At 65.2% G+C, this 56,515-nt stretch carries 50 protein-coding genes and 1 pseudogene; 18 read left to right on the forward strand and 33 right to left on the reverse strand.

Annotation, left to right across the window (positions count from 1 at the left end; genetic code table 11):
• Positions 1-38: 38 nt before the first annotated feature.
• The 17 genes and pseudogenes from DESTE_RS15530 to fusA all read right to left on the reverse strand — a co-directional run bounded on the left by DESTE_RS15530 (position 39) and on the right by fusA (position 18,713).
• Complete coding sequence (locus DESTE_RS15530) at positions 39-845, reverse strand: phosphatidate cytidylyltransferase (protein ID WP_035068614.1); 807 nt, start codon at positions 843-845, stop codon at positions 39-41.
• On the reverse strand, positions 842-1,537 hold the full coding sequence (uppS, locus tag DESTE_RS15535) for a polyprenyl diphosphate synthase (RefSeq protein ID WP_198015395.1): 696 nt from the start codon (positions 1,535-1,537) through the stop codon (positions 842-844). Before uppS ends, DESTE_RS15530 begins: the two co-directional genes overlap by 4 nt.
• A gap of 237 nt (positions 1,538-1,774) precedes the next feature.
• Positions 1,775-2,335 carry a ribosome recycling factor gene (gene frr, locus DESTE_RS15540; RefSeq protein ID WP_035068619.1) on the reverse strand — a complete coding sequence of 187 codons (561 nt, stop codon included), beginning with the start codon at positions 2,333-2,335 and terminating at the stop codon, positions 1,775-1,777.
• A 5-nt stretch (positions 2,336-2,340) separates the two neighbouring features.
• Complete coding sequence (gene pyrH / locus DESTE_RS15545; RefSeq protein ID WP_035068622.1) at positions 2,341-3,057, reverse strand: UMP kinase; 717 nt, start codon at positions 3,055-3,057, stop codon at positions 2,341-2,343.
• A gap of 121 nt (positions 3,058-3,178) precedes the next feature.
• The gene (locus DESTE_RS15550; RefSeq protein WP_035068624.1) at positions 3,179-3,970 is read right to left on the reverse strand and encodes a glycosyltransferase family 2 protein; all 792 of its coding nucleotides are present in this window, start codon (positions 3,968-3,970) and stop codon (positions 3,179-3,181) included.
• 139 nt (positions 3,971-4,109) lie between these two features.
• Positions 4,110-5,267, reverse strand: coding sequence for a DegT/DnrJ/EryC1/StrS family aminotransferase (locus DESTE_RS15555; protein WP_035068627.1), 1,158 nt, complete (start codon positions 5,265-5,267; stop codon positions 4,110-4,112).
• 328 nt (positions 5,268-5,595) lie between these two features.
• Positions 5,596-6,198, reverse strand: a complete 603-nt coding sequence (gene tsf, locus DESTE_RS15560; RefSeq protein ID WP_035068630.1) for a translation elongation factor Ts — start codon at positions 6,196-6,198, stop codon at positions 5,596-5,598.
• 34 nt (positions 6,199-6,232) lie between these two features.
• Complete coding sequence (gene rpsB / locus DESTE_RS15565) at positions 6,233-7,033, reverse strand: 30S ribosomal protein S2 (protein WP_035068633.1); 801 nt, start codon at positions 7,031-7,033, stop codon at positions 6,233-6,235.
• Positions 7,034-7,287: 254 nt separating this feature from the next.
• On the reverse strand, positions 7,288-8,070 hold the full coding sequence (locus DESTE_RS15570) for a fumarylacetoacetate hydrolase family protein (RefSeq protein ID WP_035068635.1): 783 nt from the start codon (positions 8,068-8,070) through the stop codon (positions 7,288-7,290).
• Positions 8,071-8,265: 195 nt separating this feature from the next.
• Positions 8,266-9,927, reverse strand: a complete 1,662-nt coding sequence (locus DESTE_RS15575) for a ribonuclease J (protein WP_035068636.1) — start codon at positions 9,925-9,927, stop codon at positions 8,266-8,268.
• Between the two features lie 438 nt (positions 9,928-10,365).
• Positions 10,366-11,286, reverse strand: a pseudogene (gene garR / locus DESTE_RS15580) (2-hydroxy-3-oxopropionate reductase); the annotation flags it as partial.
• 54 nt (positions 11,287-11,340) lie between these two features.
• Complete coding sequence (locus DESTE_RS15585; protein WP_035068640.1) at positions 11,341-12,555, reverse strand: lipid II:glycine glycyltransferase FemX; 1,215 nt, start codon at positions 12,553-12,555, stop codon at positions 11,341-11,343.
• A gap of 183 nt (positions 12,556-12,738) precedes the next feature.
• The gene (gene hyi, locus DESTE_RS15590; protein ID WP_035068642.1) at positions 12,739-13,530 is read right to left on the reverse strand and encodes a hydroxypyruvate isomerase; all 792 of its coding nucleotides are present in this window, start codon (positions 13,528-13,530) and stop codon (positions 12,739-12,741) included.
• Between the two features lie 150 nt (positions 13,531-13,680).
• Positions 13,681-14,535: a GntR family transcriptional regulator gene (locus DESTE_RS15595; RefSeq protein ID WP_084559499.1), complete on the reverse strand. Its 855-nt coding sequence runs from the start codon at positions 14,533-14,535 to the stop codon at positions 13,681-13,683.
• Between the two features lie 114 nt (positions 14,536-14,649).
• The gene (locus tag DESTE_RS15600) at positions 14,650-16,026 is read right to left on the reverse strand and encodes a type II toxin-antitoxin system HipA family toxin (protein WP_051384507.1); all 1,377 of its coding nucleotides are present in this window, start codon (positions 16,024-16,026) and stop codon (positions 14,650-14,652) included.
• A gap of 16 nt (positions 16,027-16,042) precedes the next feature.
• Positions 16,043-16,387 (reverse strand): helix-turn-helix domain-containing protein, encoded by a 345-nt coding sequence (locus DESTE_RS15605; protein ID WP_035068645.1) that lies wholly within the window; start codon positions 16,385-16,387, stop codon positions 16,043-16,045.
• A gap of 259 nt (positions 16,388-16,646) precedes the next feature.
• Entirely contained in the window at positions 16,647-18,713 is a 2,067-nt protein-coding gene (gene fusA / locus DESTE_RS15610) for an elongation factor G (RefSeq protein ID WP_035068648.1), read from the reverse strand.
• Between the two features lie 757 nt (positions 18,714-19,470).
• On the opposite strand from fusA, the gene DESTE_RS15615 reads away from it, so the two are divergent.
• From DESTE_RS15615 to DESTE_RS15625, 3 genes are all read left to right on the forward strand, one after another.
• Complete coding sequence (locus DESTE_RS15615; RefSeq protein ID WP_035068650.1) at positions 19,471-19,983, forward strand: hypothetical protein; 513 nt, start codon at positions 19,471-19,473, stop codon at positions 19,981-19,983.
• Positions 19,984-20,159: 176 nt separating this feature from the next.
• Positions 20,160-20,423, forward strand: a complete 264-nt coding sequence (locus DESTE_RS15620) for a glutaredoxin family protein (protein WP_035070662.1) — start codon at positions 20,160-20,162, stop codon at positions 20,421-20,423.
• Positions 20,420-20,764, forward strand: a complete 345-nt coding sequence (locus tag DESTE_RS15625) for a ferredoxin-thioredoxin reductase catalytic domain-containing protein (protein WP_035068652.1) — start codon at positions 20,420-20,422, stop codon at positions 20,762-20,764. The genes DESTE_RS15620 and DESTE_RS15625 overlap by 4 nt, the downstream gene beginning before the upstream one ends.
• 251 nt (positions 20,765-21,015) lie before the next feature.
• Here DESTE_RS15625 and DESTE_RS15630 read toward each other — a convergent pair whose 3' ends face one another.
• Positions 21,016-21,942, reverse strand: a complete 927-nt coding sequence (locus tag DESTE_RS15630) for a carbohydrate kinase family protein (RefSeq protein WP_035068654.1) — start codon at positions 21,940-21,942, stop codon at positions 21,016-21,018.
• A gap of 1 nt (position 21,943) precedes the next feature.
• Positions 21,944-22,264, reverse strand: coding sequence for a divalent-cation tolerance protein CutA (gene cutA / locus DESTE_RS15635; RefSeq protein ID WP_035068658.1), 321 nt, complete (start codon positions 22,262-22,264; stop codon positions 21,944-21,946).
• Positions 22,265-22,842: 578 nt separating this feature from the next.
• Here cutA and nth point away from each other — a divergent pair.
• The 4 genes from nth to DESTE_RS15655 all read left to right on the forward strand — a co-directional run bounded on the left by nth (position 22,843) and on the right by DESTE_RS15655 (position 26,322).
• On the forward strand, positions 22,843-23,688 hold the full coding sequence (nth, locus tag DESTE_RS15640; protein WP_035068661.1) for an endonuclease III: 846 nt from the start codon (positions 22,843-22,845) through the stop codon (positions 23,686-23,688).
• Entirely contained in the window at positions 23,685-24,518 is an 834-nt protein-coding gene (locus tag DESTE_RS15645) for a ribonuclease H-like domain-containing protein (RefSeq protein WP_035068663.1), read from the forward strand. The genes nth and DESTE_RS15645 overlap by 4 nt, the downstream gene beginning before the upstream one ends.
• 200 nt (positions 24,519-24,718) lie before the next feature.
• Entirely contained in the window at positions 24,719-25,690 is a 972-nt protein-coding gene (locus tag DESTE_RS15650; protein WP_035068665.1) for a chemotaxis protein, read from the forward strand.
• A gap of 284 nt (positions 25,691-25,974) precedes the next feature.
• A complete protein-coding gene (locus DESTE_RS15655; protein WP_035068667.1) occupies positions 25,975-26,322 on the forward strand; it encodes a PilZ domain-containing protein in 348 nt (115 codons plus the stop codon).
• A 165-nt stretch (positions 26,323-26,487) separates the two neighbouring features.
• Here the strand turns inward: DESTE_RS15655 and metK are convergent, their stop codons facing one another.
• Positions 26,488-27,657 carry a methionine adenosyltransferase gene (metK, locus tag DESTE_RS15660; protein ID WP_035068670.1) on the reverse strand — a complete coding sequence of 390 codons (1,170 nt, stop codon included), beginning with the start codon at positions 27,655-27,657 and terminating at the stop codon, positions 26,488-26,490.
• Positions 27,658-27,789: 132 nt separating this feature from the next.
• Positions 27,790-28,641, reverse strand: coding sequence for a pantoate--beta-alanine ligase (gene panC / locus DESTE_RS15665; protein ID WP_035068672.1), 852 nt, complete (start codon positions 28,639-28,641; stop codon positions 27,790-27,792).
• A gap of 516 nt (positions 28,642-29,157) precedes the next feature.
• Here panC and DESTE_RS15670 point away from each other — a divergent pair.
• Positions 29,158-29,787 (forward strand): hypothetical protein, encoded by a 630-nt coding sequence (locus DESTE_RS15670; RefSeq protein WP_245590875.1) that lies wholly within the window; start codon positions 29,158-29,160, stop codon positions 29,785-29,787.
• A 180-nt stretch (positions 29,788-29,967) separates the two neighbouring features.
• Here DESTE_RS15670 and panB read toward each other — a convergent pair whose 3' ends face one another.
• Positions 29,968-30,870, reverse strand: coding sequence for a 3-methyl-2-oxobutanoate hydroxymethyltransferase (gene panB, locus DESTE_RS15675; RefSeq protein WP_035068675.1), 903 nt, complete (start codon positions 30,868-30,870; stop codon positions 29,968-29,970).
• A gap of 440 nt (positions 30,871-31,310) precedes the next feature.
• On the opposite strand from panB, the gene DESTE_RS15680 reads away from it, so the two are divergent.
• The 3 genes from DESTE_RS15680 (at position 31,311) to DESTE_RS15690 (ending at position 33,978) form a co-directional block, all read left to right on the forward strand.
• Complete coding sequence (locus tag DESTE_RS15680) at positions 31,311-32,201, forward strand: flagellin N-terminal helical domain-containing protein (RefSeq protein ID WP_035068677.1); 891 nt, start codon at positions 31,311-31,313, stop codon at positions 32,199-32,201.
• 177 nt (positions 32,202-32,378) lie between these two features.
• Complete coding sequence (locus DESTE_RS15685) at positions 32,379-33,044, forward strand: DUF2238 domain-containing protein (protein ID WP_156925394.1); 666 nt, start codon at positions 32,379-32,381, stop codon at positions 33,042-33,044.
• A 310-nt stretch (positions 33,045-33,354) separates the two neighbouring features.
• Complete coding sequence (locus tag DESTE_RS15690) at positions 33,355-33,978, forward strand: HD domain-containing protein (protein ID WP_035068680.1); 624 nt, start codon at positions 33,355-33,357, stop codon at positions 33,976-33,978.
• Positions 33,979-34,031: 53 nt separating this feature from the next.
• Here the strand turns inward: DESTE_RS15690 and DESTE_RS17780 are convergent, their stop codons facing one another.
• The 8 genes from DESTE_RS17780 to DESTE_RS15720 form a co-directional block, all read right to left on the reverse strand.
• Entirely contained in the window at positions 34,032-35,387 is a 1,356-nt protein-coding gene (locus DESTE_RS17780; protein ID WP_084559500.1) for a NurA domain-containing protein, read from the reverse strand.
• A 9-nt stretch (positions 35,388-35,396) separates the two neighbouring features.
• On the reverse strand, positions 35,397-37,433 hold the full coding sequence (locus DESTE_RS17785; protein ID WP_084559501.1) for an ATP-binding protein: 2,037 nt from the start codon (positions 37,431-37,433) through the stop codon (positions 35,397-35,399).
• The gene (locus tag DESTE_RS17790) at positions 37,430-38,443 is read right to left on the reverse strand and encodes a DNA-methyltransferase (protein WP_084559502.1); all 1,014 of its coding nucleotides are present in this window, start codon (positions 38,441-38,443) and stop codon (positions 37,430-37,432) included. Before DESTE_RS17790 ends, DESTE_RS17785 begins: the two co-directional genes overlap by 4 nt.
• Before the next feature lie 141 nt (positions 38,444-38,584).
• The gene (locus DESTE_RS15700) at positions 38,585-39,805 is read right to left on the reverse strand and encodes an ABC transporter permease (protein ID WP_035068682.1); all 1,221 of its coding nucleotides are present in this window, start codon (positions 39,803-39,805) and stop codon (positions 38,585-38,587) included.
• On the reverse strand, positions 39,805-41,112 hold the full coding sequence (locus tag DESTE_RS15705; RefSeq protein ID WP_035068685.1) for an ABC transporter permease: 1,308 nt from the start codon (positions 41,110-41,112) through the stop codon (positions 39,805-39,807). Before DESTE_RS15705 ends, DESTE_RS15700 begins: the two co-directional genes overlap by 1 nt.
• The gene (locus DESTE_RS15710) at positions 41,109-41,894 is read right to left on the reverse strand and encodes an ABC transporter ATP-binding protein (protein WP_245590876.1); all 786 of its coding nucleotides are present in this window, start codon (positions 41,892-41,894) and stop codon (positions 41,109-41,111) included. The genes DESTE_RS15705 and DESTE_RS15710 overlap by 4 nt, the downstream gene beginning before the upstream one ends.
• 13 nt (positions 41,895-41,907) lie before the next feature.
• Positions 41,908-43,194: an efflux RND transporter periplasmic adaptor subunit gene (locus DESTE_RS15715; RefSeq protein ID WP_035068687.1), complete on the reverse strand. Its 1,287-nt coding sequence runs from the start codon at positions 43,192-43,194 to the stop codon at positions 41,908-41,910.
• 401 nt (positions 43,195-43,595) lie between these two features.
• Complete coding sequence (locus DESTE_RS15720; protein WP_051384508.1) at positions 43,596-44,606, reverse strand: hypothetical protein; 1,011 nt, start codon at positions 44,604-44,606, stop codon at positions 43,596-43,598.
• A 335-nt stretch (positions 44,607-44,941) separates the two neighbouring features.
• Between DESTE_RS15720 and DESTE_RS15725 the strand changes: the two genes are divergently transcribed.
• Both DESTE_RS15725 and DESTE_RS15730 read left to right on the forward strand, forming a co-directional pair.
• Positions 44,942-45,370 (forward strand): Hsp20/alpha crystallin family protein, encoded by a 429-nt coding sequence (locus tag DESTE_RS15725; protein ID WP_035068690.1) that lies wholly within the window; start codon positions 44,942-44,944, stop codon positions 45,368-45,370.
• Positions 45,367-45,819, forward strand: coding sequence for an Hsp20/alpha crystallin family protein (locus DESTE_RS15730; protein ID WP_156925395.1), 453 nt, complete (start codon positions 45,367-45,369; stop codon positions 45,817-45,819). The genes DESTE_RS15725 and DESTE_RS15730 overlap by 4 nt, the downstream gene beginning before the upstream one ends.
• A 112-nt stretch (positions 45,820-45,931) precedes the next feature.
• Here DESTE_RS15730 and DESTE_RS15735 read toward each other — a convergent pair whose 3' ends face one another.
• Positions 45,932-47,284: a magnesium transporter CorA family protein gene (locus tag DESTE_RS15735; protein WP_245590877.1), complete on the reverse strand. Its 1,353-nt coding sequence runs from the start codon at positions 47,282-47,284 to the stop codon at positions 45,932-45,934.
• A gap of 210 nt (positions 47,285-47,494) precedes the next feature.
• Here DESTE_RS15735 and DESTE_RS15740 point away from each other — a divergent pair, with 210 nt between their 5' ends.
• The gene (locus tag DESTE_RS15740) at positions 47,495-48,736 is read left to right on the forward strand and encodes a response regulator (protein WP_035068692.1); all 1,242 of its coding nucleotides are present in this window, start codon (positions 47,495-47,497) and stop codon (positions 48,734-48,736) included.
• 631 nt (positions 48,737-49,367) lie between these two features.
• Complete coding sequence (locus DESTE_RS15745) at positions 49,368-49,883, forward strand: hypothetical protein (protein ID WP_035068695.1); 516 nt, start codon at positions 49,368-49,370, stop codon at positions 49,881-49,883.
• Positions 49,884-49,983: 100 nt separating this feature from the next.
• Here the strand turns inward: DESTE_RS15745 and surE are convergent, their stop codons facing one another.
• Both surE and DESTE_RS17335 read right to left on the reverse strand, forming a co-directional pair.
• The gene (gene surE / locus DESTE_RS15750; protein WP_035068698.1) at positions 49,984-50,787 is read right to left on the reverse strand and encodes a 5'/3'-nucleotidase SurE; all 804 of its coding nucleotides are present in this window, start codon (positions 50,785-50,787) and stop codon (positions 49,984-49,986) included.
• A 36-nt stretch (positions 50,788-50,823) separates the two neighbouring features.
• Positions 50,824-54,387, reverse strand: a complete 3,564-nt coding sequence (locus tag DESTE_RS17335) for an EAL domain-containing protein (protein ID WP_051384509.1) — start codon at positions 54,385-54,387, stop codon at positions 50,824-50,826.
• A 330-nt stretch (positions 54,388-54,717) separates the two neighbouring features.
• On the opposite strand from DESTE_RS17335, the gene DESTE_RS15760 reads away from it, so the two are divergent.
• From DESTE_RS15760 to DESTE_RS15770, 3 genes are all read left to right on the forward strand, one after another.
• On the forward strand, positions 54,718-54,984 hold the full coding sequence (locus DESTE_RS15760; protein WP_035068700.1) for an RNA recognition motif domain-containing protein: 267 nt from the start codon (positions 54,718-54,720) through the stop codon (positions 54,982-54,984).
• 271 nt (positions 54,985-55,255) lie between these two features.
• Positions 55,256-55,714, forward strand: coding sequence for an outer membrane lipoprotein (locus DESTE_RS15765; RefSeq protein WP_035068703.1), 459 nt, complete (start codon positions 55,256-55,258; stop codon positions 55,712-55,714).
• Between the two features lie 171 nt (positions 55,715-55,885).
• Positions 55,886-56,440: a hypothetical protein gene (locus DESTE_RS15770; RefSeq protein WP_035068707.1), complete on the forward strand. Its 555-nt coding sequence runs from the start codon at positions 55,886-55,888 to the stop codon at positions 56,438-56,440.
• Positions 56,441-56,515 lie beyond the last annotated feature (75 nt).

Raw genomic sequence — 56,515 nt, forward strand, 5'->3', positions numbered from 1 at the left:
CCAAAAGGGGGTGCCCCCCTTCCCCCGATCATGTCCAGTTAAAAGAACGGAAACACCGAATCCAGGGCGGCAAAGGCGGGCACCACGAAGAGCAGGCTGTCGATGCGGTCGAGCAGGCCGCCGTGGCCGGGCAGGAGCGCGCCGGAGTCCTTGACGCCGAGGGTGCGCTTGAGGGCGGATTCGAAGAAGTCGCCCAGTTGCGAGGCCACGTTCAGCAGGCCGCCCAGCAGGGCAAAGGCCCACCACGGGGCGGTGCCTGCGGCAACCCCAACGCCGGTGGTGGCGAGCACGCACAGGGTGAGGCCGCCAAGGCTGCCGACCCAGCTTTTCTTGGGGCTGACGCGCGGCCAGATGCGGGCCTTGCCGAACCAGGTGCCGATGAAATAGGCCCCGGTGTCGGAGATGACGGCGGCCAGCACCACCACCAGTTGTTCCCAGCGGTTGAAGTGCAGGGCGGGCAGCAGCAGCACGGGCACGTACAGGATGCCGCTGGCCAGCACCTGGCCTTCGGTGAAGCGGCAGTCGTCCTCGCCGTTGCCCCAGGTCAGCAGAAAGCCCACGGCCCCCACCAGAAAGGCGGCGGCAACGCAGCCCAGCACCATCCAGGGGCGGTCCATGTGGCCTGCCGCCAGCACGGCGGCGCCAAGGGCCATGCCCACGGCCTTCAGCGGCAGGCGGGCGTTGCCCGGCCAGAACATGGTGTAGAATTCCAGCAGGGCAAGGCTGGCCACGGCCACCACCATGATCAGCAGCACCCAGCCGCCGATGGCAAGGCCCACGGTAAGCAGGGCGGCAAGGGCCGTGCCGGTGACGACGCGTTGGAAATGGGGAGATGCCGAGGTCACGCGGGGGTTGCCTCCGTTTTGCCGAAGCGGCGTTGCCGCCCGGCGTAGTCGCGCAGGGCCGCGCGGAAATGCTCTGGGGTGAAGTCCGGCCAGAGGGTCTCGGCGAAGTAAAATTCGCTGTAGGCGCTCTGGTAGAGCAGGAAATTGCTGATGCGCACCTCGCCGCTGGTGCGGATGACCAGGTCCGGGTCGGGCTGGCCCGCGGTCCACAGCCGCGCGGCAAAGGCTTCCTCGGTGATGGCTTCCGGCGTCAGGCCTTCGGCGGCAAGGGCGCGACAGGCCATCAGGATTTCATCGCGGGCGGAGTAGTTGAGGGCCAGGTTCAGGCGCATGGACGTGCAGGAGGATGTGCGGGAAATGGCGTGCTCCAGCGCCTTGCGCGCGGCCAGCGGCAGGTCGGCCAGCTGGCCGAACACGGACAGCCGGATGTCGCGCTGGATGAGGTTGGGCAATTCCTCGCGCAGAAAATCCACCAGCAGCTCGAACAGAAACTTCACCTCGGCGCCGGGGCGGCCCCAGTTTTCCTTGGAGAAGGTGTACATGGTCAGGTGGCCGATGCCGAGCGTGCGGCATTCGGTGACGATGGCCCGGGCCGCCTCGGTGCCCGCCCGGTGCCCGTCGCTGCGCGAAAGGCCGCGCTGGGTGGCCCAGCGCCCGTTGCCGTCCATGATGACGGCCACATGGCGGGGCAGGGTTTCCGGCAAAAGCGTGTCCGGTGACCGTGTGTCCGGCGTGGGGGAACCCGCCGAGGGAGCGTTGTTCACTATAAGCCTCTGGTGCGGCGATGCGCCCGCGTCATATGCGCCATGGCCGGTCCGCCCGCCCGTCCGTCCAACCGCGTGTGCGGGGCGGGACTGCCGCGGGCGCGACCGGCCATGTGGAATCATTCCGTGCGACCGAACATGGAGAAGCTGTTCGGAGGCAGCCTCCTAAAGTTCCATGATTTCCTTTTCTTTCGCCGTGCACTTCTCGTCCGACTTGGCCACGAAGCGGTCGGTCAGCTTCTGCACGTCGTCGGTGGACTTGCGCACGTCGTCCTCGGAAATCTCCTTGCCCTTTTCCAGCTTTTTCAGGGCGTCGTTGGCGTCGCGGCGCACGTTGCGCACGGCCACCTTGGCCTCTTCGGTGTACTTGCGGGCCACCTTGACGAGGTCCTTGCGGCGTTCCTCGGTCAGCGGCGGGATGGAGATGCGGATGATCTTGCCGTCGTTGACCGGGTTCAGCCCCAGGTCCGACTTCATGATGGCCTTTTCCACCAGCTGGAAGGCCGAACGGTCCCACGGCTGGATGGTCAGGGTGCGGCTGTCGGGCACGCTGACGGACGCCAGCTGGCTGATGGGCGTGGGGGTGCCGTAGTAGTCCACCTTGATGTTGTCCACCAGCGAGGTGGAGGCGCGGCCCGTGCGCAGTTTGGCGAATTCGCGGTCCAGCGAGCCGAGGGCCTTTTCCATACGCTCTTCGGCGTCCAGAAGAATGGTATCCATATCCATGGGGGTTAGCCTCCGTGTACGATGGTTCCGACGTCTTCGCCCATGACCACGCGCTTGATGCTGCCCTTGAACATGTTGCAGACGATGATGGGCACGTCGTTCTCCATGGCCAGGGTGATGGCCGTGGAGTCCATGACGCCAAGCTTGCGCTGCAACGTTTCGGCGTAGCCGAGGCTGCGGAACATCACGGCGTCGTCATGCTTCATGGGGTCCTTGTCGTAGACGCCGTCGACCTTGGTGGCCTTGATGATGGCCTGGCACTTCAGTTCCATGCCGCGCAGCGCGGCCGCCGTGTCGGTGGTGAAATAGGGGTTGCCGGTGCCCGCCGCGCAGATGACCACGCGGCCCTTTTCCAGGTGCCTGTCGGCCCGGCGGCGGATGTACGGCTCGCAGACTTCCTGCATGGTGATGGCCGAAAGCACCCGCGTGGGATGGCCGATCTTTTCCAGGGCGTCCTGCACGGCCAGGGCGTTGAGCACCGTGGCCAGCATGCCCATGTAGTCGGCCGATGAACGGTCCATGCCCCTGGCTGACGAGGAGAGGCCGCGGAAGATGTTGCCGCCGCCGATGACAAGCGCCACTTGCAGGCCCATGTCGACAACCTCGGCGATTTCCTCGCATATCTTCGAAACAGTCTGGGGGTCAATACCGAACTTGTTTTCGCCCGCCAGGGCTTCGCCGCTGAGTTTCAGCAGCACGCGCTTGTAGCGGAGTTCGCTCATGTCCGTCCCTCGGTGTGGTGGTTGTATGTTGCGTCGTCGAAAATTCGTGTTCGTTCGCGGGGCGTCGGTGCCGATGGTGCAGTAGCCGTTTGCCGGGGCGCCAGTCTGCTGTCCGTGCGTTCTAGTGATGGTCGAAGGGGGCGCCCCAATCGCCCTCCTGCACCCGGATGTACTTCAGAAAGGCGTAGAACGCCCCGTGCGCCGCGTTGATGAAGCCCGCCCGGCCATCCAGAAAGCCCAGCTTGACCACGTACAGCTTCATGAACCGGGCCAGGCCGTGCGCCGTGGCCACGGCCACGCCGCCCTGGCGGCCCCTGGCGCGCAGGTCGTCCGCGCCCTGCTGGGCGTACGAGTTGATCTTGTCGAGGTGCTGGCGAAAGCTGTCGTACGGGTAGTGCAGGATGTCGCCGCGCAGTCGGCCCGTTTCGCCCCTGGGGTGGAACGAGTAGTGCGCGCCGGAGACGTGCACTTCCATGTGGGCCGGGCGGAACAGCCGCAGCAGGCAGTCCGGGTACCAGCCGCTGTGCTTCATGAACCTGTCGTAGTACCACGAGCGGCGCGGCACCCAATGGCCTGCCTTGGCGGTGTGGCTGCCCTCGCCCCCGCGCACCTGCGCGCGCACGGTTGCCAGCACGCTTTCGCGCAGTTCTTCGGTGCAGATTTCGTCCTGGTCCAGGCTGAACACCCATTCGGTGTCGATGAGCGAGAGCGCGTGGCGGAACTGCGGGCCGGGGCCTTCCCACTTGCGCTGGACGACCTCTGCCCCGGCGGCGCGGGCCATGTCCACGGTGCGGTCGGTGCTGAAGGAATCGACCACCAGGACCTTGTCGCAGAAGGACAGCGAGGCGAGGCACCTGTCGAGCAGGCGTTCGCCGTTGTAGGTGAGCACAAGGCCGGTGATGGCGGGGCGCATGCAGTCCTGCCGGTGGCGGCGGGGTTGAGGTTGGGGGAGGAAGGGGAAAGGCCAAAAAGACGGAGAAGTTAAACTCGGGGGTGCAGGGGGCAAAGCCCCCTGCCCGCCGGAGGCTGACAAAAACAGCTGACCGTCAGCGTTACCCCTTGCCGGTGACGATGTCGCGCACGGCCTCGATCACGTCGTCCACGTCCTGTTCGCTCAGCTTGGGCGAGAGCGGCAGCGAGATGGTTTCGCGTCCGTAGGTCACGGCGTTGGGGTAGTCGTCCGGGTTCCAGCCGTAGTTCTTCTGGTAGTAGGGGTGTTCCGGAATGGCCAGGTAGTGCACCCCCACGCCGATCTTGCGGGCGGTCATCATGGGCAGCATGGCATCGCGCGAGACACCGCAGCGCGCCTCGTTCACCCGGATGGCGAACAGGTGGTAGGCGTGGCGGGTGTCCGGTTCGGGCGCGGCGGGCAGGCCCACGGGCAGGTCGGCGAAGGCCTGCATGTAGCGTTGCCACACGGCTTCGCGGCGCTTCCAGTAGGCTTCCACCCGCTTCAGCTGGTGAATGCCGAGCGCGGCCTGCATGTCCATCATGTTGTACTTGAAGCCGTGATCGACCACGTAATAGTGCTTGTAGCCCGCATCGGAGAAGCGGGCCCAGGCGTCGGCGCTCATGCCGTGCAGGCCCATGATCTTCATGCGGTCGATCCTGGCCTTGTCGCGCGAGAGGATCATGCCGCCTTCGCCGGTGACCACGTTCTTGGTGGCGTAGAAGCTGAAGCAGCCGATGTCGCCGATGTCGCCCGCCTGCCTGCCCTTGTAGGTGGTTTCGATGGCGTGGGCGCAGTCTTCGATGACCGCCAGGTTGTGCCGCCGCGCGATGTCCATGATGGGGTCCATGTCGCAGGCGCGCCCGGCAAAGTGCACCACCAGCAGGGCCTTGGTGCGCGGGGTGATGCGGCGTTCGATGTCGGCGGGGTCGATGTTCTGGGTCACCGGGTCCACGTCGGCCAGCACCGGGGTGGCGCCGGAGTGAATGATGGCGTTCACCGAGGCGCAGAAGGTCATGGCCGTGGTGATCACCTCGTCGCCCCGCGCAAGGTCGAGGGCAAGGCAGGAAAGCTGGAGCGCGGCCGTGCACGAGTTGACGGCGGCGGCATACGGCATGCCCTTGTAGGCGGCGAAATCCTTTTCGAACTGGTGCACTTTGGGGCCGGTGCCAATCCACGCCCGCTTCATGCTGTCGAGCACTTCGTCCATTTCCGCCTGTTCGATGAGCGGCTGGCCGAAGACAAGGAAGGTATCGCGCATGGGTATTCTTTCTCCGGGGCCGGGCGGCGTGGCGCTGTGCCGAACGCGCGCGCGACCTGCTGTGCGTGGGGCGCGCAGTGCGCGCCGGGGGGACGAAACCCCGTCCCGTGGGGCCTCGCGGCGGCGGGGCAGCCGGAGGACTTTGCGTGTGGCGGTGCCGTATGCACCCCGCCCGCGCGGCTGCCGCTGGGGAACATACCCCAAACCGCAGCCCGCGAAAAAGGGGGTCTTGCGACCCCCCTTTCATTTCATGATGCATGCACGGTCTGCAGCATGCCGGTAGCGGTGCGGTTGCATCCGTGCGGCATGGCGGCGTTCCGTCCTGCGGCTAGGCTTCTTCCGCGCCCAGCTGCATGCGGACGAAGCGGCCGATGGTGACGTTTTCGCCCAGGGTGGCGATGACGTCGTTCAGCAGGTCGCGGATGGTCATCTTGTCGTCGCGGATGTACGGCTGTTCCAGGAGGCAGATCTCCTTGTAGAACTTCTTGATGCCGCCTTCAACGATCTTCTCGATGATGTTCTCGGGCTTGCCTTCTTCACGGGCCTTCTGGCGGTAAACCTCGCGCTCGCGCTCGATGATGGCGGGGTCCACGGACTCGGCGTCCACGGCGGCGGGGTTGTTGGCCGCGATCTGCATGGCCACGTTCTTGGCGAATTCCTGGAACTTTTCGTTACGGGCCACGAAATCGGTTTCGCACTTCACTTCCACGAGAACGGCGATCTTGCCGGTGGAGTGAATGTAATTGCCGATGACGCCTTCGGAGGTGGCGCGGCCAGCCTTCTTGGCGGCCTTGGAAAGGCCCTTCTGGCGCAGCCAGTCGACGGCTTTTTCGAGGTTGCCGTCGTTTTCTTCCAGGGCCTTCTTGCAGTCCATCATGCCGGCGCCGGTCTTTTCGCGCAGTTCCTTAACCATCTGGGCGGTAATTGCCATTGTGCGGTCTCCCTGAGATGTCGTGGAGGTCTGGTTACTCGGCGGCGGCTTCGGCGGCGGGGGCGTCAGCGACGGCTTCAGGCGCGGCTTCGGCCTTGGGGGCGGCGGCCTTCTTCAGTTCTTCCTCGGCGTCCTTGCCCTTGCGTTCCTTGCGCATGGCGTCGCCTTCCATGCAGGCGTCGGCGATGGCGGCCACAAAGAGCTTGATGGCGCGGATGGCGTCATCGTTGCCGGGAATGACGAAGTCGATCAGGTCGGGATCGCAGTTGGTATCGGTGACCGCCACGATGGGGATGCCGAGCTTGCGGCATTCCTTTACGGCGATGTCTTCGCGGTGCGGGTCCACGATGAAGGCGAGCTGGGGCAGACGGTCCATTTCCTTGATACCGCCAAGGGTGGCCAGCAGCTTGTCCATCTCGCGCTGCATGCGCAGGATTTCCTTCTTCTGGTACTTGTTGACGGTGCCGTCGGCGAACATGGCCTCAAGCTTCTTCAGGCGGTCGATGCTCTTCTGGATGGTGGTGAAGTTGGTCAGCGTGCCGCCCATCCAGCGGTTGGTCACGTAGAACTGGCTGGCGCGGCCGGCTTCCACGGCCACGGCTTCCTGAGCCTGGCGCTTGGTGCCGATGAACACGACCTTGCCGCCGTTGACCACGGTGTCCACAACCTTGTCGTGGGCGGTGCGGAACAGCTTAACGGTCTGCTGCAGGTCGATGATATGGATGCCGTTGCGGGCGCCGAAGATGAAGGGGCGCATCTTGGGGTTCCAGCGGCGGGTCTGGTGACCGAAGTGCACGCCGGTTTCCAGCATCTGCTTCATGGAAACATAAGCCATTTCAGAACTCCTTGCGGGTTTTTTCTTCCACACCGGCCATGGCCCTTCAACCCGCGCCGCTCAAGGCGTGGCGGGCACCCCGGGCCGAAACCGGAGTGTGCTTGGTGTAAAAGGCAGGACTGCATACGCCAGATTGTGGCGGATGGCAAGTGTTGGTGGGAGGGGATGACGAAAATCCGCGCGCGAGACGCTTGGGCGGACATGCCCCGGCACATTCCTGCGCCGTCCAAAATCGGCGAGGCGGGCGGCCCCGCCTACTGCAACGGCACCTCGGCATGCTCGTCCCCATCCGGGGCGGCCAGCACGGGGTTGATCAAAAGGCCCACCTGCTCGATTTCCACGCGCACCTCGTCGCCGGGCGCGATGGGACCAATGCCGACCGGGGTGCCGGTAAGGATGAGGTCGCCGGGCAGCAGGGTCATTACGCGTGAAATGGCGCTGACCATCTCGTTGGGGGTGAACAGCATGTCGGCGGTGTTGCCCTGCTGGCGCACCTCGCCGTTGACCAGGGTGCGCACGGCCAGGTTGGCGGTGTCGGACAGGTCGGTTTCTATCCACGGCCCCACGGGGCAGAAGGTGTCGTAGCCCTTGCAGCGGCCGAACAGGCCGTCGCGGCGTTGCAGGTCGCGGGCGGTGACGTCGTTGGCGCAGGTATAGCCGAAGATGTTCGCGGGCACGGCATCCGGAGAAATATTGCGGCATTGCCGCCCCACCACAAGCGCCAGTTCGCCCTCGTAGTCCACCCGTCCCACGCCTTGCGGCACCAGGATGGGCTGGCCGCTGCCGATGACGGCGGTGGGCGCCTTCAGGAAGAACACCGGCTCGTCCGGCACGGGAAAGCCGATTTCCGCCGCGTGGTCGCGGTAGTTCATGCCCGCGCAGATGATCTTGGAGGGGGCCACCACCGGCAGGATGGACAGTTCCGCCAGCGGGATGGGGTCTTTCAGCCCCAGTTGGTGGTTCAGGCACACCACCCCGTCGTCCTGCAACGCGCCAAAGAACACGCTGCCCTTGTATTGCACCCGTACCACGCGCATGTCGCCGCTCCGCTCCGGCGGGCAGTTGCCCGCCGCGTTGCATCGTCAGTACCCGAAATTGGGCGCCGTCAGGACCGGAAAGGGCCGGAAAGGAACCGCCGCTCCCCCTTAGGAACGGTGCGGAAAGCCCGCGTCGCCAATTCCGTCCATACCGTCAACACCGCCAATTTCGCCAGCACCGGCAGGCGGGGACGGTCAGATGGTGGTGACCACGGGCACCACGATGGGGTCGCGCTCCAGCACCTTGCGGAAGAACCGCCGCAGCGACGAACGGATGCGATCCTGCAGCCGTTCCGTTTCGCCGGGGGGGATGTTCTCGAAGATGTCCAGCACGATGCACTTGGCGTCTTCGAGCACGTGATTGTAATGCTGTTCGAACACGAAGCCCTTGGACAGCATTTCCGGGCCGTGCAGCACTTCCCAACCCATTTCGTCCACCACCAGCACCACGATGACCATGCCCTCGCCACCCAGGATGTGCCGTTCCTTGAGCACCGAATGGCCCACGTCGCCCACGCCCTTGCCATCCACAAGGATGAATTCCACCGGCACGTGCTCTTCAAAGCGCACGCTGTCCGGAGTGAGGGTGATGGGGTCGCCGTTTTCAAGGATGATGGTGCGTTCCTGCGCCACGCCGCATTCCTGCGCCAGGCGACAGTGCTTGACCAGGTGGCGGTATTCGCCGTGCACCGGCACGAAGTAGCGGGGGCGCACGGTCTCGATCATGGCGCGCAGTTCGTCGCGGTGGGCATGGCCCGAAGCGTGGATGGAGCGCACCTTGTCGTAATAGACTTCCGCGCCCAGCCGGTACAATTGGTTGATGAGCTTGGTGATGGCCCGCGCGTTGCCGGGGATGAAGCGCGAGGACATGACCACCGTGTCGCCCCGGTGGATGGAAAGCTGTTTGTGCTCGCCCATGATGATGCGCGAAAGGGCCGACAGCGGCTCGCCCTGCGAACCGGTGACCAGCAGCACCAGGTCGCGGTCGGCCATGGGGGGCATGGTCACGGCGTCCAGGATCATGCCAGCCTCTGCCCGCAGAAAGCCCAGGTTGCGCGCTATCTCTATGTTGTTCATCAGGCTGCGGCCGCTGACCACCACCTTGCGCCCGAATTCGCTGGCCAGGTCGAACACTTCCTGGATGCGCTGGATGTGGCTGGAGAACAGCGTGACCACGATGCGCCCTTCCGCTTCGTCGAACAACTGGCGGAAGGTGTCCATGATCTCGCGTTCGCCCAGCGACTGGCCGTCACGCTCGATGTTGGTGGAGTCGGACAGCAGCAGGCGCACGCCCTCGTCCCCGGCAAAGTCGCGGAACAGCGCAAGGTCGGTGCCGGGGCCGGACAGGGGGTTGGGGTCGATCTTGAAGTCGCCGGTGTGCACCACGCGGCCCGCCGGGGTTTCCACGGCAAGGGCGTAGCCTTCGATGATGGAATGGCACACCGGCAGAAAGCGAAAGGTCATGTCGCCGAGCACCAGCGGCGCGTCGGGCGAGACGGGCACCAGTTCCACGCGGTCGGCCAGGCCGTGTTCGCGCAGCTTGTGTTCCACCAGGGCCAGGGTGAAGCGCGACCCGTAGATGGGGGCCTTCAGGTGGGGCATCAGCCACGGCAGCGCGCCGATGTGGTCCTCGTGCGCGTGGGTCAGCACGATGCCGCGCACCCGGTGGCGGTTCTGCAGCACATGGTCGAAGCGCGGAATAACCACGTCCACGCCAAGGTGGTAGTCTTCGGGGAACATCAGGCCGCAGTCCACCAGGACCATGGAGTCTGGCGTGGACCAGATCTGGCAGTTCAGGCCGATCTCTCCGAGTCCGCCAAGGGGGGTGATGGTCAGGTGCGGGGTCTGGTCCGCCATGCGAGGGGCTCCACTCTGGTTGCGCGTCTGGTGAGGTGCGAAAGGGCACGGGTCAGTTCCTCTTGCTATCGCAAAAAGACGGCTCTCACAAGGGGATGCGTTGTGCATGACGACCCGTGCCGTTTGTCTGAACAGTCCGTGGTGGACGGGGCGGGGCGCCATGCACGCGCGTGACACATGGTATTTGCAACCGTGGGCAGCGGGCCGCAGTGCGTTGCGGTCCGCATGGCGCGGCAATGCGCGGGGGGGGGGCGGCAGCGGCGGGATCGGAAAACGAAGGCCGCGCCACCCGGTAGGGCGGCGCGGCATCTGGTTGCCAGGCATGATAATTTCACATCGACAATGAACAACGAATGTTCAGCCGATGTTCAGCTGATGTTCAGTCGACGTCCAACGGATGTTCGACCATGTTCCGGTGCGGCGGGCTTGCAGGCCAGCCTACGCGGGCTTGCGGCGCACCTCGACCCCGGCCAGCTTTTCCCAGTGGCGGATCAGCGCGCCGTGGTCGGCGTCGCCCAGGCCGTCGGCCATCAGGGCCTGCATCACTTCCATCAGTTGGGCGGTCAGCGGCAGGGGGGCGTGCAGTTCGTGCGAGGTTTCCAGCACGTTGCCCAGGTCCTTGGCGTGCAGCTTGATGCGGAAGCCGGGGGTGAACTTGCCGTCCATGACCAGCGGGGCCTTGGCGTCCAGCACGGTGCTGCCCGCAAGGCCACCCCGGATGGCCTGGTAGACCAGATCCGGGTCCGCCCCGGCGCGGGTGGCCAGCACCAGCGCTTCGGACATGGCCGCGATGTTGCCCGCCACCACAATCTGGTTGGCCAGCTTGGCCACGTTGCCCGCGCCCACCTCGCCCACGCGCACCACGGATGCGGCCATGGCCTTGAACACCGGCAGGCAGGTATCGAAGTCTTCCTGCGCGCCGCCCACCATGACGGACAGGGTGCCATCGATGGCCTTGGGCTCGCCGCCGCTCACCGGGGCGTCCAGCATGCGGATGGACTTTGCGGCCAGTTCCGCCGCGATATCGCGGCTGGCCAGCGGGGCGATGGAGCTCATGTCCGCCACGATGCAGCCGGGGGCCGCGCCTTCGGCGATGCCGCCGGGGCCAAGGACCACCGCGCGTACTTCCGGCGAATTGGGCAGCATGGTGATGACCACGTCCGATGCTGCGGCCACGGCGGCGGGGCTTTCCGCAGCCGTCGCGCCTTCGGCGGCCATGGCCCGCAGTTTGTCTGCGTTGCGGGTGTGGGCGGTTACCGGAAATCCGGCCTTGAGCAGGTTGCGGCACATGGGGGCGCCCATGATGCCCAATCCGATGAATCCGATGCGTTGCATGGCGTGCTCCTTTGCGGTGGTGTGCCGTCGCGCGCTGCGGCGGCTCCCATGGTGTTGCGCGGTTTACGGCGTCCGGAATCAGGACGGCCTGTGCCGTTCCAGGCATTCAAGGTTGCAGAAATCCCGGTGCGCGGCGTGGTCGATGGGATAGTCCCACGAGCCGCTGCGCAGGGCCACATTGCCACCGAACCCGGTCTTGAAGCGGTGCAGCCCGTGAAAGGGGTGGGCCGGGTCCAGCCCCGGCGGCACCGCGCCCATGTCGTAGGCGGTGCAGCCGCGCTGGCGGGCCAGGCGCATGGCCTTCCAGTGCATGGCGTAGGGGGCCATGCACTGGCGCTTGTGGTTGGACGAGGCCCCGTACAGGAAGTGCGCGGTGGCGCCGCACAGGGCCACGATGGCCCCGGCCAGCACGTCCGCGCCGTGGCGGGCCAGCAGGAACAGCAGTTCGGCGTCGCTGGTGCCTGGGGATGCGCGGGTGGTGCGTGCGGCGTCCGTACGGTCCGCCGTGCCTGCCCAATCACGCCAGTCATGCCAGTTCGCCCCGTATGGCCCATCCGTCCAGACAGGATGCGGCAGCGCGGAATTCTCCGTTCTTGCAGGGGGCAGGCCGCGCAGGCGGGCACGGAACAGCGCCTGGAACTGCTCGTAGCCGCATGGGGCAAAGCCGTTGCGCAGGGCGGTCTGGCGGTACAGTCCGTGGAACACCGGCAGCAAGTCCGGCGGGGCCACGTCCACCCGCACGTCCTTCCTGGCCGCAAGGCCGATGTTGTAGCGGGTCTTGGGCTTCATGCGCGCCAGGATGTCCTGCTCCGTGCCGGTCAGGTCCACCACCAGCGAACTGGCCACGGTCATGTCGCGGTGGGCCTTGCGCAGGTTCCAGTTGCGGGTGCCCATGTTCATGCGCATCTCGCGGATGCGCGGCTCCGGGTAGGCGTTGCTGCCGTGGGTGCGCATGTCGGCGGCGTAGGGCGAGGCCCACGGCAGGTCGTAGCGGATGAACGCCACGGACGGGCCAAGGTTGCGGGCCAGCGCTTCGGAAAGGTCTTCGAGGAACGGGCCGTAATCCTCCTCGGCGGGGGCGTGCTCCGGCCCTTGCGGCACGTAGGCCATGGCCTGGCCGCGCCCCATGGGTTGCAGCAGCACCAGCACGTCGCCGTGGCGTTCGGTGGCGGCCAGGTCGAACGCCTTTGGCGTGTAGCCCAGCCGGGCCTTCACCTGCGCCCAGTATCCCGTCTGGAACAGGATGTCGGTGGGCAGCAGGGCATCGGTCCGTTTCGATGAAAGCTCGAACATGTCAGATCCCTGTTGAGGTTGGCGAGCGCCGTCAGGCGCGGTCCGTGGTCACGGGAGGGGGCAGGCCGGAGAGGGGCGGACTGGTATCGTCGCGCCGCCGCGTGCTTTTCACGCCGGTCATGCCCCCGTGAGGAAGCGGGGTGCGCATGGGGGTATCCTTGTGTTTCTTCGTGTCGCGCAGGGTTACGCCTGCCTGGTGTACGGAAGCATCCAGTCCAGCGACGCCAGCGTGTCGGGCGCGGGCACGTATTCCAGCCCGATGTGTCCGGCATAGCCCAGGCGGTCCAGTTCTGCGAACAGGAAGGGGTAGTTGATCTCGCCGGTGCCGGGCTGGTGGCGGCCCGGCGTGTCCGCGATCTGGACGTGCCCGATGCGGTCCATGTGGGCGCGCAGGGTGGCGGCCAGTTCGCCCTCTTCTCGCTGGGCGTGGTAGATGTCGTACTGCAACAGCACGTTGGGGCGGCCCACTTCGTCCATCAGCCGCAGCACCTGCGCGGTGGAATGCAGGAAAAAGCCGGGAATGTCCTTGCGGTTGATGAATTCCACTACCAGCACCAGCCCGACCTCGGCCAGCCGGTCGGCGGCGAAGCGCACGTTGTCCACCAGGGTGGACCATGCGGCCTGAGCGGCGGTGGGGTCGTTGTCCGGCACCTTGCCCGCAAGGCAGTTCAGCCGGGGCACGCCAAGGGCCTTGGCATAGGCGATGGCGCGGTCCACCCCGGCGCGGAATTCCGCCTCGCGCCCCGGCAGGGCGGCGATGCCGCGCTCTCCGGCGGCCCAGTCGCCCGCGGGCAGGTTGAACAGCACCTGGGTCAGGCCGTTGTCGCGCAGCAGGGCGGCCAGCGCTTCCGGAGCGTGATCGTAGGGGAACAGGTATTCCACCGTGTCGAAGCCCGCAGCCCGCGCGGCGGCAAAGCGTTCGGTGAACGGCAGTTCGGTGAACAGCATGGTCAGGTTGGCGGCGAATCTGGGCATGGTCACTCCTTGCGGGTGGGGTTGCTGGCGGTTGCGGGGGATGGGCGCTGGCTGGCGTGCCGGGGATGGTTGCCGGGATGGGGCGGGGCGCCCGGACCCCGTCCGGGGCTTGTGGGGTTTGGGGCTTGTGGGGTTTTGCCGAAAATTCCTTCAGGCGGCCTTGGGCGGCTCGTGGCTGTCGTCGCCAGCAAGCCCTGGAGACGGAGGCGGTGACGGGGCTGGCGATGGGGACGAGGGCAGGGCAGACGGCGCGTCGGCTTCGGCCAGGGCCTGGCGCAACGCCGCCAGCGATGGCGCGATGTGATTGCGCATGGCCGCGCCGCTGGCCGCCGGATCGCCCCGGCGCAGCCCGTCGATGATGGCCAGATGGTCGGGCACGGTATCTTCCCACGGGCGGGGAGTGCCGTGCAGGTAGGCGGCGGCCAGCATGCTCACCGGGTCCATGGCCGCGCGCAGGAAGGGGTTGCCGGAAAGTTCGGCCAGACGCCGATGAAAGGCCCGGTCGCGCTCCACGTAGGTCTGGTGCGCTTCCGGCGTGTCCGGCAGATTGGTCATGGCCCGCCATTCGTCGGCCATGCGTTCCGCCTCGTCCGGGGTGATGCGCGTGGCGGCCAGTTCCGCCGCCAAGGGTTCCAGCCGTTCGCGCAGTTCGAACAACTGCACCAGTTCCAGCGGAGAAAGTTCGCGCACCCGGAACCCCCGGCGGGGAATGGCCCGCAGCAAACCGTCCTGCGCCAGCCGCTTCAGGGCGTTGACCAGCGGGGTGCGGCTGACGCCAAGGCGCGCGGCCAGCGCCTCCTGCGCCACCCGCTGGCCCGGGGCCAGTATGCCGTCGGCGATCATGGCCCGGATGCGCTCGTAAACCTTGTCGTCGAGGTTTTCGTGCCGGATGGCGGCAAGGCCGTCGGGGACGGGTGCGGCGGCGGTGGGGGCGCAGGGAATCGAATCCCGTGACGCGTGCGGGGCAAAGTCCGGCGTACCGGGGGTAGGCGTGGGAAGCTTCATGGGGCAACCCTAGCCGTGGGGAGGGGGTGGGTCAATCGTTTTGCATGCAGAATGCAAAATGCGACAGAGATGTTTGCCGATCAGGCCTCAGGTTCAGCAGTGCCATGGGCACGTTTATTGGGCCGCGCCGTCCTGTCTCGTGCTCAGCCCGGGGGCCAGGCACGCGCGCAGTTCGGAAAAACTCCGCGAGGGCACGCCCGCTTCACGGAACACCTGCTCCCACTTCGAGGCGATGATGTCTTTCAAACCCGCAACGAGGTGGCGCGCCTCGTCTTTTGCCAGGGCAAACGGTCCTCCGGACTCCACGAGGTGGCGTTCGGTGGCCAGCCTTCCCTGTTCGCCGATCGTCAGGGATAGTGTGCGCACCTCTGCGTCATAGTTGCCCATGATCGGTTGGGGGACAAGGTCGTAGGCTGGCGAAAGCGTCCATCCATTACTGTGTCTGTACTGGCCATTACTGTGCCCGTACTGTCCATTACTTCGCCCGTACTGGCTGTTTTTCTGTTCGTACAGGAACCCATGATTGCGGAGATGGTCGTCGGTGTTGTTGACCAGGGCATTGAAGGCCATGCGCAGGTACAGTCTGGCGATGTCCTGCTGCAGTGTGTCCGCCCGGCAGTGGCGGCGCATGGCTGCGGCCAGGCCGGGGTAGCTCCCACCCTGTTCTGCCTGGCTCTGCGTGTAGCCGAGCATGGTCGCTCCCGACACGAACGGAATCCGTTCGGTTCCGTGCTCACCCGGACGCCGGTCGAAGCGTTCCACAAGCAGGATGTCCCGTCCGCCAAGAACGCGGAGTATCCGGGTGTCGGGCACGTCGATACCGCACAGGCGCGCCAGCCGCATGCACCCGTGCTCGATCCGGCATGTCGGCCAGGCCTCCCTTGCCCGGTCGAACTTGGCTATCCAGTGGCGACCGTCAAGCTCCACTGCCGCCTTGGGCCGGGCTCCGCCCAGGGATGATCCCCGTATGAAAAAACGCCTGTAGCGGGGCTCCAGGTCTTCCTCGTTGTCGACGGCATCGGCGGCCATCAGCAGCGCCTCAAGGTCAAGCTCCGCGCCCGGCAGGGTCGCCGCCTGCCGCGTGGAGAGCGCAAAGGGCGATTCATCGAGATGCAGGCTGAAGCCGAGAGCGCCAATGCGCCCGGGGCCCGCCCGGAGCAGGTAGTCCAGCTCCGAGAGTTGCAGGCCCGCGTTCTCTCCGCGCCGGTCCACGGTTCTGTCCAGAACATGCCTGCCCCACGCGTCCGGGCTTGCATCGCGAATGCCGCCGAACAGATCGCCCCCCACGGGACCGTCAAACCGGAGGCTCCTTGCGCCAGCGAGCGGGAGTTGCACGGGGTCGACAGGAACGGCGTCGGCGCGCTCCAGATACCGGTGGCCGTACTGGAACGCACACGAACTGCGCCGACCATCCTCTACTACGGTCAGCAGGCCCGCGGGTACGAACGTGCCCTGAAGATGCATATGGACGTATGCGGTGCGGGTGCGCATTTTTCGCGCCTCCTTTTCAGAAATCCAGGTTCTCGCGCGGCGGCCTGACCCGCTTGATCCTGGCCAGTCTGTCGCTGTCGTGGCGCTGCCCTATTTCGTCGGTGGCCGGGGCCGCCACGCTTGCAAGGTCATGGTCCAGCCCCAGGCAGTACAATGCCGAGACGAGAAGCCCGAGACTGACGCCCGGGTCGCCCTGCTCCAGCCGCCGCAACGTCTTGGGTGTTACCAGCATGCGCTGCGCAAGGCTGGACAGCGTCTGCCCACGGCGTTTGCGCGCGTAGCGGATGCGTGCGCCCATTTCCCGCAGGGCGTCCAGTTCCTGTTGCGACAGTGCTGCTTGGGACTTGGTGTTTCGGGTCATAAATTACTCTTTATTGTGTGATTGGGGATATAATAAGTCTCTTTTTGTGATGACGCAACAAGGGGCAAAGAGCGCGGCGTCACGTGAAGGCGTGTCCGGCATGGTGGCCAGCAAGGGCATTACCGGTCAGCAGGCACCTTCGTTCCGCAACGCAAGCGCCGCCCCCGGAACCCCGGAGGCGGCGCATGTGTTCGTACTTGTGTCTCGCCAGTTTCTCATCCCGCCCGCGTATCATTTGCGGGCATCCGCCGCGTGGCAACTACTCCTCGCCGCGTTCCTTCCGGTAGTCGGCGATGACCTTTTCGGCCACCGGCGGCGGCGCTTCCTCGTAGTGGTCGAATTCCATGGTGAACACGCCCTGCCCGCCGGTCATGGAGCGCAGGTCGGGCGCGTAGCGCAGCACTTCGCTCATGGGCACGTGGGCCTTGATTTCGGTGATGCCCACCTGCGAGTCGGAGCCCAGCACCTTGCCGCGCCGCGACGACAGGTCGCCGATGACGTCGCCCATGTATTCGTCGGGCACGGAAACGGTCAGCAGCACGATGGGTTCGAGCAGGGTGGGCTTCATCAGTTCCATGGCCTTCTTGAAGGCCAGCGAGCCCGCGATCTTGAACGCCATTTCCGACGAGTCCACCGTGTGGTAGCTGCCGTCGTACAGCTTCACCTTGAAGTCCACCACCGGGCACCCGGCAAGGTACCCGCGCACGGCGGCCTCCTGCACGCCCTTGTCCACGGCGGGGATGTACTGGCGGGGGATGGAGCCGCCCACCACCGCATCCTCGAACACGTAGCCGGAACCGCGCGGCAGCCCTTCCATTTCGATCCAGCAGTCACCGAACTGGCCGCGCCCGCCGGACTGCTTCTTGTGCCGTCCCTGCACCTGGGCCTTGCCGCGCACGGTTTCGCGGTAGGGCACCTTGGGCGTCTTGAGCACGATTTCGGTCTTGTAGCGGCGCCTGGCCTTTTCGACGGAAAGTTCGATGTGCAACTGGCCCATGCCGGAGAGCAGGATGTCGCCGGTTTCCTCATCACGGGCCAGGCGCAGGGTGATGTCCTCGTCCAGCAGCTTGTGCACGGCAGTGAACACCTTGTCCTCGTCGCCCTTTTCCTTGGGGGCGAGGGCGTAGGTGATCAGCTGCGGCGGCATGGCCGGTTTGGGCAGCACGAAGGGGTTCTTTTCGTCGCACAGGGTGTCGCCGGTGCGGGTGCCCTTCAGCTTGGCCACGGCCACCACGGCGCCGGGCCCCAGCACGTCCTTGCAGGGGGTCTGGGTCTTTCCGGTCAGGTACAGCAGCGAGCCCAGGCGTTCCGGTTCGCCCGTGGTCATGTTCCTGAGGGTGGATTCTGTGGAGACGGTACCCGAAAGCACCCGGATCAGGCTGAGCTGCCCCGCGAAGGGGTCCGCCAGGGTCTTGAACACGAAACAGGCGGCCGGGGCGTCGGGGCTGCTGGCCCGTTCCCTGCCGTCCGCGTCCAGCCAGGCGGGGCGTTGCAGGGGCGAGGGCAGCAGCCGGTCGATGGTGTCCAGTAACTGCGCGCCGCCCTTGTTTTCCATGGCGGCGCCGGCCACCACGGGCACCAGATCACCGGCCAGCACGCCCTTTTGCAGGCCCATGGCCATTTCCTCGGGGGTCAGTTCGCCCTCTTCGAGGTATTTTTCCATCAGGGTTTCGTCGGCCTCGGCAATGTTCTCGATGGTGGTTTCGCGCAGGGCGGCCACGTCGTCGGCCATGCCGGCGGGAATCTCGCCCTCGGTCACCTTGCCGTCGTCGCCGAAGAACAGGGCCTTGCCCGCCAGCACGTCCACCAGACCCTTGAAACTGGCCTGCTGGCCGATGGGCATGTACAGCAGCACGGGCCGCATGCCGAGAATGGCGGAAAGGCCGGAGAAGGCCATGTCGAAGTCGGCCCGGTCGCGGTCCACCTTGTTGATGAACACGGCGGCGGGCAGCCCGGCGGCCCGCACCGACTGCCACAGCTTGCGGGTGAGCGGCCGCACGCCGTCCACCGCGTCGATGACGAAAACGGCGGCATCGACGCCTGCAAGCAGGTAGCCGATGTCGCCGATGAAATTGCCGTCGCCGGGAATGTCGAGCAGGAAGTGGCGGGAACCGTTGCGTTGCAGGGTGGCCACCGAGGGCTGGATGGAACCGCGCCGCTTGGTTTCCTCGGGCTCGAAGTCGAGGGCGGTGGTGCCCTCCTCGATTTTGCCGAGGCGGCCGACCACGCCCGCCTGATACAGCAGCATTTCGGCGAGCGAGGTCTTACCGCAACCTCCGGTTCCTACGAGAGCATAGGTTCTTTGGGTCTCCAACGCCTTGGACATAATCCGTCTCCCTTGTTCCTGATGGTTGTGGAGATGAAATCCCTGCCGGGCAGGGCGCAGTGTCCATGAATGCGTGATGCCGCCAACAAAACCGTGTTCCGTTCGTGCTTCCTTGTGCGGGGCATTGTCCCGGTGGCGTGATGCGTCTGCGCCGTTCGTGCGGCATGTGTCTGGCGGGCGCGGTGCGGCGGGTGGTGTTGCCGCGGCCTGGGGCCCTTGCCCCCGGCAGTCGTGTGTGCCGTGTGTCCCGTCCCTCGTCGTGGCCGCCGGGGCTGTCGCTGTTACGCTGGCGCATGGTCGCGCTGTCGGGCTTTTTCCCCCGTGTCGAGTGGCGTATCGTCCGGTTTCTGGGCGGCGATGCGGGTTGAGGGTTTGCACGGCGCGTTGCCGGTTCGCAACCGTTCCGCGCGGAAATCGTGACCGTACCGGACGTGCCGACGGGCCTTGCCGATGGCTTTCCAGTTACGTAAGTCATAGGAAGACGTTAAGAAAGATGTCAAGGGCAAACTGGACGTCGCCCCGGTAGTCCGCGCCCCGCAACGGTTTGCGGGTTTCGCGCCGCCCCGGTGGACGGATGGGCCGTGGCGGGGCGGGGTACCGTTGGCCACGCCGCACCGGCTGAGGCGGGTTGCAGGTGCGGTCGGCTGGCCCGGCTGCAACTACTGTGCATGGCTGCAACGGCTGTGCATGGTTGCCGGGGGCCGGTCCTGCCGTTCGCCACTTGCGCACGGGGACCTTTCGCGGCATGGAGTATGGCATGATACGCGGCTTGATTCTGGGCGGCCTGTTCGTCCTGCTGATTTACCTGCTGTTGCGCTACGTGTGGCGGACCAGGCCGGAAAACCCGCGCGAGGTGCTGCGCGAGGAGCTTTTGCGCCGCCGCGCCGTGGGCGAAAGCGCCACGGGCATGTCCGAACGGCTGCGCGACGTGGCCCGCGAGCGGCTGCGCCCCGTGGCCGCCGCCCTGGACGAGATGCGCGAGGAACTGCCCGAGGACCAGCGTTTCGACCTGCGGGACGACGGCGATACCCTGACCGTGCAGGCGGGCGGACGCACCATCGAGGTCATCCACAACGCGCTCACGGTATTGCTGGGAAACCGCAACGGCGCGGAAGCCTCCGGCGGCGATGGAGCCCGCCGCCCCCTGCGCGACGAGCGCTACGGCATTCGCGTGGATGGCGCCTTCGAGGAGCATGCCGACCTTGCCGGAACGGTGCGGCGGCTGGCCTCGCTCATCGCCGACGCGGTGGCCGGGCGACCATCCGCCTAGCGGTAGGCGGTTTCCGCCGGGTGATCCCGGGCACCTGGTTCCGCCGGGCAGCCCATCCGCGTCCCCATACGGATTGTCACGCCGGGGGGCTGCTGCTAGGATGCACCAGCGGTTCGCGGCACCTCAGCCCCATTCCAATGAACGATGCGGCGCGCACGCCGAACGAGGTATCCATCATGTCCGACGATTCCAACGAAGTGAAACTGTTCGCCCTGTCCACCTGCGTTCACTGCAAGAATACCAAGCAGTACCTTGAAGAGCATGGCGTGGACTACAAGTGCGTGTTCGTGGACCAGCTGGAAGGCGACGAGCGCAAGTCGGTGCTGGAAGAAATCCGCGCCCACAACCCCAAGCTGTCCTTTCCCACGCTGGTTTGCGGCAATGGCCGCGTCATCGTGGGCTTCCACAAGGAAGACATCAAGGAGGCACTGCAACTATGAGCGGCCCCGCCACCCCGCAGGCGCTGCATGACATGCTGCGCAAGATTCAGGAACCCAAGGGCTATTTCTTCAACAAGGACATGGACATGACCATGCCCCTGCTGGAAAGCCTGCTGGTGAACAAGCAGCGGTACGGGTACATGGCCTGCCCCTGCCGCCTGGCCCTCGGCGAGTTCGAGAAGGACCGCGACATCGTTTGTCCCTGCGTGTACCGCGAGGACGACGTGAAGGAATTCGGGGCCTGCTTCTGCGGGCTGTATGTGTCGCAGGCCTGGAACGACGACGAAATTCCGCACGACATCGTGCCGGAGCGCAGGCCGCCGGAGAAACTGTTCGGGTAGGTGGTGTGGCCGCAAGGTGCCTTTTGTCCTCTGCCGTCGTCAGCGTGTTTTTTTATTCCGGTCGAGTACCACAAACGTACACTCCCTTCATAAAAAAGCCCGCTTCCTCGGCAGAGAACAAAAAACCTTCTTGCGGCCATACCACCTGAAGCCGTGCATTGGCATACCGTTTAGTAAAACTGAACCGCCGCCGACTTCCCGAAGGAATCCGGCGGCGCTTTTCGTTGCGAGTATGTCGTGTGCGTGGTGGGTTAGTTGCCGAAGGCCGCCGCGTGCCGCGCCGCAAACTGCTCCGGCGTGAAGGCGTGTTCCTGGGTGCCGTAGTGCTCCACGCAGAAGCTGGCGCAGGTGGCCCCCATGCGGGCAGCCTGCACCACGTCCTTGCCGTCCACCAGCCCCTTGATGAGGCCCGCGCGGTAGGCGTCGCCCGCGCCGGTGGGGTCCAGCACCCGGTCGGCCTTGACGGCGGGCACCAGCACCGGGCTGCCGTTGTCGATGCGCGAGCCGTGCTCGGACATGGTGGTGATGATCCCCCCGGTGCGTTCCAGCAGTTCCGCCTTGGTGCGGCCCGTGGCCTTCATGATCATTTCCAGTTCGTAGTCGTTGGTGACCAGCATGTGCGCGCCGCAGATGGCTTCGTACAACTGGTCGCCGGACAGGGCGGGAATCTGCTGGCCGGGGTCGAAGATGTAGCGCACGCCGCGTTCGCGGAACATGCGCGGCAGGCCCACCATGTCATCCACGTTGCCGGGCGAGACGATGGCCATGTCCGCCTTGGCGTCCAGCGCGGGGAAGGAATATTCGCACGCAAAGCGCATGGCCGCCGGGTTGAAGCCGGTGATCTGGTTGTCGCTCTGGTCGGTGGTGATGTAGGCCCCGGCGGTGAACTGGTCGTCCAGCTTGCGGATGCCGTCCTGCGGCAGCCCCAGCCTGTCCAGTTCCTCGGCGTAACGGTCGAAGTCCTTGCCCACGCAGCACAGGATGTGCGGGGCCTCGCCCAGCAGGGCCAGGCTGTAGGCGATGTTGCCCGCCGTGCCGCCGCGCTTTTCCTCCAGCCGGTCGATAAGGAAACACACGTTCAGGATATGTATCTTTTCCGGCAGGATATGGTCCGCGAACTTGCCGGGAAAATTCATGATGCGGTCGTAGGCGATGGACCCGGAAACGTAGATGGACATGCTATGGCTCCTTGCGGGTTACTTCGTCGATCCAGCCGAGAAAGGCGGCGCTGCCGCCGGTGATGGGCAGGGTGACCACACAGGGCACCTCGTAGGGGTGCAGTTGCAGTACCGCCTCGGTCAGGGCGGGCACGAGGGCATCGGTGGTCTTGGCGATGAACGCGGTTTCGGTTTCGGTCTGGATGTCGCCCGCCCAGTGGTAGATGGACCGGATGGACCCCAGCACGTTGACGCAGGCGGCAAGCCGTTGTTCCACCAAGCTGCGGCCGATGCGTTCGGCTTCTTCCGGGTTCGGGGCCGTCATGTACACGATGACCGCCATGTGGACCTCCTGCGGCGGAATATGCCACCCGCGCGCCGATGGTGAGGATGGTACGCGGGATGGCCGCGCGGTGCGGGCGGGCGGCGGATGCGCGGTATGGATGGCATCCGCGCGCGGCGCGCCGCCCATGTGCATAGCGGAGAAGCCAGCGCACGGCAACGCGATGATCACGGTTCCGACGCCGGAATGCCGCGGGGGCGGTGCGGTGGGTGGGGGATGGCACGGCGGGGCGGCGGCGGATGCCCCCGCGAAGGCGCGGCACGCCCCGGCAGGCGCGCCCCGTCTTCCTTTCCGATGTGGTTGCGGGGCGCGGTCCGGCATGGCATAAACTGGCCGCCGCGCGCGGAACGGGCTGTCACACGGCAGCATGCCTGCCCCGGTGCGTCTGTCAGCCTGCCCGGCCCTGCCCAGTCATGCCCGGCCCTGCCCGGTCATGCCCGGCCCTGCCCAGTCATGCCCGGCCCTGCCCGGTCCTGCCCAGTCATGCCCGGTCATGCCCGGTCTGTTCGTCACTGTCCCTTTGGCCTGTTGTCCCGCTGCCCGGCAGCCCCGCGCACATCCCCTTCACGGAGCCTTTCATGCAGACCGCCGACCGCGCGGCCAGGGTTCTCGAACTCCTGCGCCTGCGCTACCCCACCCGAGAAACGCATCTGGTGGCCCAGAACGCCTGGGAACTGCTGGTGGCCACGGTGCTGGCCGCCCAGTGCACCGACGTGCGCGTGAACCAGGTCACCCCAGGCCTGTTCCGCCGCTGGCCCGGCCCGGCGGAGCTTGCCCGCGCCACGCAGGAGGAACTGGAAGAGGTCATCCATTCCACTGGCTTTTACCGCAACAAGGCCACCAACCTGCTGGGCGCGGCCCGCCGCGTGGCCGAAGTGCACGGCGGCGAGGTGCCCCGCACCATGGCCGAACTGGTGCAGCTGCCGGGCGTGGCCCGCAAGACGGCCAACGTGGTGCTGTGGGGGGCCTACGGCATCAACGAGGGCATTGCCGTGGACACCCACGTCAAGCGCATCGCCTTTCGCATGGGCTTTACCGAATCCGTGGACCCGGTGCAGATAGAGCGCGACCTGATGGATCTTTTTCCGCGCGATGCCTGGGGCGACGTGAACCACATGCTGGTGTGGTTTGGCCGCCATGTCTGCGATGCGCGCGCCCCGCGTTGCGGCGAGTGCGAGATGATCGAGGTCTGCCCGCGCCACGGGGTGGGGGAGAAGGCAGGGGCGGTCACCAAGGTCCGGAAGCCTCGGGGCGGCAAGAGCAGCGAAAAGAGCAACGAGGCAGAGCAGGAGGCCGGAAGTGAAGCCCGGCCCGAAGGAAAAGGGGCGGCAACCGGATTTGGTAAACCCCGCAAGCCCACCATGGGTGGGCGACGGCGGGCTGGTAACGTGGGGCGCTCCGGCAGCAGCGGCGGCAAGTCATGATCACTTCCACTTTCCGCCATCTGCCCGGCGTGGGGGCCGCCTTCGAGGAACGCCTGTGGCGCGGGGGCTGCCTGACCTGGCAGGACGCCGCCGCGCGCGGCGACATTCCCTGCCGCAAATACGAGGCAGGCACCTTTGCCACCGGCATCGCCGATTCGCACGCGCGCCTCGCCGCGGGCGACGCCGCATGGTTCGGCCAGCGCCTGGGCGCGGCGGACCAGTGGCGGCTGTTTGCCGCGTTCCGCCATCAGGCGGCCTACGTGGACATCGAAACCACCGGCCTCGGCTGGCCGGAATCGCACATCACCACCATTGCCCTGTGGGACGGAGTGCTGTTGCGCACCTACCGGCACGGTGACAACCTGGAAGCCTTCGCCGACGACATCCGCGACTACAAGCTGCTGGTGACCTTCAACGGGCGCGGCTTCGATGCGCCGTTCATCGAGCAGACCTTTCGCCAGAAGCTGGACATGGCCCATCTTGATCTGCGCTGGGTGCTGAAGCCGCTGGGCTATTCCGGCGGGCTGAAGCGGGTGGAGCAGGCCTTCGGACTGGATCGTGGCGGCCTCTCCGGAGTGGACGGCTACACCGCCGTGCTCCTGTGGCGCCACTGGCGGAACAGCGGCGACGACCGCGCCCTGGAAACCCTGCTGGCCTACAACGCCGAAGACGTGCTGACCCTGGAGCCGCTGGCGGTGCATGCCTACAACGCGCACCTGGCCGGGCTGCCCGCCCTGCCGGAGCATCCGCTGCCGCAGTGCGGTCGGGCCGACAACCCCTTCAATGCCAGCGCCGAGGTGCTGCGCAAGGTGGGCGTGCGGGCGGCCTGAGCTCCGTTGCCCGCCAAATCCGGCTTCGCTTTCCGCAACCGGCCCCGTTTTGCGTTCTTCCGCATCGGGCCGCCCGGCCCCTTTCCTTCGCGTACACGGCGGAAAGGGCTATATTGTTGCCCCCAACGCGGAAAAACAATTGCCCATGGCGGCCCGTGTGGCATACTGGAGCGCACGTCACGACCTTTCAGGGGGGCCGCATGAGCCAGACCAACATTCTGCTGGAATCGGGCACCAACGAGCTCGAAATCATCGAATTCTACATCGAGGAAACCCTGCCGGGGGGCGGGGTGTACCGTGGCTACTACGGCATGAACGTGGCCAAGGTGCTGGAGATCATCCGGCGGCCCACGGTCACCGGCGTGCCCAGCAAACACCACCCGGCGGCGCTGGGCACCTTCAACCTGCGCGGTAGGGTGCTGCCCCTGGTGGACCTGGGCGGGTGGCTGGGCAAGCAGGTGGTGGCCAGCGACACGCTGAAGGTCATCGTGTCCGAGTTCAGCGGCATGGTCACCGCGTTCCTGGTGTCCGGGGTCACGCGCATCCACCGCCTGAGCTGGAGCCAGGTGGAGGCCCCCGACACGCACATGCAGACCTACAGCGGCCAGTCGGTCATCGGGGTGGTGCGCTTCGAGGACCGCATCGTGTTCCTGCTGGACATGGAAAAGATCGTGGCCTCCATGAATCCCCGGGCGGACATCGGCGCGACGCTGGCGGCGGTGGAACCGGTAGTGACGGCGGCCGAACAGTGGCACGTGCTCATCGCCGACGATTCCTCGGCCATCCGCAACATGATCGGCAGCACCCTGGAGAAGGCGGGCTTTCGCGTCACCCGCACCAGCAGCGGGCGCGAGGCGTGGGACGTGCTGTGCGGCTGGCGCAAGCGCTCGGAAGAAGAGCGCAAGCACATCTACGACTACGTGGACCTGGTGGTGTCGGACATCGAGATGCCCGAGATGGACGGCCACAACCTGACCCGGCGCATCAAGGAAGACCAGGTGCTGCAAAAGCTGCCCGTGGTGCTGTTCTCCTCGCTGATCACCGACGCCCTGCGCCACAAGGGCACCGCAGTGGGGGCCGACGACCAGATATCCAAGCCCGACCTGCCCGGCCTTACCGAGCGGGTGCGTGGCCTGATCGAGCGGTTTCGCCAGGGGGCCAGTGCCGCATAGTCCTGCCGGTCTGGGGGGGGCGCAGGTCCGTCCCTGGCCCCAGAGGGGCCCGGTCGGACATGTGATGCGCCCCGACTAACGACGTTCCCTTCCTTTCCCGGATATGGTAGTGCTGCTGCCGTTTCAGGGGGCTCTGCGCCGGGTGTTCCGGCATGCGCACTCGGGCGGCCCACCCGGAGCAGCCGGACCGTACGATTCGTGCAGACCGTCCGCTCCGGACAGGTCGCCCATCTGGACAGATCGTACGGCAGTCGCCACGGCAGGGCGAAAGGGGGGCAAACATCATGGAACGCAGGCGTCACGCGCGCATCTTTCTGAAGGCCTACGGGCTCAACCAGTCCTGTCGGGTGCACATGGACGGTGCGGACCGCATTGCCCAGATCATCGACATCAGCCCCGGCGGCTCGCGCATGCTGCTGGCCGACGGCGGCCCCATGCCCGCGCAGGGCGTGCGGGGCACCCTGGTGCGGGGCGAGAATTTCCAACTGGCCTACCTGCGGGACGTGGCCTACACGGTGGCCTGGGTCAAGAGTGACCAGCCGGGGGGCTTCGAATTCGGGGCCAGCTTCGACGTGGACCTGGACGCCTCGGTGTCGGGCCTGCAGGCGGACCTGGCCGATCTGGCGGGATAGTCCGGATAATGGCCGGATAGTGGCGGGGCCGTCACGCCGCGTCCGCCTCGCGTCTGGCCCGTGTCCGCGCCGGGTGCCGGGCAGGGGCGGGATATCAACGCACGCAAAAAGGGCGGGGAGCATGCTCCCCGCCCTGTCTCTTTCCGGCTGGCTTGCGTCGCGCGCCTAGATCTTGGCGGCGGTGCGCAGGTCGGCCACGGCGTCGCACTGCTCCCAGGTGAACTCGGGCAGTTCGCGGCCAAAGTGACCATAGCAGGTGGTCTTGCCGTAGATGGGGCGATTCAGGTCAAGGCGCTTGATGATGTGGTACGGGCGCAGGTCGAACACCTCGCGCACGGCGCGGGTCAGCACTTCGTCCGACAGTTCGCTGCTGCCCAGAGAGGAAACCAGCACCGAAACCGGCTCGGCCACGCCGATGCAGTAGGCGATCTGCACTTCGCACTTGGGGGCCAGACCCGCCTTGACCACGTTCTTGGCGATGTAGCGGCCCATGTACGCGCCGGAACGGTCCACCTTGGAGGCGTCCTTGCCCGAGAACGCGCCGCCGCCGTGGTGACCCGCGCCGCCGTAGGTGTCCTGGATGATCTTGCGGCCGGTCAGGCCGCAGTCGCCCATGGGGCCGCCGACGACGAAGCGCCCGGTGGTGTTGATGAAGATTTCGCAGTCGTCGGCCATCAGGCCTTCGGGCAGCGTCTTCTTGATCACTTCCTCGATGATGCCTTCGCGGATGGTGGCGTTGGACACGTTGTCGGCATGCTGCGACGAGACCACCACGTTGTTGATGTGCACGGGCTTGCCGTCCACGTATTCGAACGAAACCTGGGTCTTGCCGTCGGGCCGCAGGAAGTCGAGAATGCCGTCCTTGCGCACCTTTGTCAGGCGCTGCGAAAGCTGGTGCGCCCAGTAGATGGGGGCGGGCATGAGGGTGGGGGTTTCATCGCAGGCAAAGCCGAACATCATGCCCTGGTCGCCCGCGCCCTGGTCTTCGGGGTTGCCCCGGTCCACGCCCTGGGCGATGTCGCCCGACTGCTTGTCGATGGAGGAGATGACCGCGCAGGTCTTCCAGTCGAAGCCCATTTCCGAGCTGTTGTAGCCGATGTTCTGGATGGTGGAGCGCACCACCTCGGGCAGGTCGGCAAAGCCCTTGGTGCGGATTTCGCCCGCGATGAAGGCCATGCCGGTGGTCACCAGCGTTTCGCAGGCCACGCGGGACATGGGGTCCTGCGCCAGCAGCACATCGAGCACGGCATCGGAAATCTGGTCGGCAACCTTGTCGGGGTGCCCTTCGGTGACGGATTCGGACGTGAAGAAGTAGCGGCCTTTTCCGGGAATCATGCGGTCCTCCTGATGATGCGCGCGTGGCCCCGGCTATGGCCTGCTCCCCGGTGTTGCGGTGCGGGCGGTGCGGGCTTCGGGCGCGTTTCTTTGCGTGGGTTGCGGTAGTCTGTTCCGGCTGTTCTGGTGGCCCTATTCGCCCGCCAGCAGCATGTTGTCGATAAGCCGGGCCTTGCCCAGGCGGAAGGCCACCGCGCACAGGGCCGCGTCGGCAATGCGCGCAAGCGGCTCCAGCGTTTCCGGATGCACGATGGACACGTAGTCTTCCTGCGCCAGGGGCAGATTTTCGCGCCAGTAGCGGCGCATGGCTTCTGCCACGGCGGCGGCGTCGCGCTCGCCCCCCTGCACCAGCGCCCGGCCAAGGGCCAGGCCGTGGTGGATGTTGGGGGCCTGGGCGCGCTCTTCGGTCGAAAGGTAGATGTTGCGCGAACTCATGGCCAGCCCGTCCTGCTCGCGCACGATGGGGCGGCCCACCACGTCCACGGGCACGTTCAGGTCGCGCGCCATGCGGCGGATGATGGCCAGCTGCTGCCAGTCCTTCTGGCCGAACACGGCGGTACGCGGCATGGCCAGCTGGAACAGCTTCATGACCACGGTGCACACCCCCCGGAAATGGGTGGGGCGCGAAACGCCGCACAGCGTGCCCGCCAGTGCGGGCACCTCTATCCACGTGGCATACCCCGCCGGAAACATGTCCGCGGGCTGCGGGGTGAACAGGATGTCCGCGCCGTTGGCCTCGGCCAGGGCGGCATCGCGTTCAAGATCGCGCGGGTAGGCGGCCAGGTCTTCGCCGGGGCCGAACTGGGTGGGGTTCACGAACAGGCTGACCACCACCTTGTCGCCCACCGAGCGGGCGTAAGACATCAGGCTTTCGTGCCCGGTGTGGTAGTAACCCATGGTGGGCACCAGCACGGTGTGCTGGCCGTCGGCCCGCCAGCGCAGGCAGGTCTGTTGCAACGTGCGGGGATCGGTGAGTATCTGCATATCAAGTTATCCGAATATTGTTGTGTAGGCGGGTATACACGCACCCCGCCACGATGTCCAGCGAAAACGGCGTCCGATATGGGCGGCGCGAAGCTTGCCGGGCAGGTGGTACGGGCTGACCGGCAGGTTTGTCCGCGTGGCGGGTGAAACGGCAAGTTCCGTACCGGAGGGGGCGTTCGCCCGGTACGGTCGCAGGGCGTCCCGTTTGCGACGCCATCACTTGACGGAGGCGATGGCTGCGGGCAAGAGCAGGGTCGAGCCCTTCCGCACACTGAGTGCGCCCGCAACACCAATGCCCACGGGAGCCGCATGGTCGCGCCCAATTCTCATGATACGCCCAAGGCACGGCCCGAGGCAACGGATGCTTCCTCCGCAGTGCGGGAGCCGTCCCGCCCGGCGTCGCCGCCCCCTTCACCAGAAACGGGCCGGCCTGGTCAAACGGGCCAAGCGGGTCAAGCGGGCCAGTCGGGTCAAGCGGGCCAATCGGGCCAGCCGTACCATCAGGGGCAACTGGACGTGTTCTGCGCCGTGTACGCGGTGGCCAATGCCTTGCGCTCGGTTCATCCGCTGGGCATGGGGCAGGCGCGGCGGCTGTTCAACGAGGTGTTGCTGGACCTTGCCCGCGATACGGACGCCTTGCGCGCCGTGCTGTACAACGCCACCGACCACGATGCGCTGGTGCGCACGGTGCTGGAGCGCGCCAGCCGTGACGTGGTTTCGCTGCGCGTGGAGCGCCCCTTCGCGGCCAGCCCGGCCCTGCGCGTGACGGGCAGGGTGGGGCCGGATGCGTCGGCAGCGGGGCGGGGCGGGCGTGGGCCGGACGGCGCCGCGCAGCCCACGCCCCGCGCGGTGTGGGAAGCCCTTGTGGGCTGGCTTTGCGGCGGGGCGGGACGGGCGGCCGTGTTGCGCTTTCACCGCTATCTGCCCTTCAAGGGCGACCCGGTGATTTCGCATTGGACGGCAGCGGGCATTCCGTTGGGCGATACACTGTTCCTGCACGACTCCAGCCGCGAAGCCAACGCCATCCACGTCATCGAGCGGGGCGGCTTCGTCACCGCGCCGGAGCATCTTTCCGACGACAGGCTGCTGCTGGTGGAGCCGCGCTGCCTGTATCTGCTGGAGATTGAAGCGCAGGGGGCTTCGTAGCCGCGCCGTCTCGCAGTCGCCCAGTCTCGCGGTCTCGCGGTTCCCGGCTTCCCGGCTCTGCCGTCCCATACTCCAGCGGTCCCGCGGTCACGCGGGTGTGCCGACCGCTTGCTGCCGTTTGGCGTGCGGCGGGCAGTGCTATCCCTTTCTCTGCTTCTTTTCCTGCTCCAGTTCCTGCGCCTATCCCTTCCCCTGACCGGCCTCATCACCGCCCAATTGGCGCAATTCCTCGTCGGGCATGGCAAAGCCGTGTTCCGGGCCGGGAAAGACGCCGCTTTCCACTTCCTGCTTGTAGGCGCTCACGGCGGCGGTCACCTGCCCGGCCAGGTTGGCGTAGCGCTTGACGAAGCGGGGCACCATGCGGTCCTGCAGGCCCAGCATGTCGTGCAGCACCAGCACCTGCCCGTCGCAGTCCGGCCCCGCGCCGATGCCGATGGTGGGGATGGAGAGCGCGGCGGTGATGCGCGCGGCCACGGGCGAGGGCACGCACTCCAGCACGATGGAGAAGCAGCCCGCCTGTTCCAGGGCCAGGGCGTCGTCAAGCAGGCGGCGGGCCGCGTCGGCGGTCTTGCCCTGCACCTTGAACCCGCCCAGTTGCGCCACCCGCTGCGGGGTAAGGCCGATGTGCCCCATGACCGGAATGCCCGCGTCCACCAGGGCCCGCACCTGCGGCAGGTATGGTCCTGCGCCTTCCAGCTTCACGGCGCGCGCCCCCCCTTCGCGGAACAGCCGCCCGGCATTGCGCAATGCGTCCGCCGGGCTCGTTTCGTAGGACAGGAAAGGCATGTCCGCCACCACCAGCGCGCGGGTGACGCTGCCTGTCACGGCGCGGCAGTGGTGTACCATTTCGTCCACGGTCACGGACAGGGTGTCGCCCCGGCCCAGCATGACCATGCCCAGCGAATCGCCCACCAGGATGATGTCGATGTCGCAGGCGTCCACCAGGGCGGCGGTGGGCGCGTCGTAGGCGGTAAGCATGGCGATGCGTCGCGCGCCCTTGGCGGCGCGCACGTCCAGCGTGCCCACGGGGCGACGCGTCTGCTGCTGGGGGGTGGAACGTTCCGGTGTCGGATGGACGCTCATGAAAGGCTCCTTGCTGTGCGCTGCGGGCGGAGTGCGTCCGGTGATGGCCCGGCGCGGATTACGCCGGCGCGTTTTGGCGCTGCGCGTTGGGTGATGCTTTGGCGCTGGTCACCGGGGAATGTTTCGGCGCTTCGCGTTGGGCAATCAGTCTACATCCCCCTTCGGGGCATGGCAAACCGCCGGGCATGGCTGGCCGCGAATTTCCGCCTGGTGCGGGAATCCGGCTCCAGGCAGTTTCGCGTCCGCCCGGTGTCACGCCGGCACCCGTCTCGAACTCCGCCGAATCCGGTTTATCCGGACAGCGTAAAGAAAAGTGAAGATCGCCCCCTATAGTTTTACATTGGCGGGCCGAAAAGAGGGGCATGAACGGCGGATGATCGCATGGATGCGATCGGCGTGGTGCCCCGCCCGGAACGGCGCAATATTCATGGAGGAATATTATGTCTCTCGTAATCAATCACAACTTGATGGCAATGAATGCCGCCCGCAACCTCAGCTCGTCGTACGGCAACCTGTCCACGTCCGTGCGCCGACTGTCGTCGGGTCTTCGTGTTGGCACCGCTTCTGACGACGCGGCCGGCCTGGCCATTCGCGAACTGATGCGTTCGGACATCGCAGCCCTGAACCAGGGTGTGCGTAACGCCAACGACGCCATTTCGCTGATCCAGACCGCCGACGGCGCCCTGGGCGTCATCGATGAAAAGCTGATCCGCATGAAGGAACTGGCCGAACAGGCCGCTACCGGTACCTACACCTCGGACCAGCGTCTCATCATCGATTCGGAATACCAGGCCATGGCCTCGGAAATCACCCGAATCGCCAACTCGACGGACTTCAACGGCATCCACCTGCTCAACGGCAACCTGTCCGGCGCCACCCACGATGGTTCCGGCCTCGTGTCCACCGGCAAGCTGAAGGTCCACTTCGGCTCGGCCAACGACTGCTCGGAAGACTACTACTACATCCGCATCGGCACCTCCACGGCGTCGGCGCTGGGCGTGGGCAGCCAGGCAGCGGAAGGCAAGGGCAAGTCGATCTCCACGCAGTCTGCCGCGCAGGCCGCCCTGGAAGGCATCGAGAACGCCATCATCTCGAAGGACAAGATTCGCGCGAACCTTGGTGCGCTCCAGAACCGTCTGGAAAACACCATCAGCAACCTGCAGATCCAGTCGGAAAACCTGCAGGCCGCCGAATCGCGGATTTCGGACGTGGACGTTTCGAGCGAAATGACCGAATTCACCCGTCAGCAGATCCTGACCCAGGCTGCCGTCGCCATGCTCTCGCAGGCCAACTCCCTGCCGCGTATGGCCATGCAGTTGCTGGGCGGCTAAGGCACACACCGTAAGGTGGAGGGGTTTTGGCAGACACGCTCGACCGGGCCGCGCAAGCGGCCCGGTTTTTGTGCGTTTGTCGCCAGCCTGTTGTTTACAGCGGTGGGCGGCATGCGGCATCGTGGCGTGCATCCCCCATTCCGCAGCCGCAGCGTAGCCGTACCGCAGGAGAATTCCATGGCCGTGCCTTCCGTCCCTTCGTCGAATACGCCCCCGAATACGCACCGGGATGCTTCGTCCGGGCCGTCACGCCTGCCGGAAGTGCTGGCCGCCGTGTTCGTCGTGGTGTTCATCGTGCTGGGCATTGCCCCGTACGACCGTACGGTGTGGTACATGGAGGTCACGCCGGTCATCACCATCTTTCTGCTGCTGGCGGGCACGGCGCGCAAATTCCGGTTCAGCGGCGCGGCCTATCTGCTTATGGCGGTGTGGCTGTTCTGGCACACCGTGGGCGGGCACTACACCTTCGAACGGGTGCCCTTCGGCTTCATTACCGATGCCTTCGGCTTTGCGCGCAACCATTTCGACAGGGTGGGGCATTTCAGCGTGGGCTTCTATGCCTATGCCTTCGCGGAACTGCTGACGCGCCGCCGTCTGGCCGGGCCGGTGGTGACCATGCTGTTCGCGTTGTTCGCCATCATGGCCGTGGCCTGCGGCTGGGAAATCCTGGAATGGCTGGTGGCCGATGCCGAAGGCGGCGAGGCGGGGCTGGCCTTTCTGGGCAGCCAGGGCGACGTGTGGGATGCTCAGAAGGACATGCTGGCCGATACGCTGGGGGCGGTGTTCGCGTTGGTGCTGTTCCGGCTGTGCGGCAGGCGCTGGGGCAGCATGGACCCGGTGTAGGCCCGGTTTGGGGGTAACGGGCGCGTCTGGGCGGCAGGGCGCGCGATGCCGGAGGCAGACCGGTGCGGCTGAAAGCGGGCGAGCACGGGCGGGATTGTCCTGATGTGCCCTGATATGGCCTGATATGACCTGACGTGTCCTGCCGTGCCCTGATGACTTGGTAGGGCTGGACGGCAGTGCGGTCCGGAGCGGCGGGCCGTTTGGACAGCACCGGGGAAATGCCGTATGCCGGACGGGCGCGCCGCGCGGCGCATCCGGTGGCTTTTCACCGGGCGCTGGCGGCCGACGTCATTTTTTCCGGAGCCTTGCCATGACCGCCTGCAATCCCCAGTTGAACCTTCAGGGGCGCGGCCGCCTGAAGCGCATCGTCGATTTCCTGAACGAGGCGGGCATGCTGCGCCTCACGCCGCGCACCGGCTACCAGTTTCTCGGCACCGGCAACGAGAACGTGGCCGAACACTCCTTCCGTACCGCCATCATCGGCTACGTGCTGGCCCGCATGGCCGGGGCCGATCCTTCCCGTACCGCCATGCTGTGCTTGTTCCACGACTTTCACGAGGCGCGCATCGGCGACTTCAACTACGTCAACCGCATCTACAACACCACCAAGCCGCGTGACGCCGTGGTGCATGCCGCCGAGGGCACTGGCCTTGAAGTGGACATGTTGGAATTCTGGGACGATCTGGAAGCCTCGCAGACGCCCGAGGCGCAACTGGCCCACGACGCGGACCAGTTGGACCTGATCCTGAACCTGAAGCGCGAACTGGACCTGGGCAACAAGTACGCGGGCAAGTGGATGGAAAGCGCGCTGGAGCGGCTGCACACCGAAGAAGGCCGCGAACTTGCCCGGACCATTGCCGAAACCGACCACACCGACTGGTGGTTTCTGGGCCCGGACCGGGCGTGGTGGGAGAGGAAGAACGGGAAGGAGTGAGTGTGGTAGTGTGAATACGTTGAATAGCTTGGCGAATATATACCAATGTTTGACTAATGTCCGATCACCCTTTTTGCAAAATGTTTTAAGATATGGCTGCTAGGGTGTGCGGCTAAGCTTACTAGTTTGTTTGCTAAAGCAATCGGAATCAATGCGGAGTCATACATATCGCAGTGAAGCTCTTCAATATGCGTTAAGATTGTTTCAAGATTTGGTATATCCTGAGGAAGGGGGGTCTTTTTTAATTCCCGAACTGGTGCAGAGATAACGTGCATCTGCCCCGATTGTGTTTTGAATATAATTTTATGCCCATAGTATGATGTCGATGCGTATGGCCGTGTGGGATCTTCGTTGCCTGGTGATATGTAGCTGTATATGTAGGCGTCGCTAAGGATGAGGAACGATCCTGCGGGCATTTTCTTTTGTATGTCTCTTGCGTGGTCGACAAATGCTCCGCTCTTTTCAAGGCCAACAAGTAAGACGTTATAATTGTCAAACAGCCAACAAACTAGGTCGTTCATTGGTTTGTGTAACCGGGCTGTTTGACCAAAAAAACCTGTAGGCCGATCCATAATGAAGAGAACCGACTTGAGACGATCGGGTTGGTAGCGGAGAACGTGGCGAATTATGTGGATTGTTATTATATGTTCAATCACGCCAGTAAGATAGCTGCAAATTCCACCTGCGCCGAGATCGTTGTCGATGACTTCGTGGAAGCGGAAAATGTCTGTCAGATATATTTCTTTTTTAGTCGTCGGGCATATGTAGATGCCATTACCTGTAACATCTTCCTCTTTTAGTTCTATCTGTCCATATGAACTTCCATGTGGATTGCTTGATAGAGTCCAGCTTTTGTCGCTCGGTTCTCTTTTCGCGGAAGGTTTGTATTGTTTAAATATAAACCATCGCAGCGTATCTAAAAGGCTTTCTTCTTCGCTTAAAGTTTCCGTTTTGAAAAAGTTATAAATTTCACTCCTGACAGAATCCAAAAGAGTGTTTTCGCTTTTGAAGTGGACTCCCTTTGTTGGCAGCACAAGCTTGAGTCGTTCGATGTTCTTTAGGCGCGCCATGTCTTCAGGGGCGATAAAGCTGCATTGCTCTATGGCGTGAAGATCGGCTCGTTCAAACCTAAGCGCGCCAAATTGAAAGAAGTGAATAATTGCAGATGGGAAGTCCTTGCGGACCGCAGTCTCTGTGTAGCCGCCATCAATGGCGACAATATCTGTAATCGGGCTGATTTTTTGTGGTGTAAACGTGTGGATCATATCCTCAATCGATTCACCCTTCATTAAGGGAGGGATCCAGAGTCTCTCTAGTGCATTCTGCACCTTGGGGTCGTTAATGATGTGGTGGTGCGATGCTTTGCTAGCCCTTTCAAAGGGCTTTGGTCCATTCTTTGAGTATCCCATGGCATTGCCTTAGGTGCGAGGCGCGTTTTCGGGGGGGAATCTGTCGACTTGTACTGGGACAACAAAAGCGTTGCTATATGTCTTCATCCGTACAAAGCCCTTGTCTGTGTCTTGGCTAAATCGGATTAAACTTTCCGTGAAATCACTAAAGTCGTAGTATTTTCGTAATTCACGGATTTCGTCTTCGTTATTAAGGTGTGAGATGAACCAATTTTGTGTGGCCTTTAATATGTTTGAGCTGATGGAGCTGACTTCTTGGGTGGCATAGACGAGGCCTAGGTTCAGTTTTGCGCCTTCTTTCGCAAGCCTGTTGTAGATTTGGGATAGATCCTTATCTTCTTTTTTGGGGAATAGGTTGTGTGCTTCTTCAAAGTAAAATTGTATGAAGTTGTTTGGTAGTGTTGATGTAAATCTATTCATTGCGTCTCGGAAGATATGGCGAGTTATCCGTTCTGTGAACATTCTTTGTATGTCGTCATCACCAAGAGATAGGTCAACGATTACGATATTCCCAGCGCGGAGCTGCGCTAGGATATCTGTGTCAAAAGGTTTTTGATTTGTCGAGGTGTGTTGTGGAATGATCTCTTTGAGTATGCGAAACCCAGAGCAGTCTGTACGCCCCCCAGGGGACCTCTTTCTCGTGAGAATTGTGAGGAGGGCCTTTAAGTCATCGTCAGCCCATTCTTTTTGTTTTTTCTTTTTATAGTCGCTAAAAACATCGGCATCTTCGTACACGGTCCAAAGTGAATCCCACCACTCGGCAGATTCCTCAAGGGTAAGTCCATTCTTTGGGTCTGTGTTTGTACTAACTACTGTACGAATATCTCTATTTGCTACGAAGCTGACTTTAAAGTCACTAGGTGGTGTAAAGCCCGCGCGATAGAGGCACGAGTAGTAGACGGCTAGCTTTCGGTCGTATCTGTTTTTTGCAGACTTGTTCTCATTATAGTCTTCGGGTTTGTCTAAGACGACATTTCGGAAGTTTGTGGCAAAGCGCGAAGAGTCTTCTGCGATGCTGGGATGGGAGCATATTAAGTTAAATCCAGCTTCGAGTTCGTTGTAGAAATTAACCTTCATTTCTTTGAAGCCGTTTTTTTTAACGGTTGAATATCTTACTGTTGTATCTTTATATAAGTCGAATATCGCTGTTCCTTGGTCTTGAAGGTTCGGGTTCGCGTATTCGCCGTTGATGTCGAAAATGATTTGCCCAATTGGATATTTGGGAGTTCCTGTGTCTGTGAAGGGTTTAAGGACTTCGTCAGTACTTTCTCTATACTGGTCGAGAATGAGAGATGAGTGTAGGCTCATTTCTACGTTGGCTTGGATGATCTTTTTGACAGTATTGGATTTTCCTGTCCTGGTCATTCCGAACATTGCAGTTCGTTTCCCGGCGAAGTCTTGGGCTTGAGCGTATACAGGGACTTCAGGTTCTTTTCCTTGGAAACGCAGGCTAGAACTGTATCTTACTTTTCCAACCCGAATATCGGAGATGCTTCCGGGGGTTCCGAACTGGCGGTAGTTGACTATGTATTTTAGAATATCTGGGGACGGCTTGATGACGGAGTAGTTGTGTGAGCTGTAGAAATTCTCAAGATCCGCTCCAAAGCGAGTGTTTTTGTGCTCGTCTTTGTAGAAACAGCCCAAGATGGCGCACTTCAAGCCGCTAAAAGAGAATTCGTAGCGTGTAAAGGTGTCCAGTTGCGAGCGTTTTGTTTCGCCAGTTTCTATGCCTTCTTTGTAATATTCTACTAGGCTGCTGACTACATCAGGGTCTGTTGGAAGTGTTGTTGGTGATAGGACGCGTAGTAGTATTGCCTCAAGTGATGTGTCATCTTTTGGTTCATTGTCGTAGTATGCGATTAAAAAACATCCCTGTGGGATGCCCCCGGCATTTTGCTTCCAGGCGTCCGCAACGAGTATTTCGACATGTGCATAGCTGAGTCTGAATGGGCGACCAACAAACTCGCCAGTGTCCCAAAATAGCTTCCCTTCGTTTTCCTTTCGCCTAAATATATTTGTCTGTGAAAGCTGCTTGCTTATACTCATTCGGATACCTGCCTGTTTGTAAACTCAGGTGCTGTGAACCTTATTTGGGATTGCTCAACGTATTTTTCTTCAGCGTCAACAGCAATCCAATATCTATCGTGTGTTGCTGCTGCAAAGCCAGTTGTATTGCTGCCTGCGAAGGGGTCCAGAACCAAATCCCCTTTTTCTGTGAGGAATTCAATAAAGAATCCAGCGAGACCTATTGGCATCCTCGCTGGGTGTGGGGAAATATTTTTTTCCTTGCATGCTTTGTGAAAATAGTCATTTGAAGATGTGTTTGCCATTGAAAAAGTGTTTGGAAGCCTTGTCTCGCGAGTTTCATCGAGTGCGTCAATCTCAAAAAAATTATGAGCTATAGCCCCGCCTTGATCTTTTAAAAAACCCGACGTGCTTATATTGTGTTCAGATGGCCGCTTACCTGCGTTGTAGTTTCCACGTTTTAGAAGCTTTAGCATTGACTGACTATATGGTCTTAGCACGTTCTTGTTGTCAGCCTTGGGATAGTCAGATTTAGCAAGCCACCATACATGGGTGAAGCTGTCTACTGTTCTGATGCGATTTACGGTTACCCATTGCGCAGGTGAAGGAAGTCGTGATGGATTGTAGCATATGAATTGCTGTATTAGCCTTAGATTCGCTTTTTTGTGGCGCGCAAAACCTAGTAATGATTCTAGATGCAGAAGTGATTGTATCGGTCTATTGGGTTCCCAGGAATTTCCTAGCTCGAGAACAATAGAGCCTGTTTCTGTTAATAGACTTGAAAAGATTGGTGCTAATGAGGTAAACCATTTTAAGTAGCTGTCTCCCGTTAGATTGCCATAGCTTTTTTTAGTGTTGAGTGGGTACGGTGGGGATGTGAGAATCAGGTCAACGTTCCCGCGCAACTGCTCAAAACGTTTGCTTTTTAATATTTTGGGGGAATCGCCGACAAAATAAAGTCCATCTTCACAAACGTGTGCAGCTTGGTTCTTGGGGAGTGAAGCTAGTAACTCTTTTTTCGAAGGCTGCATGTTCTTGTTCCGTTTCGTCTGCATGTTTTTCTTTACGCGTCTACTAATTGTCCGATACTGGATAGCGAGGCAAGCTTTTTTTGATTGTTTGCAAACGGTTCTGTTGGGTTTGAAGTGTGACCTAGAGGAAATTTCCCAGGATCACTCAGGATTCCTGAGCACCTCCAGCACCTCCACCCGCGATGCCTGCCACGCCGGGTATGCCCCGGCCACCAGCCCCAGCAGCACGGACGCCACGCACGCCCCGACGATCAGCAGCGGGTCGTACAGGTACGGAAAATCGCCCACCGCATACACCACGCTGACGATGCCGACAGCCGCCATCACCCCGGCGGCCCCGCCCACCCCGGCCATCACCCCGGCCTCGGCCAGAAACTGGCGGATGATCACCGTGCGGCTGGCGCCCACGGCCCGGCGGATGCCGATCTCCAGCCTGCGGGCGCGCACCAGCAGGATCATGATGGACAGGATGCCCAGCGCCCCCACGGCAAACGAGATGGACGACGACAGCACCCCCAGCGTCCACACCAGGTCCAGCGCCTGATTGCGCAGCCGGGCCGAATCCTGCGCCGAGATAACCGAAAAATCGTCCTTGCGGCTTGGCCCCATGTGGTGGCGGCGGCGCAGAATGTCGGTGACGGTGGCCTTGGCTGCGGCCTCGTCGTTCTGGTTGTGCAGGTTCATGAACACGCCGCTGATCCAGTCCTGGTTGGTGAAGCGGCGCATGTACGTGGACAGCGGGGTGAACACCATCTCGTCAAGGTTGGCCCCGGTCACGTCCTGGCCCTTCTCGGGCAGCACGCCCACCACCAGCACGTTGGCGCGAAAGAAGAACACCTGCCTGCCCACGGCGTCTGCCGGGTCGCCGAACAGGCGCTGCGCGATGGCGTAGCCCAGCACGCACACCTTGGCCTGCGTGGCCTCTTCTTCATCGTTGTAGAAGCGGCCATGCTCGGTTTCCAGCATGCGCACCTGCGCGTAGGCCGGGGGCGACGCCATGAGCTGGCTGCCGGTGGTCACCCGGCCATGGCGTACCGGCATGGAGCCGCCGGCATAGGGCACGCCAAGGCGCACCTGCGGCACGGACCCCAGGATTTCGCGGGCGTCCTCCAGGCTGAAGGTGGTGGTCATGCCGGTGACGCGGGTGGAGCCTTCACGCCGGAAGTTGGCCTGCCCGGACATGGCCTGCAGCAGGTTGGGGCCAAGGCGCTGCGTCTCGATGTCGGCCTTCTTGACCATGGCCTTCGAGATGTGCAGCACGGCGGTAAGCGCCAGTGCGCCCAGAAAGACCCCCAGCATGGCCAGCACCGTACGCATGCGGTGGGCGGCCAGCGAACGCAGGGCAATGCGCAGCCGCTGCATCACTCACCCCCGCGCAGGGCCTGGATGGGGTCCAGCGCGGCGGCCTGCCGCGCCGGGCGCAGCCCGAACACCAGCCCCACCGCCGTGGCGGCGGCCAGGGCCAGCAGAAATACCTTGACCGACAGCACCATCTCGATGAGCCCCAGGCGTTCCAGCATCTGGCCCATCAGCGCGCCCAGCACCACGCCGCCCACGGCGCCGCACAGGGTCAGCGCAAGGGATTCCATGAGGAATTGCAGCAGGATGGCTCGTCCCGGCGCGCCCAACGCCTTCTTGAGGCCGATCTCCACCCGCCGTTCGGTGACCGAGAGCAGGAACAGGTTGGCCAGCACGAAGCCGCCCACGATCATGGCCGCCGCCGCCGTCACTCCCAGAAAGAGCACCAGCCCGCCCTTGATCACGGACAGGAATTTCAGCACCTCGCGCGCGGTGAGGATGGTGAAGTCGTCGGGGTCTTCGGGCGCCAGACGGTGCAGGTGGCGCAGCAGGCTGCGCAGGTCTTCCACGTGGGCGTCCATACCCGCCACATCCTCGAACTTCACGCGCAGGGCGCGAAAGTAGCGGCGGTCCATGTTGAAGCGCTGGGTCAGGGTGGTGAGGGGAATGATCACGCGGTCGTCCACGCTGCTGCCGCCGCCGGACATGCCCCGGTACTGCATCAGCCCCACCACGGTGAACGGCACGCCGGACATCAGGAAGGTCCGCCCCACGGGGCTTTCGTCGCCGAACAGCTCGCGGGCGGGCCTGTCGCCCATCAGGGCCACGCGCGCGCCACGCTGCACGTCTTCCGCCGTCAGGTCACGGCCTTCCACCAGCGGCCAGTTCCAGGCCCTGGCGTAGTTTTCGGTGGTGCCCGCCACCAGCGACACGTCGTAGTTGTTGGCCTCGTGCTTCAGGCGCACGTTGCCCTTGGAGCGCATGGGCAGCACGATGTACGCGCCCGGCAGCGACTGGCGGATGCGCGATGCGTCCTCCCAGGTCAGGGTAAGGGTGCGGGCGCCCACGGCGCGGTTGACGATGTTGCCGCCGAACACCAGCACTGCGTCCGGCCCGAACATGTCGGCGATCTCGTCGGCCTTCTTGGACGCGCCATCCACGGCGGCCACGATGACCGTCAGCGAGGCGATGCCCAGCGACACGGCGGCGATGACGAAAAAGCTGCGCAGCCGGTAGGCCAGCAGCGCGGAAAGGCCCAGCGCGGCGGCGCGCCAGCCTTCGCGCGCCAGCGCGGGCAGGCTCCGCCCGCCGAAGCGCCCGGAAGGGGGGCCGTGTTCCGGGCTGGATGCCATGCCCGCCGGGGTGGTCATGCGGATGCTCCACCCGCCGCGGCGTTGCCATGCAGGCCGTCGCTTTCGATGACCCCGTCGCGGATGACGATGCGCCGCCGGGCGCGGGCGGCGGTTTCCGCGTCATGGGTCACCACCACCACGGTCTTGCCGGTGCGGTTGATGTCCGCGAACAGGTCCAGGATGTCGGCGCTGGTGGTGGAGTCGAGCTGGCCGGTGGGTTCGTCGGCCAGGATCAGGGCGGGGTCGTTCAGCAGGGCGCGGGCCAGGGCCACGCGCTGCTGCTGTCCGCCGGAAAGGCGCGCGGGCACGAAGTCCATGCGGTCACCCAGGCCCACGCGGTGCAGCAGGTCTTCCGCCCGCTTGCGCTGGGCGCGCAGGTTCTTGTGGCTGTACAGGCCGGGCAGCAGCACGTTGTCCAGCGCGGTGGCGTAGGGGATGAGGTAGAAGTTCTGGAACACGAAGCCGGTCAGCTGGTTGCGTGCTTCCGAGCGGGCGTCGTCGTCCAGGTGCGACACGTCGTGCCCGTCCAGCACGTAGCGGCCCGCAGTGGGGCTGTCCAGCAGGCCCAGAATGTGCAGCAGCGTGGATTTGCCGGAGCCGGAAGACCCCTGGATGGCCACGAATTCGCCGCGCGCGATGGAAAAACTGACGCCGCGCAGCACGTCCACGGTCAGGTCACCCTGGGTGAAGCTGCGGGTGATGCCGGACAACTCGACCAGCGGTGCGCCGGAGCCCGCCGACGGGGCGGGGGTTTCCTCCGTGCCGGGTCGCAGTGCCGTGTCGTTGGGGGTGGTGGTCATGCCGTGCGCCCCGTTACCGGCCCGGCCGCCCGGAACCCGGACCGCCCCCACCCGGGCCGCCCGATGCCTGCTCGGTGCGCGCCCCCCCGCGCGAGGCGGGCAGCACCACCCTGGTGCCCACCACGTCGCCCTCGGCCAGCCCTTCCAGCACTTCGCTGGTCTCGGCACCGGCAAGGCCGATGCGTGGCCGCACCCGGCGGATGGCCCCGTCGCCCTGCACGAACACCACCTGCTCGCCGCCCACCCATTTCAGGGCCTCGTTGGGCACGGCCAGCACGTTGTCCTTCTGCTGCACCACGATGCGACACTGGGTGGTCATTTCGGGCCGCAGGTCGGTGGAGGTCTGCGAAGTAAGGCGCACCAGCGCCCGATAGTACACGATGTTGTCGCGGATTTCCGGCTGCGGATAGATCTGGTTCACCGTACCGCCAAAGGTGCGGCCCGGCAGCGAATCCACGCGAAACTCCACGGCCATGCCGGGGGCCACCTGGCCCACGTCGGTTTCATCCACGTAGATCCACATTTCCAGCCGGGTGGGGTCCAGCACGGTGATCAGGTTGGCCACCTGAAAGCCCGCCACCACGGTTTCGCCGCCCTGCGCCGTGACCTCGCTGACCACCCCGTCCAGCGGGGCGCGGATCACCGAATAGGACAGGCGCACGTTGGTGGCCTCCAGCGCGGACTGCGCCTCTTGCACGGCCTCGCGGGCGCTTTTGATGGCCAGGGTCGATTCGCGCTGCAAACGGTCCAGGGTGGCCTTGCGCGCGGCCAGGGTGTTGGCGGTGGTTTCCGCCTGCTGCGTGGCCTCGTCCAGGGTGTTGCGGGCGTCCAGATCCTGGTCCACCAGGGTGCGGCGGCGCTTCAGGTTCAGGGCGGCATAGTCATAGTCGGCCTGCGCTGCGGCCACCTGGGCCTCGGCCTCGCGGATTTGCAGGGGGTACGAGGCCTCGGTCTTGGCAAGGTCCGCCTTGGTCCTGCGCAGGGTGGCTTCCGCCTGATCCTGCTGGGCGCGCTGTTCCCGGTCGTCGATTTCGGCAATGATCTGCCCGGCCTTCACCTTGTCGCCCACCTTGACGTGCATGGTGCGGATGATGCCGGTGAACCGGGTGCCGGTCTTCACGATGGCGCCCACCTCGGGCTTGATGATGCCCGTGGCGTCCAGCACCTTGCGCACGGTGGCCCGGCTGACCGTGGCGGACTGGGTGATCTCGGTGCGGCCTTCGCGCCGCGACAGGAAGTAGGTGGCGATAAGGGCCACGGCGAGGGCGATGGCGATGCCGATGATGATCTTCTTGCGCATGGGGTTCCCGTGTTCGTGAAGTATTGGGAAGTATGGGAAAGTCTGGGCGGTATGGCAGTGGGAAAGGGTGGCCCCTTGGGGCGAACGTGACGCCGCTGACGGGTGGCGGCCGGCCCCGTATGCGGCGTGCCTGACGCACACGGGGCACGGGCACGGGGCACGGGGCGCCGGGCAATGCCGGGACTATAAGTATTCGCGCGGCGAAGGGGAAGGGCATGCGCGGGATGGAACGGCAAGGGGCGTGAGGTTGGCGCCGCGCGTGGGCGGCGCGGGCAGGGAAGGGGGTGTCGCCCGAACACTGCCCGCCGGTTGTTGTGCTGTCGTGCGGTGCGATCCTGCGCGGTTTTGTGGCGGGTGCCGCCGCCCGGCCTCTGCCGGTGTCCGCCGGGAAAACGGAGGGGCTAGTCGCCGGGCCGCAGCGCGGTCAACCTGCCCGATTCGCCCGATTCGCCCGATTCGCCCGATTCGCCCGATTCGCCTGATCCGCCGGGCCTGTCGGCCAGGCGCAGGCCGAATCCCGCCCACAGTTCCGCCAGCAGTTCCGTGCCGGGATCCATGTCGGGAGAACCGGCCACATGGCGATTGCGGAAGAAGGCGTGCAGTTCGCGCGCGGCGGCGGGCAGATCGGCCCGGTGCAGCAGTTCCGCGCCGGGGGCGGCCAGGTCCGGGAAGTGGTCCAGTGTGGCCCAGGCGTGGGACAGGGCCAGGGAAAGGCGCATCACCAGCGGGCGCACCGCGCGCAGGTAGGTGGCGGTGTCGCCGGTGCGGGCGTGGTCGTCGGCCAGCATGCGCAGCCAGGTGCGCACATCCGCCGAGGTGGCGTGGCCAAGGTCTGCCGCAAAGGCGTGCAGCAGGGCGGTGCGGGCGCGCTCGGAAAGTTCCTGCCGCAGCACCTTGCGCAGCAGCCCGTCGCGAAAATCCCAGGCCTTGCGGGCGGCGTCGTATTCGCCGAACAGGCGCGAAACGGCGGTCAGCAGCACGGCGTGCCGGTCCTGCCGGGGGGCGCCGTCGGCAGCGCGCAGGGGCACGGGCAGCCGCCCCTTGTTCACCAGGCGGGTCAGTTCGCGCCAGTACAGGGCGTAGCGCATGTGGGCATCGTGCTCCGGCCCGTAAATGCCGGGGTGGAAGACCAGCACCCAGCCCTGCGGGGCGGGGATGGCTGCCGTCATTGCGGCGGAGGGTGAGGCGGGCTTGCCGGATCGGCCGGCATGGCGGTGCGGGGCCAGTTCGGCCAGCGCCGTGTCGAAGTCCGCGGGCACAAGGATGCGCGCGATGCGCACCACGTCGGAAAGGCCGCGTGCCGCCCCGGCGATGACGCCCAGTTCCTCGCGCGCGGCCTGGGGGCCGGTGCCGCCTTCCGGGCCGCGCAGGGTGTCCGGCAGGTTCGCTTCCACATCCACCGTAATGCGCATGGGGGTGCTCCTTGCGTCGCCACGCCCCCACGGAATGCGGGGGCGCGCCCCACCATGTAGAGGAAGCACGAAGCCGGGTCAACCGTCCGGCGGACGTGGTTTTTCAAGGCCTGGCGCGGGCTGCCGCCATTGGGCGGACCTTGGGAGCGTTCCGCCCGCTGGCGGGGCGCCCCGGAAAGGAGCGTGCCGCGAAGCGTGCGCCGGGGTGTTGACACCGCCGCGAGCGGATTTAGCTAATTTCCGGAAAGGGTGCGGCGGACATCCTGCTCCATTCGCATGCCGCCGCACTGCGGCAATGGCAAATCATGAACGTGCCAGACCAAGGAGGTACCCTCATGGTGATTGACTTCAGCACACTGTACGACATGCCGAAAAGTTTCGAGAGGATGTTCGACGAGATGTCGCGTTTGCATTCGTTCAGTTCGCGGCGCACTGCATATCCGTTGCTGAACGTGCACGAGAACGATGACGGCTATACCGTGGACGTCAGCGTTCCCGGCGTGGCTCCCGGAGACGTGGAACTGACCCTTACCGACCGCAACCTGATCATCAAGGGCGAACGCAAGGCCACCGAGGGCAGGTATTTCCGGCAGGAACGCCTTTCCGGTTCGTTCCAGCGCATTCTGAGCCTGAACGTGCCAGTGGACCGCGACCGCGTTTCCGCCCGCAGCGAGAACGGCATCCTGCGGGTGACCCTGCCCAAGGCCGAAGCCGTGAAGCCGCGCAAGATCGCCGTCGAAGCGTCGGCAGGAGGTGTGCAATGATGCCCGACATGCCCAATACGGCAGACATCGCCGAACGCAACGCCAGTCCGGCCCGCAACGCGGAAACCGGAGGCTCCGAGCGCTCCGCCCCGGCGCGCGAAGGCAGCGCAACGCGCATCGAGCGGGTATCGCCCGCCACGGACATCATCGAGCAGGCCGACGGCTTCCATATCCTGATGGATCTGCCCGGCGTGCCGCCGGACGGACTGACCATCGATCTCGAAGAGAACGAGGTCACCGTTACCGGGCGCAGCAGCTATGCCCCGGCGGGCAACGACCGGCGCATGCACGCCGAGTTCGACGCCGTGGAGTTCGTGCGCACCTTCACCCTGTCGGACATGGTGGACAGGGAGCGCATCCGCGCCGTGCTCAAGGACGGGGTGCTGAACCTGTTCCTGCCCAAGGCGGAAGCGGCGAAGCCCAGGCGCATCGAAATCTCGCAGGGATAACGCATCCCCACCGTCGCAATGAAAAAGGCCCCCGGCAATGTCGGGGGCCTTTTCGCGATGTGTGAGTACGCTTCGTGCTCTTCGGGAGATGAATGGGCAGTCGAAACAGCCCCTACCGGAACCAGCCGCGCTTGTGGAAAAACCACATCATCCCCCCGGCCACCGCCAGCATGGCGCCCAGCGCCACGTAGTAGCCGTAGTCCCAGTTCAGTTCCGGCATGTGGCGGAAATTCATGCCGTAGATGCCCGCGATGACCGTAAGCGGCATGCACACCGCCGTGAGCACGGTGAGCACCCGGATGCGATGGTCGGTGTTGCGTTGCAGCAGCAGCAGGTAGAACTGGTACAGGTCGCGCAGGCGCATTTCCAGCCGGGCCTGGCTGCGGGCCAGGTGGTTCTGGTTGTCCATGATGTCGCGCAGTCCCTCGCGCTGGCTGGTCAGGGGCAGGGCGGTGGCCTGCAATGTCTGGAGCGTGGCCAGGCAGTAGAACTGGTCCTCGAACTGGATGGACAGCCGGGTGATGGCGCGCTTCAGCGGCAGGATGTCGTCGGGGCTGGCCGCGTCGGGGGTTTCGTCCAGCAGTTCGGCCAGTTGTTCCACGCGCGTGCGGGCTTCCATGTAGAAATGCACGTTGGCGTCGATGCAGGCATCCAGCAGAAAGATGAGCAGCGCCTGCACGCTGGCCTGCAGCGGCGCGTTGCCGGAGCGGATCATCTGCACCAGTTTGTCCAGCAGGGGGATGTCCTCGTCGTGCAGGGTGATCATGCGGCCCGGCAGGCAGAGCACCGTCAGGTAGCGGCTGTGCTGCGAGTCCCAGTCGTGGCGGGTGGGCAGGTGAACCATGATGCCTGAAGGGAACACGCTGACTTCGGGGTAGCGGCGCGGTGCAAGGCAGGCTTCGGTCACGTCGTCGGGCAGGTCGTAAGGGGCCAGGAAGCGGCCCAGGTCGCTGCGCGAGGGGGTGGTGATGTCATGCCATATGACGGCAGGCCTCGTGGACTCGGCACCGTCCGATGGGATGGCGGCAGGCCTCGTGGACTCGGCACCGTCCGATGGGATGGCGGCAGGCCTCGTGGACTCGGCACTGCCTGGCCATATTACGGCGGGCCTCGCGGATTCGGCACCGTCCGATGGGATGGCGGCGGGCCTCGCGGATTCGGCACCGTTGGCCTGCATGTCTGCGGGGCTCGCTGGCTCGGCGTCGTTTTCTGCCGTGGCGGTGGACCCTGCGGATTCGGCCGCGCCTTCGGGCATGCCGGGCGCTCTCGGGGCCTCGGCTTCCTGCGGCGGAACGGGGCCGGGCTCCCGCGGACAGGCGCCGCTTGGCGCCACGGGCGCTTCCGTGCCGGGCTGTACGGCGGCAATGGTGCAGTCCGGCGCCAGATGCAGGGTGCGTACGCGCAGGCTGCCCGTGGGGGCGGCATCCGGCAAGGTCGTGGAGAAGGTCTCAGGGGCGGTGGGCATGGCGGGGATGCTCCGAAAAATGTGCACCGCGCGGGTGCGTTGATGGGGGCGTGTGTAGCATCATTCGCGGCGTTGCGTAAGGGCGTGGCGCGGGCGCGGAGGCGGGCGTGCGGTTCGCGCGTATGCGTTGCCTGAACGGTGGACGGATGCTAGGCTTGATCGGGGCCAACCGCCTTGCGGACGCCGCGCCGGATCATCAGGGGGCTGTCGATGGAATGTACGCCGCAGGACTCGCAGGACAAGTTGCGGGTGCTTTTCGTGGACGACGAGCCCAACGTGCTGCACGGGCTGCGTCTGGCGCTGCGCCACATGCGCGATGCATGGCAGATGTCCTTTGCCGGCAGCGGGAGCGAGGCGCTGGACATTCTTGCGCGCGAGCCGCACGACGTGGTGGTTTCGGACATGCGCATGCCCGGCATGGACGGCGACAGGCTGCTGGCCGAAGTGCAGCGCCGCTTTCCCGACACCCTGCGCATCATCCTATCCGGCTATTCCGATTATGCCATGATCATGCGCACGGTAAAGCCCGCCCACCAGTTCCTCAGCAAGCCGTGCAGCCACGAGGACCTGGCCCGCACCGTCAACCGCGCCCTGCGCCTGCGCGAGGTGCTGTGCAATCCGCGCATCAAGGGGCTGCTGGGGGCCATCGGTTCGCTGCCGTCGCTGCCCGAGGTGTTCGCCGCCCTGCGCGAGGAGATGGACAAGCCGGAGCCTTCGCTGCAACGCATCGGCGACCTGGTTTCGCAGGACATGGGCATGACCGCGTCGGTGCTCAAGCTGGTCAATTCCTCGTTCTTCGGGTTGCGCCGCCACATCGGCACGCCGCGTCAGGCGGTGGTGCTGCTGGGGCTGGAAACCGTGCGCGGCCTGTTGCTGCTTTCCGAACTGTTCCGGCAGTTCACCCTGCCACCGGAACTGGGCTGCTCCACGGACCTTCTGTGGCGGCACTGCACCGGGGTGGGCCGGTTCAGTCGGGCCATCGCGGCGGTGGAGGGGCTTTCGGCGGCGGAGCAGGACGACTGCTTCATCGCCGGGCTGCTGCACGACGTGGGCAAACTGGTGCTGCTTGCCCACATGCCCGAGGAATACGGCGCGGCCCTTGCCCGGGTGCGCCAGGGGGACGCCACGGTGCATGACGCCGAGCGCGAGGTGTTCGGCGCTTCGCACGCCGAGATGGGGGCGTATCTGCTGGCCCTGTGGGGTCTGCCCGATACCGTGGTGGAGTCCGTGTTCCGCCACCACGCGCCCGCTTGCGGCAATGGGGAGGTTGCCTGCGTGGCCGCCGTGCATGCCGCCAATGCCCTGCACCATGAACTGGTGGTGCTGACGCCTGGCCGGGCGCCGCGACCGGCGGACACCGACTGGCTGGCGGCCTGCGGATTTGAGGGACGCATGGCTGCCTGGCGCGAGGCCTGCGCGGCCACCCTGGCCGCGCAGGAGCAGGAAGCCTAGCGGCACTGCGGTCGTCCCCCAGCCCGGACCGCCTCTGTCCTGTTCCGGCGCGTAGTGCGTCCGGTCAACGTCCGGTTGGCGTCCGGTGGGCATTCGGCCAGCGTCCGTTTTGCCGTCGCTGCGCGCCCTGTCCGAGCGGGGCAGATCCCCGGCGGCGGCCCGCCGGGTGCCTTTTGGACTTGCCTTCGCCGCCCTGCGGGGGTAATGAAGCCGTTCCGCAACACCCCGCCCGACCACAGGTGCCAGCCTGTGGTTTTTTTGCGGCGGTGGATGCTTTGCCACGGCCATGCCGCCGGTTTTCCATAATCCCCAACAGTTGCGTCCACGGGCCGATGCCCGCCGCACCCGGACCAGACGTCCGGGGGCAGTGCGTCGTCCGCCCGCAGATATTGCGGACGCGTCGCGGAATGCAGGCCGCGTCAGGGGGGAGTGACGGCGGCTGCACGCGGCGCATTGTTGCGGGGTACACGGATGCGGGCATGCACCCCGCCGGGTGCCGTTCCGTTCCCTTGCCGGGGGCGGACGGCCGATGGAGCGCGGGGGGGAATCATTCTTTTCCGGGATGGCACGGACCGTCAGGCGGCATGGCCGCCGGACGGCCTGCGCCGCCCGACAAGCGAAAGGTGTGTTGATGCGCAGTACAGGACTTGCCGCCGGGGCGATCATCGAGGCCAAGTGCACCCGATGCAACGACATTACCGGCCACGTCATCGTGGCCATGGTCGGCGGTGAAGTGGTGAAGGTCGAATGCCGGGCCTGCGGCTCGGTGCACAAATACCGTCCCCAGAAAAAGGACGCCCCGCGCAATGCCGCGCCCTCCGTGCGCAAGGTGCGCGCGGGCGCCACCCGCGCCGAGGCCGTGGACGTTTCTGCCTCGCGTTCCGAGGCCGCCCGCAAGGCCGCCGCAACCCGCGCCAATCAGCGGGCCGCGCGCGACGCCGAGGCCACCGAAGTGGCCTGGAAGGTCGCCATGACCCGCAACCCTGCGGAAGTAAACCGCAAGTACAGCATGAGCGAAGGCTACGAAGTGGGCGAGATCATCGATCATCCCGTGTTTGGCCCTGGCGAGGTGCGGGCCGTGGTGCGTCCCGACAAGGTGGAAATACTCTTTCAGGAAGGCCTGAAGGTATTGCGCTGCGTCTGCTAGCTGCTTTGTGGCGCCGTCTGCGCACCATCCTGCGGACAACGAAAAAACCCGGAGCTTGCTCCGGGTTTTTTCATGTGTCCTGATCTGGTGTTGCGCCAATTCAGCGCCCGCCGTCCAGCCATGCGCGGATGTCGCCGAAGGCGGTGCGCGCCGTGAAGTCGAGGGTCAGCGGGGTTACCGAAACCACCCGGTCCACGCTGAGGGCGTAGACGTCGGTTTCCGGCGATTCGCCAGGGGCTGCCCCCTTGGTCACGGTGGCGTCGCCCAGCCTGCTGCCCAGCGAAGGGGCGGTCAGGCGCGATTCGTAGTACATGTCCGGCGAAAGGCGGGTAAGCCGCCACGGCGTGTCCGGGGTGGCCCCGGCGGGCACGTCGATCTTCAGCACGTGCACGTCGCCGGGCAGGCCGCGTTCCAGCACCATGCCCGCGAACAGCGTCAGAAAGTGCATGGCCGCGCTCCAGTCCTGCTCGGTGTACGCGTGGTGCGACTCGATGCCTGTTTCCATGGATACGGCCAGCGCGGGAATGCCCCGGCAGGCCCCTTCCAGCGCGGCGCCCACCGTGCCGGAGCTGGTGATGCTGGCCCCCAGGTTTTCACCGTAGTTGATGCCGGACACCAGCAGCGCGGGGGCGTAACCGGGCATCACCTTCAGCCCGTGGCCCACCGTGGCGGCAGGGGATGCATCGCAGGCCCAGGCCCGCAGCGGAGCGCCCGCCACGGCAAGTTCCACCTGTTGCAGGATGGCGTTGCGGTTGCCGGTCTGGGCGCGACCCATGGCCGTCTGCTGGTGCAGGGGGGCGAACACGTCCACCCCGCCCAGGGGCTGTAGCGCCTCCGCCGCGGCCAGCAGGCCGGGCGAGCGCACGCCGTCGTCGTTGGTCAGCAGGATGCGTGGTGCGGTCATTGCGTGTCTCTCGTGTGGCTGGCGCGGCGATGGCGATCAGCCGAGGCTGTCTGTCTGCGGGACGGTGCTCCCGGGCATGCCCCCGGCGGCGATGAATGCCACGGCCCGGTCCTCGGCGACGGGACGGGAGAAATGGTACCCCTGCACCGAGTGGCAGCCCAGTTCCGCCACGATGGCGAGCTGCTCCGCCGTTTCCACCCCTTCGGCCACCACGTGCAGCCCAAGGCTGCGGCCCAGGGTGACCACGGTGCGCACGATCTCGCGGTTTTCCGCATCCCCGGCCACGGCGGACACGAACGAGCGGTCCACCTTCAGGGTGTCCACCGGAAAGCGTTGCAGATAGGCCAGTGACGAGTAGCCGGTGCCGAAATCGTCGATGCCGATGCCCACCCCCAGACGGCGCAGGGCTTCCAGCCGCTGCAATGCGCCGTCCGGATCCTTCATGATGGCGGTTTCGGTAATCTCCAGTTTCAGGGCATCGGGCGGCAGGCCGGTGTCGGTCAGGACGCGGGCCACGCGCCCGGTAAGGTTGGGCTGCGATGCCTGCCGGGCCGAAAGGTTCACCGACACGTACAATTCGTGCGCGCCGGGCAGGGTGGCCCGCCAGCGGGCCAGGGTGGCCGCCGCCTGTTCCAGCACCCACTGGCCGATGCGCAGGATCAGCCCCGTCTCTTCCGCGATGGGGATGAACCGGGCCGGGGGCACCGCGCCCTCGGTGGGGTGCCGCCAGCGCACCAGCGCCTCGAACCCCAGCAGCCGTGCGCCGTCCACGCCGAACACCGGCTGGTATTCCAGGTACAGTTGCTTGCGGCGCATGGCCATGGAAAGGTCGCCTTCCAGGGTCATCATTTCCAGGGTGTGGCGGTGCATGGACTGGTTGAACACCCGGAAACGTCCCTTGCCCTGGGCTTTCGCCTGGTACATGGCGATGTCCGCGTCGCGCAGCAGCGCGTCTGCCGTATCGTACCCCTGGGTGCGCAGCACCATGCCGATGCTGGCGGACGTGCGCACCACCTTGGCGCCCATGCGCACCGGGCGTTCCAGCGCGGCCAGCAGGCGGCGGGTGATCTGCACGATGCGCCGGGGCGAATCCACGTCTTCCAGCAACAGGGCGAATTCGTCGCCGCCAAGCCGGGCCACGGTGTCGCCCGCGCGCACCACCGGGCGCATGCGCCGGGCCACCTCCACCAGCAGGTTGTCGCCCGTGGTGTGGCCGTGGCTGTCGTTGATGAACTTGAAGCGGTCCAGGTCCAGCATCAGCACGACAAAGCGATAGCTGTCGTTGCGGCGGCGCCGCTGGATGGCCCGGTCTATGCGGTCCAGCAGCAGGGCGCGGTTGGGCAGGCCGGTAAGCGGGTCGTGCAGGGCGAGATGGGTCAGCATTTCCTCGCCCTGCTTGCGTTCTATGGCCACGGCCACCTGTTCGGCCACCGGCACCATCAGTTCCGCGTCGCGGGCCGAGAAGAATTCCGAATCCTCGTAGTGCTGCACCACCATGGCCCCGATGACCTTGCCGCGCGAGCGCAGCGGGGTGCCCAGCCAGGCCGCCGGGCGCGCACCGAACACCGGGCGCGCCGCGATGTCGTTGCTGTGCAGGTGCACCTGCCTGCCGGTGCGGATGACCTCGAGCGTGGGGCTTTGCACGCCGGGGTCGGAAATGTGCTCCACGGGGTTGTAGCGGGCGTCGCGCTCGTCGGCGAAGTAGGCGAAGTCCAGCCGGTCTTCCGGTTCGTTGACCAGGGCGATGAAGAAGTTGGGGGCCTGCACGTGACGGCGCAGGGCCGTATGGATGGACAGGAACAGTTCGTCCAGGTCGCGCGTTTCGTTGATGGCGTTGGCGATGTGGAACAGGATGCCCGCGATGGCGTCGCCCTGCTTGTGGTCGGTGATGTCGGCCAGTGCCCCGGCCACGCGATTCAGGCGTCCGCCGGGGCCGCGCCGGGCCGCGCCGCGCGCCAGCACCCAGCGCCACGTGCCGTCGGTGTGGCGGATGCGGAATTCATGCTCGAAGCGCTCCGCGTCCTCTCCGGTGATGCGGCGCACCTCGGACAGCACGCGCAGCCTGTCCTCCGGGTGCAGGATGGCCGCGATGTCCATGGGCGACATCCGTTCATCGGGGGCTCGCCCCATGATCTCGAGGCAGCGCGGCGAATGGTACAGGGTGTTGGTGGCCAGTTCCCATTCCCAGATGCCGTCGTTGGTGGCGGAAATGGCCATGTCGTAGCGCTGGCGGCTTTTTTCCAGTTCCAGCACCTGGTTGCGCCGTTCCGTTATGTCGCGGATGGTCTGGATGACCCCGGCGAGCCGCCCTTCACCGTCGCGCAGGGCGGATGCCACGGTCCACACGTGGGCGCCCCGGCCGCCGAACAACGTGGGCACGTAGGCCTCCGCCGTCAGCTTGTCGCCCTGTGCGCCGAACATGGTGTAGTGGCTGGGCAGGGGCATGTCCGGGCTGAAGAACCGGTCGCCCAGCAGGGGGATGCGCTCGCCGTAGAAGGGCAGGGCGTATTCGAAGTTGCCGCGCCCCAGCATCTCGCCCGCGGAATGGCCGGTCATTTCCTCCATGGCGCGGTTCCAGGCGGTGACCCGGCGGCTTGCGTCCAGCACCAGGGCCGCGTCGGGCAGAAAGTCGATGATGTCGCGCAGCCTGCGCCACGCCTCGGAAAGCTGGTCCTGCATCACCTTCTGCTCGGTGATGTCCAGTACGAAGCCGTCGATGTAGTCCACTTCCGCCGGGGTGTTCTCTGCTCTTCCGCTGGCACGGCCCGTACTGTCCGAAGCGCCAGCCTGGCCCGTGAGGGCCGTCTGGGCCGAAGCCGGGCCGCGCACCAGCCGCGCGCTGACCAGCCCCCAGAACAGGCTGCCGTCGCGGCGCTTCAGGCGCAGTTCCATGCGGTCCACGCGGCCCGTGGCCTGCAACGCGCCCACGAAGCGCTGGCGATCCGCAGGGTTGGCGTACATCTGCCGGGGAATGTCCGAGACGCATTCCAGCATTTCTTCCGTGGTGGGGCAGCCCCAGATGCGCGCGTATTCCGGGTTGACGTTCTCGTAGCGGCCTTCCGGCGTCACCCGAAAGATGCCCACCGGCGCGCTGTTGAAGATGGCGTGGTACTGCTCGCGGGCCCGGTCCAGATCGTCCGCCTGGTTTGAAGCGTCTGCCTGATTCGAACTATCCGTGTGCCCCGAAGCGGTGTCCTGCTCCGCGCCGGTGGTCTTGCCGCGCCACAACAGCATCCCTGCCAGCAGGCCCAGCGCCAGCCCGGCGGCAAGGCCGGCCAGCGGCACGGGGGACGTCCATGGCACGGCGCCTTCGGCGGCGGCCAGAGCCGGGCTGGCGGTGGCTATGCTGATGATGGCGCTGGTGGTCGGCAGCAGGGGCGAAAGCGGACGTGCCGCGGACGCAAGAACCGGCAGGCGAAACGCGTGGAGCAAAGGACGCGGGCGGTGGGTGCGGCGGGGAGTGTCTGCGACGTGATGGCGCACGGCGGGCACGAGGTCCGGCGGCAGCATGGGGGAGCGGCGCGGGCAGTCGGCGGGCACGCGCAAGGGCGCATGCCACGGTGCCTCCTGCGGCCAGGGCGCCTTGCGGCGGGTGGTCATCTGAGGCCCTTCGGGAAACGGCGTTGGGTAAGGAAAGAATAGAGGATTCCGTTTCGTTTGAAAAGCGGCCCAAATGTCATCTACCTGATGTCATGGGATATTGATTCCGCGCAGTGACCGCGCGCGGGCGTGCTTTGCCCGGCGGGGCTGGGCGGCGGCCAGGGGGCGGGTGTGGCGCGCGCGCGCAGGGGGGCACCACCCTTGATCTTTCCTGTTGACGGATGGCCCCGCATGGGGCAAGGGCAGAAACTGGGGCCGCGCAGCAGGACATCGGTCCTGTCCCGATGAAACGGCGCGGGCGTGTTCCATTTTTAGTGAGAGGTTTTTCGCATGGCCAAGTCTATCTACGTCGGCAATCTGCCTTGGGCCGCCACCGAGGACGAAGTGCGCAGCCTGTTCAGCACCTACGGCACGGTGCTTTCCGTCAAGCTGGTCACCGACCGTGAAACCGGGCGCGCCCGCGGCTTCGGCTTTGTCGAGATGGATGACGCCGCTGCTGCGGCGGCCATCGAAGCCCTGGACAACACCCCGTTCGGCGGTCGCAACCTGCGCGTCAACGAGGCGCAGCCCAAGGCGCCCCGCCCGCCCCGCTACTAGACCCGAACCGCACACGGCACGTCGCGCCGCTCCGGGACAACAGGTTCCGGGGCGGCGTTCTGCATGGCCCCCGGCGTCCAGACAGGTGCCCAGGCCCAGGTGACCGGACCGGAGCCCATGCCGGAGCCCATACCGCACCGGGAGCTTGTCGGACATGTGCTGCGGGGGCGTGTTGCATCCCCCGTCCGCAGGCTGTATATTCAGATAGGAAATCGCGCCGTCATTCCCGACGACGCGGCAAACGATTTGGTCTCAAGACAAGGAGAACGAGATGCGTCAACTCAAGGCCCTCGTGACGCTGCTTATCCTCGGGCTTGCCATTTCCGGCTGCGCCCAGACCTACGGCGGCGGCACCTACAAGGGCGGGCAGACCCGCATGTCGCACACCGTGCAGTACGGCACCGTGGAACAGATCAGCGATTCCGTGATCGAGGACAGCCCCAGCGGTCTCGGCGCACTTGGCGGCGCCGTGGTGGGCGGTGTGCTTGGCAACATGATCGGCGGCGGCAAGGGCCGGGTGCTGACCACGCTGGGTGGCGCCGTGGCCGGTGGCGCCGCGGGCTATGCCGGCGAACAGGCCATGAAGACCAAGAAGGCCATCGAAATCACCGTCAGGCTGGAGAACGGGCAGGTGATGTCCGTGGTGCAGGAACCGGACGAAACCTTCGTGGTGGGCGACCGGGTGCGCATCCTGACGGGGAATGACGGTTCGGCCCGCGTGCGTCACTAGTCCGCTGTACACCGCAAGACAAATGCGTATACTGGACCCGTCCCGGCCTTTCGGGGCGGGTCTTCCCTTTTCATGACGTGTCGTCGGGTGGTGCCCGCCGCGCACGTCGCACGACGCCACCACATCGCGCCGGCGGCGGGCCGGCCTTCACGAACGCGACGGAGGATACCGATGCTTGATCCCAGGGAATGCATCCTGTACAGCGGCGGCGCCACGGGGACCGAGGCCTGCTTCGGCGCCACGGCAGAGGCGTATGGCCTGCAAGAGGTCAACTACAGCTTCGAGGGCCATCAGGTGGAACGCATGCGCGGCGTGCGCGTGCTGACCAGCGAGGAACTGGCCCTGAAGGACGTGAGCCTGACCTACGTCTCGCGCCTGATGAACCGCCAGTACACCCGCGCCCCCCTGTTCCGTAAGGTGTTGCAGTCCATCTGCTGGCAGGTCAGCAGCGGGCACGAAGTGTTCGTGGTGGGCGAGGTGATGGAGGACGGCACCGTCAAGGGCGGCACCGGCTGGGGCGCCGAATTCGCCAAGATCTGCAACAAGCCCCTGTTCGTGTTCGACCAGGTGAAGAACGGCTGGTTCCGCTGGGAACAGGACGCCTGGCTGCCCGAGGCCGCCCCGCGCATTACCCACCGCCACTTCACCGCCACCGGTACCCGATTCATCGAGGACTCCGGCAAGGCCGCCATCGAGGCCCTGTTCGCCAGATCCTTCAGCCGGTAGACAACGACCCAGCGCATTTCCGGGGGCCGTCGGCGACGGCCCCCTTCTTTTTGGGCCAGCCGCGACCTTTCGTGT

The organism is Nitratidesulfovibrio termitidis HI1, assembly GCF_000504305.1.
Lineage (GTDB): Bacteria > Desulfobacterota > Desulfovibrionia > Desulfovibrionales > Desulfovibrionaceae > Cupidesulfovibrio > Cupidesulfovibrio termitidis.

Excerpts from the sequence above, each read along its gene's own strand:
- DESTE_RS15555 (WP_035068627.1), bottom strand. The coding sequence starts at position 5,267 with ATGCGCGATACCTTCCTTGTCTTCGGCCAGCCGCTCATCGAACAGGCG.
- DESTE_RS15680 (WP_035068677.1), top strand. The coding sequence starts at position 31,311 with ATGTCTCTCGTAATCAATCACAACTTGATGGCAATGAATGCCGCCCGC.
- DESTE_RS15620 (WP_035070662.1), top strand. The coding sequence starts at position 20,160 with ATGTCCGACGATTCCAACGAAGTGAAACTGTTCGCCCTGTCCACCTGC.
- DESTE_RS15700 (WP_035068682.1), bottom strand. The coding sequence starts at position 39,805 with ATGCAGCGGCTGCGCATTGCCCTGCGTTCGCTGGCCGCCCACCGCATG.
- DESTE_RS15760 (WP_035068700.1), top strand. The coding sequence starts at position 54,718 with ATGGCCAAGTCTATCTACGTCGGCAATCTGCCTTGGGCCGCCACCGAG.
- DESTE_RS15710 (WP_245590876.1), bottom strand. The coding sequence starts at position 41,894 with ATGACCACCACCCCCAACGACACGGCACTGCGACCCGGCACGGAGGAA.
- DESTE_RS15585 (WP_035068640.1), bottom strand. The coding sequence starts at position 12,555 with ATGTTCGAGCTTTCATCGAAACGGACCGATGCCCTGCTGCCCACCGAC.
- DESTE_RS15715 (WP_035068687.1), bottom strand. The coding sequence starts at position 43,194 with ATGCGCAAGAAGATCATCATCGGCATCGCCATCGCCCTCGCCGTGGCC.
- DESTE_RS15705 (WP_035068685.1), bottom strand. The coding sequence starts at position 41,112 with ATGACCACCCCGGCGGGCATGGCATCCAGCCCGGAACACGGCCCCCCT.
- DESTE_RS15720 (WP_051384508.1), bottom strand. The coding sequence starts at position 44,606 with ATGCGCATTACGGTGGATGTGGAAGCGAACCTGCCGGACACCCTGCGC.
- DESTE_RS15550 (WP_035068624.1), bottom strand. The coding sequence starts at position 3,970 with ATGCGCCCCGCCATCACCGGCCTTGTGCTCACCTACAACGGCGAACGC.
- DESTE_RS15740 (WP_035068692.1), top strand. The coding sequence starts at position 47,495 with ATGGAATGTACGCCGCAGGACTCGCAGGACAAGTTGCGGGTGCTTTTC.
- DESTE_RS15625 (WP_035068652.1), top strand. The coding sequence starts at position 20,420 with ATGAGCGGCCCCGCCACCCCGCAGGCGCTGCATGACATGCTGCGCAAG.
- DESTE_RS15605 (WP_035068645.1), bottom strand. The coding sequence starts at position 16,387 with ATGACCCGAAACACCAAGTCCCAAGCAGCACTGTCGCAACAGGAACTG.
- DESTE_RS15690 (WP_035068680.1), top strand. The coding sequence starts at position 33,355 with ATGACCGCCTGCAATCCCCAGTTGAACCTTCAGGGGCGCGGCCGCCTG.
- DESTE_RS15600 (WP_051384507.1), bottom strand. The coding sequence starts at position 16,026 with ATGCGCACCCGCACCGCATACGTCCATATGCATCTTCAGGGCACGTTC.
- DESTE_RS15595 (WP_084559499.1), bottom strand. The coding sequence starts at position 14,535 with ATGAAGCTTCCCACGCCTACCCCCGGTACGCCGGACTTTGCCCCGCAC.
- fusA (WP_035068648.1), bottom strand. The coding sequence starts at position 18,713 with ATGTCCAAGGCGTTGGAGACCCAAAGAACCTATGCTCTCGTAGGAACC.
- metK (WP_035068670.1), bottom strand. The coding sequence starts at position 27,657 with ATGATTCCCGGAAAAGGCCGCTACTTCTTCACGTCCGAATCCGTCACC.
- DESTE_RS17785 (WP_084559501.1), bottom strand. The coding sequence starts at position 37,433 with ATGAGTATAAGCAAGCAGCTTTCACAGACAAATATATTTAGGCGAAAG.
- DESTE_RS17780 (WP_084559500.1), bottom strand. The coding sequence starts at position 35,387 with ATGGGATACTCAAAGAATGGACCAAAGCCCTTTGAAAGGGCTAGCAAA.
- DESTE_RS15650 (WP_035068665.1), top strand. The coding sequence starts at position 24,719 with ATGAGCCAGACCAACATTCTGCTGGAATCGGGCACCAACGAGCTCGAA.
- DESTE_RS15735 (WP_245590877.1), bottom strand. The coding sequence starts at position 47,284 with ATGCCCACCGCCCCTGAGACCTTCTCCACGACCTTGCCGGATGCCGCC.
- DESTE_RS17335 (WP_051384509.1), bottom strand. The coding sequence starts at position 54,387 with ATGACCACCCGCCGCAAGGCGCCCTGGCCGCAGGAGGCACCGTGGCAT.
- DESTE_RS15730 (WP_156925395.1), top strand. The coding sequence starts at position 45,367 with ATGATGCCCGACATGCCCAATACGGCAGACATCGCCGAACGCAACGCC.
- DESTE_RS15765 (WP_035068703.1), top strand. The coding sequence starts at position 55,256 with ATGCGTCAACTCAAGGCCCTCGTGACGCTGCTTATCCTCGGGCTTGCC.
- hyi (WP_035068642.1), bottom strand. The coding sequence starts at position 13,530 with ATGCCCAGATTCGCCGCCAACCTGACCATGCTGTTCACCGAACTGCCG.
- DESTE_RS15745 (WP_035068695.1), top strand. The coding sequence starts at position 49,368 with ATGCGCAGTACAGGACTTGCCGCCGGGGCGATCATCGAGGCCAAGTGC.
- surE (WP_035068698.1), bottom strand. The coding sequence starts at position 50,787 with ATGACCGCACCACGCATCCTGCTGACCAACGACGACGGCGTGCGCTCG.
- panC (WP_035068672.1), bottom strand. The coding sequence starts at position 28,641 with ATGCAGATACTCACCGATCCCCGCACGTTGCAACAGACCTGCCTGCGC.
- DESTE_RS15570 (WP_035068635.1), bottom strand. The coding sequence starts at position 8,070 with ATGCGCGTGGTACGGGTGCAATACAAGGGCAGCGTGTTCTTTGGCGCG.
- nth (WP_035068661.1), top strand. The coding sequence starts at position 22,843 with ATGCAGACCGCCGACCGCGCGGCCAGGGTTCTCGAACTCCTGCGCCTG.
- rpsB (WP_035068633.1), bottom strand. The coding sequence starts at position 7,033 with ATGGCTTATGTTTCCATGAAGCAGATGCTGGAAACCGGCGTGCACTTC.
- cutA (WP_035068658.1), bottom strand. The coding sequence starts at position 22,264 with ATGGCGGTCATCGTGTACATGACGGCCCCGAACCCGGAAGAAGCCGAA.
- DESTE_RS15655 (WP_035068667.1), top strand. The coding sequence starts at position 25,975 with ATGGAACGCAGGCGTCACGCGCGCATCTTTCTGAAGGCCTACGGGCTC.
- frr (WP_035068619.1), bottom strand. The coding sequence starts at position 2,335 with ATGGATATGGATACCATTCTTCTGGACGCCGAAGAGCGTATGGAAAAG.
- DESTE_RS15630 (WP_035068654.1), bottom strand. The coding sequence starts at position 21,942 with ATGTCCATCTACGTTTCCGGGTCCATCGCCTACGACCGCATCATGAAT.
- DESTE_RS15615 (WP_035068650.1), top strand. The coding sequence starts at position 19,471 with ATGATACGCGGCTTGATTCTGGGCGGCCTGTTCGTCCTGCTGATTTAC.
- panB (WP_035068675.1), bottom strand. The coding sequence starts at position 30,870 with ATGAGCGTCCATCCGACACCGGAACGTTCCACCCCCCAGCAGCAGACG.
- DESTE_RS17790 (WP_084559502.1), bottom strand. The coding sequence starts at position 38,443 with ATGCAGCCTTCGAAAAAAGAGTTACTAGCTTCACTCCCCAAGAACCAA.
- DESTE_RS15685 (WP_156925394.1), top strand. The coding sequence starts at position 32,379 with ATGGCCGTGCCTTCCGTCCCTTCGTCGAATACGCCCCCGAATACGCAC.
- pyrH (WP_035068622.1), bottom strand. The coding sequence starts at position 3,057 with ATGAGCGAACTCCGCTACAAGCGCGTGCTGCTGAAACTCAGCGGCGAA.
- DESTE_RS15575 (WP_035068636.1), bottom strand. The coding sequence starts at position 9,927 with ATGGCGGACCAGACCCCGCACCTGACCATCACCCCCCTTGGCGGACTC.
- tsf (WP_035068630.1), bottom strand. The coding sequence starts at position 6,198 with ATGGCAATTACCGCCCAGATGGTTAAGGAACTGCGCGAAAAGACCGGC.
- DESTE_RS15770 (WP_035068707.1), top strand. The coding sequence starts at position 55,886 with ATGCTTGATCCCAGGGAATGCATCCTGTACAGCGGCGGCGCCACGGGG.
- DESTE_RS15645 (WP_035068663.1), top strand. The coding sequence starts at position 23,685 with ATGATCACTTCCACTTTCCGCCATCTGCCCGGCGTGGGGGCCGCCTTC.
- DESTE_RS15725 (WP_035068690.1), top strand. The coding sequence starts at position 44,942 with ATGGTGATTGACTTCAGCACACTGTACGACATGCCGAAAAGTTTCGAG.